The organism is Allobosea sp. 05T438, from assembly GCF_056396025.1.
Map to the genome: position 1 here is coordinate 668,818 of NZ_JBFTKQ010000001.1, position 55,503 is coordinate 724,320.

General features: G+C 66.1%; 56 protein-coding genes, 1 tRNA gene and 1 pseudogene (2 of these 58 cut by a window edge). 32 read left to right on the forward strand and 26 right to left on the reverse strand.

The window, feature by feature from the left end; translation table 11 throughout:
• From AC1DIN_RS03280 to AC1DIN_RS03295, 4 genes are all read right to left on the reverse strand, one after another.
• Positions 1–387, reverse strand: partial view of a TIGR01459 family HAD-type hydrolase gene (locus tag AC1DIN_RS03280; RefSeq protein ID WP_476808653.1) — the start only. The gene continues 474 nt to the left of window position 1, outside the view; the window shows 387 of its 861 coding nt (coding positions 1–387); the start codon lies at positions 385–387; its stop codon lies beyond the left edge, outside the window.
• A complete protein-coding gene (locus tag AC1DIN_RS03285; protein ID WP_476808654.1) occupies positions 387–1,325 on the reverse strand; it encodes a sugar kinase in 939 nt (312 codons plus the stop codon). Before AC1DIN_RS03285 ends, AC1DIN_RS03280 begins: the two co-directional genes overlap by 1 nt.
• Before the next feature lie 128 nt (positions 1,326–1,453).
• Positions 1,454–2,698 carry a hypothetical protein gene (locus tag AC1DIN_RS03290; RefSeq protein ID WP_476808655.1) on the reverse strand — a complete coding sequence of 415 codons (1,245 nt, stop codon included), beginning with the start codon at positions 2,696–2,698 and terminating at the stop codon, positions 1,454–1,456.
• 101 nt (positions 2,699–2,799) lie between these two features.
• Complete coding sequence (locus AC1DIN_RS03295; protein ID WP_441469937.1) at positions 2,800–3,387, reverse strand: DUF1134 domain-containing protein; 588 nt, start codon at positions 3,385–3,387, stop codon at positions 2,800–2,802.
• A 295-nt stretch (positions 3,388–3,682) separates the two neighbouring features.
• Here AC1DIN_RS03295 and AC1DIN_RS03300 point away from each other — a divergent pair, with 295 nt between their 5' ends.
• A complete protein-coding gene (locus tag AC1DIN_RS03300; protein WP_476808656.1) occupies positions 3,683–4,237 on the forward strand; it encodes a YHS domain-containing (seleno)protein in 555 nt (184 codons plus the stop codon).
• Positions 4,238–4,243: 6 nt separating this feature from the next.
• On the opposite strand, the gene AC1DIN_RS03305 is transcribed toward AC1DIN_RS03300, so the two are convergent.
• Entirely contained in the window at positions 4,244–5,077 is an 834-nt protein-coding gene (locus AC1DIN_RS03305; RefSeq protein WP_476808657.1) for a 3'(2'),5'-bisphosphate nucleotidase CysQ family protein, read from the reverse strand.
• A gap of 126 nt (positions 5,078–5,203) precedes the next feature.
• On the opposite strand from AC1DIN_RS03305, the gene chpT reads away from it, so the two are divergent.
• The 6 genes from chpT (at position 5,204) to AC1DIN_RS03335 (ending at position 11,504) form a co-directional block, all read left to right on the forward strand.
• Complete coding sequence (gene chpT / locus AC1DIN_RS03310; RefSeq protein WP_441469940.1) at positions 5,204–5,845, forward strand: histidine phosphotransferase ChpT; 642 nt, start codon at positions 5,204–5,206, stop codon at positions 5,843–5,845.
• Positions 5,846–5,937: 92 nt separating this feature from the next.
• A complete protein-coding gene (locus tag AC1DIN_RS03315; protein ID WP_476808658.1) occupies positions 5,938–8,544 on the forward strand; it encodes a hybrid sensor histidine kinase/response regulator in 2,607 nt (868 codons plus the stop codon).
• Positions 8,541–9,038 (forward strand): chemotaxis protein CheW, encoded by a 498-nt coding sequence (locus AC1DIN_RS03320; RefSeq protein ID WP_476765007.1) that lies wholly within the window; start codon positions 8,541–8,543, stop codon positions 9,036–9,038. Before AC1DIN_RS03315 ends, AC1DIN_RS03320 begins: the two co-directional genes overlap by 4 nt.
• Positions 9,039–9,068: 30 nt before the next feature.
• On the forward strand, positions 9,069–9,434 hold the full coding sequence (locus AC1DIN_RS03325; protein ID WP_038359309.1) for a response regulator: 366 nt from the start codon (positions 9,069–9,071) through the stop codon (positions 9,432–9,434).
• Between the two features lie 70 nt (positions 9,435–9,504).
• On the forward strand, positions 9,505–10,620 hold the full coding sequence (gene cheB, locus AC1DIN_RS03330) for a chemotaxis-specific protein-glutamate methyltransferase CheB (protein ID WP_476765006.1): 1,116 nt from the start codon (positions 9,505–9,507) through the stop codon (positions 10,618–10,620).
• Positions 10,617–11,504, forward strand: coding sequence for a CheR family methyltransferase (locus AC1DIN_RS03335; protein ID WP_476808659.1), 888 nt, complete (start codon positions 10,617–10,619; stop codon positions 11,502–11,504). The genes cheB and AC1DIN_RS03335 overlap by 4 nt, the downstream gene beginning before the upstream one ends.
• Before the next feature lie 164 nt (positions 11,505–11,668).
• Here AC1DIN_RS03335 and ctrA read toward each other — a convergent pair whose 3' ends face one another.
• The gene (gene ctrA / locus AC1DIN_RS03340; protein WP_265055836.1) at positions 11,669–12,370 is read right to left on the reverse strand and encodes a response regulator transcription factor CtrA; all 702 of its coding nucleotides are present in this window, start codon (positions 12,368–12,370) and stop codon (positions 11,669–11,671) included.
• Positions 12,371–12,804: 434 nt separating this feature from the next.
• Here ctrA and fliI point away from each other — a divergent pair, with 434 nt between their 5' ends.
• The gene (fliI, locus tag AC1DIN_RS03345) at positions 12,805–14,151 is read left to right on the forward strand and encodes a flagellar protein export ATPase FliI (protein ID WP_441469945.1); all 1,347 of its coding nucleotides are present in this window, start codon (positions 12,805–12,807) and stop codon (positions 14,149–14,151) included.
• Between the two features lie 34 nt (positions 14,152–14,185).
• On the forward strand, positions 14,186–14,539 hold the full coding sequence (locus AC1DIN_RS03350; protein WP_441469946.1) for a DUF1304 domain-containing protein: 354 nt from the start codon (positions 14,186–14,188) through the stop codon (positions 14,537–14,539).
• Between the two features lie 6 nt (positions 14,540–14,545).
• Here the strand turns inward: AC1DIN_RS03350 and AC1DIN_RS03355 are convergent, their stop codons facing one another.
• On the reverse strand, positions 14,546–15,751 hold the full coding sequence (locus AC1DIN_RS03355) for an MFS transporter (RefSeq protein ID WP_476808660.1): 1,206 nt from the start codon (positions 15,749–15,751) through the stop codon (positions 14,546–14,548).
• Between the two features lie 232 nt (positions 15,752–15,983).
• On the opposite strand from AC1DIN_RS03355, the gene fliJ reads away from it, so the two are divergent.
• Complete coding sequence (gene fliJ, locus AC1DIN_RS03360; protein ID WP_441469948.1) at positions 15,984–16,388, forward strand: flagellar export protein FliJ; 405 nt, start codon at positions 15,984–15,986, stop codon at positions 16,386–16,388.
• A 64-nt stretch (positions 16,389–16,452) separates the two neighbouring features.
• Here the strand turns inward: fliJ and AC1DIN_RS03365 are convergent, their stop codons facing one another.
• On the reverse strand, positions 16,453–17,112 hold the full coding sequence (locus AC1DIN_RS03365; protein ID WP_476808661.1) for a GNAT family N-acetyltransferase: 660 nt from the start codon (positions 17,110–17,112) through the stop codon (positions 16,453–16,455).
• A 31-nt stretch (positions 17,113–17,143) separates the two neighbouring features.
• On the opposite strand from AC1DIN_RS03365, the gene AC1DIN_RS03370 reads away from it, so the two are divergent.
• From AC1DIN_RS03370 to AC1DIN_RS03380, 3 genes are all read left to right on the forward strand, one after another.
• Positions 17,144–17,569, forward strand: a complete 426-nt coding sequence (locus AC1DIN_RS03370; RefSeq protein WP_476808662.1) for a hypothetical protein — start codon at positions 17,144–17,146, stop codon at positions 17,567–17,569.
• 73 nt (positions 17,570–17,642) lie between these two features.
• Positions 17,643–18,035, forward strand: coding sequence for a CopM family metallochaperone (gene copM, locus AC1DIN_RS03375; protein ID WP_476808663.1), 393 nt, complete (start codon positions 17,643–17,645; stop codon positions 18,033–18,035).
• A 143-nt stretch (positions 18,036–18,178) separates the two neighbouring features.
• A complete protein-coding gene (locus AC1DIN_RS03380) occupies positions 18,179–19,216 on the forward strand; it encodes a lysylphosphatidylglycerol synthase transmembrane domain-containing protein (protein ID WP_476808664.1) in 1,038 nt (345 codons plus the stop codon).
• A 13-nt stretch (positions 19,217–19,229) separates the two neighbouring features.
• Here the strand turns inward: AC1DIN_RS03380 and AC1DIN_RS03385 are convergent, their stop codons facing one another.
• Positions 19,230–20,141: a DMT family transporter gene (locus AC1DIN_RS03385; protein WP_476808665.1), complete on the reverse strand. Its 912-nt coding sequence runs from the start codon at positions 20,139–20,141 to the stop codon at positions 19,230–19,232.
• 186 nt (positions 20,142–20,327) lie between these two features.
• The gene (gene flhA, locus AC1DIN_RS03390) at positions 20,328–22,400 is read right to left on the reverse strand and encodes a flagellar biosynthesis protein FlhA (protein WP_476808721.1); all 2,073 of its coding nucleotides are present in this window, start codon (positions 22,398–22,400) and stop codon (positions 20,328–20,330) included.
• A gap of 353 nt (positions 22,401–22,753) precedes the next feature.
• On the opposite strand from flhA, the gene AC1DIN_RS03395 reads away from it, so the two are divergent.
• Together AC1DIN_RS03395 and AC1DIN_RS03400 are read left to right on the forward strand one after the other, a co-directional pair.
• Positions 22,754–24,202, forward strand: coding sequence for an MFS transporter (locus AC1DIN_RS03395; RefSeq protein WP_476808666.1), 1,449 nt, complete (start codon positions 22,754–22,756; stop codon positions 24,200–24,202).
• A gap of 137 nt (positions 24,203–24,339) precedes the next feature.
• Positions 24,340–24,651 (forward strand): hypothetical protein, encoded by a 312-nt coding sequence (locus AC1DIN_RS03400; protein WP_476808667.1) that lies wholly within the window; start codon positions 24,340–24,342, stop codon positions 24,649–24,651.
• A gap of 18 nt (positions 24,652–24,669) precedes the next feature.
• Here the strand turns inward: AC1DIN_RS03400 and flbD are convergent, their stop codons facing one another.
• The 8 genes from flbD to AC1DIN_RS03440 all read right to left on the reverse strand — a co-directional run bounded on the left by flbD (position 24,670) and on the right by AC1DIN_RS03440 (position 32,557).
• Positions 24,670–26,034 (reverse strand): sigma-54-dependent transcriptional regulator FlbD, encoded by a 1,365-nt coding sequence (flbD, locus tag AC1DIN_RS03405; protein WP_441469956.1) that lies wholly within the window; start codon positions 26,032–26,034, stop codon positions 24,670–24,672.
• Between the two features lie 44 nt (positions 26,035–26,078).
• Positions 26,079–26,429, reverse strand: coding sequence for a flagellar motor switch protein FliN (gene fliN / locus AC1DIN_RS03410; RefSeq protein ID WP_441469957.1), 351 nt, complete (start codon positions 26,427–26,429; stop codon positions 26,079–26,081).
• 11 nt (positions 26,430–26,440) lie between these two features.
• Positions 26,441–27,031, reverse strand: coding sequence for a FliH/SctL family protein (locus AC1DIN_RS03415; RefSeq protein WP_476808668.1), 591 nt, complete (start codon positions 27,029–27,031; stop codon positions 26,441–26,443).
• 1 nt (position 27,032) lies between these two features.
• Positions 27,033–28,022, reverse strand: a complete 990-nt coding sequence (gene fliG, locus AC1DIN_RS03420) for a flagellar motor switch protein FliG (RefSeq protein WP_476808722.1) — start codon at positions 28,020–28,022, stop codon at positions 27,033–27,035.
• Positions 28,023–28,126: 104 nt separating this feature from the next.
• The gene (gene fliF, locus AC1DIN_RS03425) at positions 28,127–29,824 is read right to left on the reverse strand and encodes a flagellar basal-body MS-ring/collar protein FliF (RefSeq protein WP_476808669.1); all 1,698 of its coding nucleotides are present in this window, start codon (positions 29,822–29,824) and stop codon (positions 28,127–28,129) included.
• Between the two features lie 202 nt (positions 29,825–30,026).
• Positions 30,027–30,302: a CtrA inhibitor SciP gene (gene sciP / locus AC1DIN_RS03430; protein ID WP_038359348.1), complete on the reverse strand. Its 276-nt coding sequence runs from the start codon at positions 30,300–30,302 to the stop codon at positions 30,027–30,029.
• 107 nt (positions 30,303–30,409) lie between these two features.
• Positions 30,410–31,081 (reverse strand): flagellar hook assembly protein FlgD, encoded by a 672-nt coding sequence (locus AC1DIN_RS03435; protein WP_441469961.1) that lies wholly within the window; start codon positions 31,079–31,081, stop codon positions 30,410–30,412.
• Positions 31,082–31,096: 15 nt separating this feature from the next.
• Positions 31,097–32,557 carry a flagellar hook-length control protein FliK gene (locus AC1DIN_RS03440; RefSeq protein ID WP_476808670.1) on the reverse strand — a complete coding sequence of 487 codons (1,461 nt, stop codon included), beginning with the start codon at positions 32,555–32,557 and terminating at the stop codon, positions 31,097–31,099.
• A gap of 246 nt (positions 32,558–32,803) precedes the next feature.
• Here AC1DIN_RS03440 and mnmA point away from each other — a divergent pair, with 246 nt between their 5' ends.
• The 7 genes from mnmA to AC1DIN_RS03475 all read left to right on the forward strand — a co-directional run bounded on the left by mnmA (position 32,804) and on the right by AC1DIN_RS03475 (position 38,021).
• Positions 32,804–33,988, forward strand: coding sequence for a tRNA 2-thiouridine(34) synthase MnmA (gene mnmA, locus AC1DIN_RS03445; RefSeq protein WP_476808671.1), 1,185 nt, complete (start codon positions 32,804–32,806; stop codon positions 33,986–33,988).
• Positions 33,989–34,021: 33 nt separating this feature from the next.
• On the forward strand, positions 34,022–34,678 hold the full coding sequence (locus AC1DIN_RS03450; RefSeq protein WP_441469964.1) for a class I SAM-dependent methyltransferase: 657 nt from the start codon (positions 34,022–34,024) through the stop codon (positions 34,676–34,678).
• Positions 34,679–34,746: 68 nt separating this feature from the next.
• Positions 34,747–34,823 (forward strand) — tRNA-Met (locus AC1DIN_RS03455).
• A gap of 78 nt (positions 34,824–34,901) precedes the next feature.
• The gene (locus AC1DIN_RS03460; RefSeq protein ID WP_476808672.1) at positions 34,902–35,105 is read left to right on the forward strand and encodes a hypothetical protein; all 204 of its coding nucleotides are present in this window, start codon (positions 34,902–34,904) and stop codon (positions 35,103–35,105) included.
• A gap of 261 nt (positions 35,106–35,366) precedes the next feature.
• Positions 35,367–36,398: an ABC transporter substrate-binding protein gene (locus AC1DIN_RS03465; protein ID WP_476808673.1), complete on the forward strand. Its 1,032-nt coding sequence runs from the start codon at positions 35,367–35,369 to the stop codon at positions 36,396–36,398.
• Between the two features lie 4 nt (positions 36,399–36,402).
• Complete coding sequence (locus AC1DIN_RS03470) at positions 36,403–37,296, forward strand: ABC transporter permease (protein WP_476808674.1); 894 nt, start codon at positions 36,403–36,405, stop codon at positions 37,294–37,296.
• On the forward strand, positions 37,272–38,021 hold the full coding sequence (locus tag AC1DIN_RS03475; RefSeq protein WP_476764995.1) for an ABC transporter ATP-binding protein: 750 nt from the start codon (positions 37,272–37,274) through the stop codon (positions 38,019–38,021). Before AC1DIN_RS03470 ends, AC1DIN_RS03475 begins: the two co-directional genes overlap by 25 nt.
• Positions 38,022–38,148: 127 nt before the next feature.
• Here AC1DIN_RS03475 and AC1DIN_RS03480 read toward each other — a convergent pair whose 3' ends face one another.
• Positions 38,149–39,495, reverse strand: a complete 1,347-nt coding sequence (locus tag AC1DIN_RS03480) for an LLM class flavin-dependent oxidoreductase (RefSeq protein WP_476808675.1) — start codon at positions 39,493–39,495, stop codon at positions 38,149–38,151.
• 603 nt (positions 39,496–40,098) lie between these two features.
• Between AC1DIN_RS03480 and AC1DIN_RS03485 the strand changes: the two genes are divergently transcribed.
• The gene (locus AC1DIN_RS03485; RefSeq protein ID WP_476808676.1) at positions 40,099–41,205 is read left to right on the forward strand and encodes an LLM class flavin-dependent oxidoreductase; all 1,107 of its coding nucleotides are present in this window, start codon (positions 40,099–40,101) and stop codon (positions 41,203–41,205) included.
• A 27-nt stretch (positions 41,206–41,232) separates the two neighbouring features.
• On the opposite strand, the gene AC1DIN_RS03490 is transcribed toward AC1DIN_RS03485, so the two are convergent.
• Genes AC1DIN_RS03490 through AC1DIN_RS03500 form a run of 3 tightly spaced genes read right to left on the reverse strand, consistent with a single transcriptional unit; the run spans position 41,233 to position 44,194 of the window.
• Positions 41,233–42,525 (reverse strand): LLM class flavin-dependent oxidoreductase, encoded by a 1,293-nt coding sequence (locus tag AC1DIN_RS03490; protein ID WP_476808677.1) that lies wholly within the window; start codon positions 42,523–42,525, stop codon positions 41,233–41,235.
• A gap of 15 nt (positions 42,526–42,540) precedes the next feature.
• Entirely contained in the window at positions 42,541–43,542 is a 1,002-nt protein-coding gene (locus AC1DIN_RS03495) for an LLM class flavin-dependent oxidoreductase (protein ID WP_476808678.1), read from the reverse strand.
• Positions 43,543–43,567: 25 nt separating this feature from the next.
• Positions 43,568–44,194 carry a GNAT family N-acetyltransferase gene (locus AC1DIN_RS03500; RefSeq protein WP_476808679.1) on the reverse strand — a complete coding sequence of 209 codons (627 nt, stop codon included), beginning with the start codon at positions 44,192–44,194 and terminating at the stop codon, positions 43,568–43,570.
• Positions 44,195–44,310: 116 nt separating this feature from the next.
• Between AC1DIN_RS03500 and AC1DIN_RS03505 the strand changes: the two genes are divergently transcribed.
• The 3 genes and pseudogenes from AC1DIN_RS03505 (at position 44,311) to AC1DIN_RS03515 (ending at position 46,861) form a co-directional block, all read left to right on the forward strand.
• The gene (locus tag AC1DIN_RS03505; protein ID WP_476808680.1) at positions 44,311–45,315 is read left to right on the forward strand and encodes an MsnO8 family LLM class oxidoreductase; all 1,005 of its coding nucleotides are present in this window, start codon (positions 44,311–44,313) and stop codon (positions 45,313–45,315) included.
• Between the two features lie 28 nt (positions 45,316–45,343).
• Positions 45,344–45,412, forward strand: a pseudogene (locus AC1DIN_RS03510) (twin-arginine translocation signal domain-containing protein); the annotation flags it as partial.
• 123 nt (positions 45,413–45,535) lie between these two features.
• Positions 45,536–46,861, forward strand: a complete 1,326-nt coding sequence (locus AC1DIN_RS03515; protein ID WP_476808681.1) for an NtaA/DmoA family FMN-dependent monooxygenase — start codon at positions 45,536–45,538, stop codon at positions 46,859–46,861.
• Between the two features lie 156 nt (positions 46,862–47,017).
• Here the strand turns inward: AC1DIN_RS03515 and AC1DIN_RS03520 are convergent, their stop codons facing one another.
• Positions 47,018–47,182, reverse strand: a complete 165-nt coding sequence (locus AC1DIN_RS03520; protein WP_476808682.1) for a hypothetical protein — start codon at positions 47,180–47,182, stop codon at positions 47,018–47,020.
• Between the two features lie 267 nt (positions 47,183–47,449).
• Here AC1DIN_RS03520 and AC1DIN_RS03525 point away from each other — a divergent pair, with 267 nt between their 5' ends.
• From AC1DIN_RS03525 to AC1DIN_RS03535, 3 genes are read left to right on the forward strand one after another with little or no spacing between them, the layout of a single operon-like run.
• Positions 47,450–49,042 carry an ABC transporter substrate-binding protein gene (locus AC1DIN_RS03525; protein WP_476808683.1) on the forward strand — a complete coding sequence of 531 codons (1,593 nt, stop codon included), beginning with the start codon at positions 47,450–47,452 and terminating at the stop codon, positions 49,040–49,042.
• Positions 49,023–49,307 carry a hypothetical protein gene (locus tag AC1DIN_RS03530; RefSeq protein ID WP_476808684.1) on the forward strand — a complete coding sequence of 95 codons (285 nt, stop codon included), beginning with the start codon at positions 49,023–49,025 and terminating at the stop codon, positions 49,305–49,307. Before AC1DIN_RS03525 ends, AC1DIN_RS03530 begins: the two co-directional genes overlap by 20 nt.
• On the forward strand, positions 49,304–49,978 hold the full coding sequence (locus AC1DIN_RS03535; RefSeq protein ID WP_476808685.1) for an ABC transporter permease: 675 nt from the start codon (positions 49,304–49,306) through the stop codon (positions 49,976–49,978). The genes AC1DIN_RS03530 and AC1DIN_RS03535 overlap by 4 nt, the downstream gene beginning before the upstream one ends.
• Here the strand turns inward: AC1DIN_RS03535 and solA are convergent.
• Genes solA through groES form a run of 3 tightly spaced genes read right to left on the reverse strand, consistent with a single transcriptional unit; the run spans position 49,860 to position 53,125 of the window.
• A complete protein-coding gene (solA, locus tag AC1DIN_RS03540) occupies positions 49,860–51,140 on the reverse strand; it encodes an N-methyl-L-tryptophan oxidase (protein ID WP_476808686.1) in 1,281 nt (426 codons plus the stop codon). The genes AC1DIN_RS03535 and solA overlap by 119 nt on opposite strands.
• Before the next feature lie 34 nt (positions 51,141–51,174).
• The gene (groL, locus tag AC1DIN_RS03545) at positions 51,175–52,806 is read right to left on the reverse strand and encodes a chaperonin GroEL (RefSeq protein WP_476808687.1); all 1,632 of its coding nucleotides are present in this window, start codon (positions 52,804–52,806) and stop codon (positions 51,175–51,177) included.
• 31 nt (positions 52,807–52,837) lie between these two features.
• A complete protein-coding gene (gene groES / locus AC1DIN_RS03550) occupies positions 52,838–53,125 on the reverse strand; it encodes a co-chaperone GroES (RefSeq protein ID WP_476808688.1) in 288 nt (95 codons plus the stop codon).
• 595 nt (positions 53,126–53,720) lie between these two features.
• Between groES and AC1DIN_RS03555 the strand changes: the two genes are divergently transcribed.
• The 3 genes from AC1DIN_RS03555 to AC1DIN_RS03565 form a co-directional block, all read left to right on the forward strand.
• A complete protein-coding gene (locus tag AC1DIN_RS03555) occupies positions 53,721–54,170 on the forward strand; it encodes an RrF2 family transcriptional regulator (RefSeq protein WP_441469988.1) in 450 nt (149 codons plus the stop codon).
• A gap of 78 nt (positions 54,171–54,248) precedes the next feature.
• The gene (locus AC1DIN_RS03560; protein ID WP_476808689.1) at positions 54,249–54,803 is read left to right on the forward strand and encodes a flavin reductase family protein; all 555 of its coding nucleotides are present in this window, start codon (positions 54,249–54,251) and stop codon (positions 54,801–54,803) included.
• 157 nt (positions 54,804–54,960) lie between these two features.
• Positions 54,961–55,503 carry the 5' portion of an RBBP9/YdeN family alpha/beta hydrolase gene (locus AC1DIN_RS03565; protein ID WP_476808690.1) on the forward strand. Its footprint extends 48 nt past the window's final position, so only the first 543 of its 591 coding nucleotides appear in the window; its start codon is at positions 54,961–54,963; the stop codon falls past the right edge of the window.

Sequence of the window (55,503 nt, forward strand, 5' to 3'; positions counted from 1 at the left end):
CACGATGATGTCGGCCTGTTCCTCGCCAACCAGCTCGACATCGAGCCCGGCGAAAACGGCCCGGTCGCTCTGCCAGCCGATATGGTAGACGCGCTTGTGATGGCTCTCCGCGATCAGCGCCCGCGTGACATCGCCGGACGTGACGAGCCGGTTCCAGGCCTCGCGCGGCACGCGCTTGGTGTCGAGCAGCCCGGCCACCTGCTCGGACGGTCCGGGAGCGTTGGAGAGCAGCGCAACCGTTCCGCCGTGCTCGCGGAAGGCGATCAATGCCTCGCAGGCCGGCTCCAGCGCCCAGAGCCCGTCATGGACGACGCCCCAGACATCGCTGATCAGCACATCGTAGCGGGCGAGCAGATCGCCCGCGCGCTTCAGGATCGGAACGGTCATTAGCTCTTGGCCTCGGCAACGATGCGTGCTTCGACCTCGGCCCGATGCGGCAGGGGCGCAACGGCACCATATCCTTGCGTCGACAGCGCCGCGGCGACATTGGCATAGGCGCCCGCCGCGAAGGCATCGCCCGTGCGCAGATATTCCGCGAGGAAGGCGCCGTCATAGCAATCGCCTGCCCCGGTCGCGTCGATGGCATCGACTTTGATCGGACGGAAGCGCTCGCGCCGGACCGGTGTCGCGACGAGTGACCCCTCATGGCCCAGCGTCAGCGCCACGACCCGCGCGCCGAGGCCGAGATAGAAATCAACGATGGCGTCGGGGTTGTTGAGCCCGGTCAGCTGCGTCGCGTCGTCAAGCCCGGGCAGGACGATGTCGGCCATGGCGCAAGCGGCGTGGATGATCGCCCGGGCGCGGGTCAGCGGCCAGAGCTTAAGGCGCAGATTGGTGTCGTAGGCGGTCAGCACGCCGGCCTTGCGGGCCGTCTCGAAGGCCTCGAACACGGCGTCGCAAGCCCCGGCCGAAATGGCCTGGCTGATGCCGGAGGCCTGGATGATGCGGGCCGAGCGGATGAGATCGCGCGGCAGGTCGCGCGGGCCGTAGAGGCTAGCGGCCGAACCGGCGCGCAGATAGGAGAAGACATGGCCGGACGGGCCGTGATCGACGAAGTAGAGGCCCGTCGGCGCCGTCGGATGCGTCGCAACATGGGCGTCGTTGACACCCTCACGCTTCCACAACGCCCGGATCGAATGGCCCGCGCTGTCGTCGCCGAGAGCTCCGAGATAGCCCACCGACATACCCTGCCGCGCCGCGGCGACAGCGCAATTCGAGGTGTCGCCGCCATGCCCGAACAGGAAGGCCCCGGTTTCGGCCCGGGTGGCGTTGAACTCGCCGAGCGGCTCGCCCAGGCACAAAAGATCGATTTGGCTGTCCGTCACGATTTAAAACCATACAGGTGGCGCCGGCGCGCCGGGAGGCCCGTCTTCCTAGAACATCGGGCTGAAAAGGGGAAACCGCTTTTCGACGCTATCCGGACCGCGCGAATAATGGTCCGCCAGGTGCCGCGCTATTCGGCGGCCTCGCGCTTCGGCGAAAGACTCATCAAGCGGTCGGCCAGCCGGACGATCTCCTCGCGCAAGGCCGCATTCGACTGTGCGCCCGATGCCGCTTTGCGCAGATTCGACATTTCGCCCAGAAGCTGGCTCCGGTCTTCGCGGGCCTGGCTGAGCGCGCCTTCCAGCGTCTGAAGCTCGGCGTGCAGAAGCTCGATCTGACCTTCTCGTTCGCGCTGGCTGTCCTGCAAGGCGGTTATCTCTTCCTGTTTGCGCTGGCGTAGATCGGCCAGCTCGTCCTTCGCGATCACCAGGGCCTGTTCAAGGCCATCCGCCCTGCCCTGCAAGGCTTCATGGTCGGACCTCGTCTGCTCCAGCCGCGCGCCGAGCTGCTGCGCCTCGACGGCGGCCGCGCTGGCGCGCGCATCGGCTGCCGCCAGCCCAGCCTCGGCCTGCTCGGCCCGGGCGGAGAAAGCGCCGGCGCGAATCTGTTCGCCGTCACGCTCGCCCGTCATCGCTTTCAACGACGCCTCGCTGCGGGCCAGCCGATCCTCGACGCCCGCCAGTCTCCCGGCAAGCTCGTCGCGCTTGCCCTGGAGAACCATGATCCGGGTGCGGTCCTCTACCAGCGCCACGCGCAGCTTCTCATGCTCGTCGCGGATCGCCGCCAATTCCGTCTCGCGTTCGGCAAGGAGCTTCTCGATCCTTCCGAGCGTCTCGCGCTCCCGCGCGAGCTCGCCGTCGCGCATACTCAGATCGGCGCCGGTGCCGGTCAGAGCCTGCCGTGTCTCCGCCAGGTTCTGCTCCAGGCTCGCCAGATCGGCGAGCCGCTTCTCCAGCGCCGCGGCCGTTTCGCCATGGCCCGCCTGTTCTTGTTCGAGGGTTCTTCGCGTGTCGCCGAGCTCGGCCCGGGTCGTCGCGAGTACGCTTTCCAGTTCTGCAATCCGCGTGTCGCGCTCGCTACGCTCGCGCTCCAGCCGGCCGATCGTCATGTCCCGGCGGCCAAGCTCCTGCATCGCCCCGGCCTTGGCGGCAAAGCCACGCTCGGCCTCCTGCTCGACGGAACGCATGCGCAGGGCAAGCTCCGCGCGCAGATGGTCACGGTCGGCTGCGATCTCTCCCAGCGAGAGCGGGAAGGCTGCCTCGGCCCGCTTGCGCGCCAGCCGGTCGGCACGCCGGGCGAGCGCCGGCACCGCGGCCAGCGCGAGCAGCGCCGCACAAAGGAAGCCGAGCGCGAACAGCATGGCGGCTTCGATCAAGACCCAGCACTCCCGAACGAGGCGTGGACACAGGCTATGGCCGAATCTGCCACGCCCGCGCCGCCAAGGCCAGTTCTAGTCACCCGCTCGAGGTCGGGAGGCTAGAACGGATTCCACGTCGCCTGCGGCGTGAACTTGAGGTAGCCGAGATTGACGCCGAGTCGCCAGCCGACGCCGGTGCGGATCGGCACGACGGTGATGCCCTCAGCCGTCATGGCGGTGAAACCGAAGCCGCCGATGAAATAGGCCGAGCCGTCGACGCCGGCGAAGCGCTGGTAGAGCGCATCCACCGCCGGCAGGTTATAGACCAGCATCATCGTGCGTGCGCCTTCGCCACCGAAGTCGAAGCCGATCGAAGGCCCCTGCCAGAACACCCTGCGGTCGCCGGCATTGCGGGTGTAGAGCTGGCCCTCGCCGAAGCGCAGCCCGCCGACAAAGGCGCCGGCGGCTTCCTGGCCGAGCACGTAGCCATTGGGCTCACCCCAGCGCCGCACGGCCTCCTCGATGGTGAGCGCGAGACCGCGCGACACGTTGCCGAAGAACTTGTGGCCGGACGAGACCAGCTCGTTCTGCGAGAAGGAGCGCTGCTCGTTGTAGTTCTGTGCGAACGCCGGGGCCGACAGGCCGGTGAGGCCCGTTCCGGCTACGGCGAGACCGCCCTTGATGAGACTGCGGCGGGTCTGGTTCATATGCTAGATCTCCGGACAGTGTGTCCGGCGAAGCCGGACGCCAGAACGGTTTGATCGCCCGGCCTCGCGACGCCGGATCCGGTTGCGGGGCAACCTGTTCCGGACGCGTGCGATGCAGGCCAGACGGCGGGCCGATTCTGGGCTGTCCGCCGTTCGCGCAGGCGTCGAAAAAGCAACGCCTAGCGAATACGAATCAATTCGGTAACCAGTTTGATACGCCGTAAATCTATCCAAGGCGTGAAAATTCCGGAGAGCCGAGCGGCCCTGGATTGCGGGATTGCGAGGATTTGCCGGGATGAAGGCCGCAACAAGGCAACGCTGCGCGACCTGCACCGGCGTTGCCCTTCTCTTCCTTGCCGTCTCCGTGACATCTGCCAACACCACGTCAGCCGAGCCGGTTCTTCCGGCTTCGTCGGGAGCACCGGGGCTGCCAACCGGGCTGCCTTCCCTGCCTTCGCTGGGCGAAGTGATGCAGCGCGACCTGCGCACCGGCTTGGCCATCAATGGCTTTGACCCGGTGTCCTATCGCTTCGGCAGCAGGCCTTCGGCCGGCCTCGCCCAGCACGAGCTCATCCATGAGGGTGTGGTCTGGCGCTTCGCCTCACAGGCCAATCTCGAGGCTTTCCGAGATGCACCGGGCATCTACGCGCCCGCTTTCGCCGGCTTCGACCCGACGGGCGTCGCCAATGGCGTCGCCGTCGACAGCGACCCCGGCCAATACGCGATCATCGGCTCTCGGCTGTTCCTGTTCCGCTCGGCGGAAAACCGCCGGCGTTTCCTGCAGGACGCGGCGCTCTTGGCCCAAGCCGAAGATCGCTGGAAATCGGTGCTGCGCGTCGTCGCCCGCTGAGAGCTCTCAGCAACCGGTATCGCCGGCGATGGCACGTCGCGCCAGCGCCTCGCTCGACGCGGCCACGAAAGGCGGATTGCGGAACTGCCGTTCGCTCACGCCGTAATGCGGCAAGGCGCCATCAAGCGTCAGCACCACGCCGCCCGCCGCCGAGAGAATGGCGTCGCCGGCTGCGATATCCCACTCCATGGTCTGGCCACAGCGGACATGGAGATCCGCCTCGCCCGAAGCGATCATCCCGAACTTCACGGCCGACGAGACCGGGATGCCCTTGTTGCAGCACATCGACGCGGCAATGCCGTCGCTGCGGCCATCGCCGTGGAAGCGACTGACCAACGCCACCGGCCCGTCGCTGGGCAAAGCGCGTACAGCCGCGCGGCGCGCTTCCCCGCGCACGGTTCCGTCGGCGGCGAAATCCTGCACATAGGCATGCTCGCCGGCGAACCAGAGGCGGCCGATGGCAGGAGCGGCAATCGCGCCCGCGATCGGCCTGCCGTCACGGATCACCGCAATCGCGACGCAGTAGCTGTCGCCGCCGGCCAGGAACTCGCGCGTGCCGTCCAGCGGATCGAGCAAGATGAAAACCTCGCCGGGCGCGACGCTGTCGACCGTTTCCTCGCTGATGACCGGAAATCCCGGGCACAGGCGAGCAAGCGCATCCTTCGCTGCGTGATCGGCAGCCAGATCCGCCGAGCAGACCGGCGAGCCGTCCTGCTTGAGCGTCACATCGCGCGCCGCCCGCTTCGCCAGCAGGACCGTCGCACTGATTCTGGCAGCTTCCGCGAGCTTGCGCCCCAGCCCGTCGCAATCGCGCAGGCGGGGATCGTCACGGCCGATCATGGCGGCCCTTCCTTCGAACATTGGCCCGATATATGGCGATTAACCACATGAAAACCAAGATGACAGCATATCTGGCGGCATTGCCGCCCTACCCTCGGCGCATCGCCATCCCAGGATTTCGCCCCCATGACCGCCATCTCGCTCGACTCGCTCGACCTGGCCGCTCTTCTCTGCAGCCGCGTCTGCCATGACGTGATCAGCCCGGTCGGTGCGATTGTCAACGCGCTGGAGGTTCTCGAGGAAGATGATCCGTCGATGCGCGATTTTGCGCTGGAGCTGATCAAGAAGAGCGCCCGCAACGCCTCGGCCCGCCTGCAGTTCGCGCGCCTCGCCTTCGGCGCGGCCGGCTCGGCCGGCGCAATGATCGATCTCGGCGATGCCGGAAACGTCGCCAACGGCTTCCTGAACGACGAGAAGCTTTCGCTCGACTGGGAGGCGCCGCGCGCCCTGCTGCCGAAGAATCAGGTCAAGCTGCTGCTGAACCTGCTGGTCATCGCCGCGCAGGCCGTGCCGCGCGGCGGCAAGCTGATCTCCCGGGCCAGCGTCGAGGGTGAACAGGGCAGCTTCGAGATCAAGGCCACGGGCTCCCATGCCCGCATCCCCGCCCATGTCGAGGATCTGCTCGCCGGCAATGCGCCGGGCGGGACGATCGACGCCCATGCCGTCCAGCCGGTCTACACCGGCATGGTGGCACGCGCTGCCGGGATGGAGGTTTCCGTCGCGATCGACGGGGAGACCGTGACCATCAAGGCAGCCAAGGCGGCCTGAAACCGAAATCAGTCGAAGGGCGATCTCAACCGATCATAAACCCTTCTCGTGCTTTGGTTCCTGGAGGGTTTCGCGTTGAGTGATGTTCCTGCATGGACGAGTTGCTGCAAGAGTTCCTGACCGAGACCGGCGAGAACCTCGATACGGTCGATCGGGAGCTCGTCCGCTTCGAGCAGGACCCGAACGACCGGGACATCCTGCGCAACATCTTCAGGCTGGTTCATACCGTCAAGGGAACCTGCGGCTTCATCGGCCTGCCGCGGCTCGAGGCTCTCACCCACGCGGCCGAGTCAGTGATCGGGCAGTTCCGTGACGGCGCAACGGTGAAGCCCACCGCCGTCACCGCCATCCTCGAAACCATCGACCGCATCAAGGACATACTCGCCGAGCTGGCCGAGAAAGGGCTGGAGCCGGAGGGCGACGACGAGACGCTGATCCGCGAGCTGCAGGCTCTGGCAGAGCGAGCCAAGGGCGAACTCAACCACGCGCACCCGGTCGACCAGCCGGTCGATCCCGTCGCCGCCTATCTCGCCCGGCACGGCCAGACCGACGCCACGGCCGCGACGGACGACATCGTCTTTCGCAGCGCGCCGGAGCCGCAGCGGGACCGCAACGGCCGCATCGAGAGCGGCGAAAGTCCCGCACTTTCCGAAGATGTCCCTTCGTCCTCGCGAACCGGCGGCCCCGCGACCCTGCGTGTCAATGTCGACACGATCGAGCATCTGATGACCATGGTCTCCGAGCTCGTTCTGACACGCAACCAGCTCCTCGACGTCTCCCGCCAGCAGGAGGACGCCAAGCTCAAGGCACCGCTGCAGCGCCTCTCGCTGATCACCGCCGAGCTGCAGGACGGCGTGATGAAGACGCGCATGCAGCCGATCGGCAACGCCTGGTCGAAGCTGCCGCGCATCGTGCGCGACCTCAGCGCCGAACTCGGCAAGCGCATCGAACTCGTGACCGATGGTGCGGAAACCGAGCTCGACCGGCAGATCCTCGACCTGATCAAGGACCCCCTCATCCACATGGTCCGCAACTGCGCCGACCATGCGATCGAGCTTCCGGCGGAGCGCCGGGCAGCCGGGAAGCCCGAACAGGGCACGATCCGGCTTTCCGCCTACCACGAGGGCGGCTCCGTCACGATCTCGATCGCGGATGACGGACGCGGGCTCGATGTCGGACGCATCCGGAACAAGGCCATCGCCCGGGGCCTTGCGACCGAAGCCGAGATCGAGAAGCTCGGCGACGCCCAGATCAGCCGCTTCATCTTCCTGCCCGGCTTCTCGACGGCGGATAACGTGACGGCGGTTTCCGGCCGCGGCGTCGGAATGGACGTGGTCAAGGCCAACGTCGATTCGATCGGCGGGATGATCGACGTCGCCAGCCGTCCCGGCCTCGGCACCACCATCACCATCAAGATCCCGCTGACGCTCGCAATCATCTCCGCCCTGATCGTTGTGGCGGGCAATGACCGCTACGCGATCCCCCAGATCGCGGTGCGCGAGCTCGTCCGGGTGAAGGCGGGCGACGACAACCGCATCGAGGAGATCAACGGCGCCCCGGTCCTGCGGCTGCGCGGACGCCTGCTGCCGATCATTTCGCTTCCCGAGCTGATGGGCGCGCCCAAGGCCGCGGAAGGTGAAGGCTTCATCGTCATCACCCAGATCGGGGAGCGACAATTCGGAATCCTCGTCGACAGCGTCTTCCACACCGAGGAAATCGTGGTGAAGCCGATGTCGAGCAAGCTGCGCCACATCCCGCTCTTCTCCGGCAATACCATCCTCGGCGACGGAGCCGTCGTGCTGATCGTCGACCCCAACGGCGTCGCCAGCCTGGTCGGCGCGGCCCTGTCGGGCGAGGTGGAAGCGAAGCAGCATGCCGCACCCGCCCATGAGCAAGCGAGCGAGAAGACGACGATGCTCGTCTTCCGGACCGGAGCCGGCAGCCTCCAGGCGCTGCCTCTGTCGTTGGTGACGCGGCTCGAGGAGGTCGATGCCGACCAGTTCCAGCGCGGCGGCGGCCGCACTTTGCTGCACTATCGCGGACGCCTCGTGCCCGTCACGCCACTCGCGGAAACGCAGCTGCGCAGCAAGGGCATCCAGCCACTGGTCATCGTCTCGGACGGCGATCTGACCGTCGCGCTTGCGGTCGAAGCCATCGTCGACATCGTCGAGGACAGTTTCGACCTCGAAATGGCCGCGAGCGGCGAACGCGGCGTGATCGGCTCGGCCATGATCCGGGGCCGGGCCACCGATATCGTCGATCTCGCCCATTACCTGCCGCTGAACGAGCCCGGCTGGTTTGCCGTGCGGCGCAGCTCAGCGCCCTCCGCCCGTGTCCTGCTGATCGAGCCGTCGGATTTCCTGCGGGAAATGCTGAGCCCGATCCTGAAGGCGTCCGGCCACACCATCACCATGGCAGCCGATTTCGACCTCGATCCCTCCGCAGCCGGCGAGCCGTTCGGCATCGTCCTGCTCGATCTCGATCGGCAGATCGAAGCGGCCTTCGCCTTCGCCGCTACACTGCGCGCGCGGGCCGGAAGCGAGCGCCTGCGCATCCTCGGCCTCACCACCTGCGCGACCCCCGATCTGCACATGCGCGCCGTACAGGCCGGTCTCGACGATATCGTTGCGAAATTCGATCGCCGGGCCCTGCTGAGCGAGCTGAACGCCGGCGGTGCGGATATGAGGCAGGCAGCATGACCCTTCCCGGACCCGACAAGGCGCGGCAGGCGGCCTCCGCCGGTTTCGGCGATTCGCTCGACTACGTGACGATCCGGATCGGCGAGCAGTTGCTCGGGCTGCCGATCGGGCGCGTACAGGATGTCTTCATCACCGACCGCATCACGCTCGTGCCCCGCGCCCCGAGCGAGATCGTCGGCCTGCTGAATCTGCGTGGGCGCATCGTTACCGCGATCTGCCTGCGCAAGCGGCTCGGCCGGACGGTTCCGGATGCACAGCGGCAAGGCGAGCTGACGGCGATCGGCATCGACCATCGCGGCGAGGCCTACGCCCTGATCGTCGACGCCGTCGGCGAGGTGATCCGGCTGGACCGTTCCACCTTCGAGCCGCTGCCCGTTCATCTCGATCGCGTCTGGACCGCGTTGGCGACCGGCGTTCACCGGCTCGCCGACGAACTCCTCGTCATACTCGATCTCGATGCTGTCCTCGATCTTGATCTTCCCGCCGCGGCCTGAAGCGCGGCCACAGAGTTTTGGAGACAGACCATGAAATATTGCCTCGTCGTCGATGACTCAGCGGTGATCCGCAAGGTCGCACGCCGAATCCTGGAAGGCCTGCAGTTCCGCATCGCCGAAGCCGAGGATGGTGCGCGCGCCATCGATGCGTGCAAGGGCGAGATGCCGGACGCCGTACTGCTCGACTGGAACATGCCGATCATGGACGGCTACGAGTTCCTGCGCACGCTGCGCCAGATGCCGGGCGGCAAGCGGCCGAAGGTCGTCTTCTGCACCACGGAGAACGACATCGCCCATATCGCGCGCGCCATGCATGCGGGCGCTGACGAGTACATCATGAAGCCCTTCGACAAGGAAATCGTGGCGTCGAAATTCCATCAGGTCGGTCTGCTCTGAGCAGTCCGGCGCCGGTTTGGATGCCCGATCTCCGTCGCTCGGCATCGCCGATCCAGCAAGCAGCATGAGCATGATGGCGTCCCGCCCCCTTCCGGCTCCGCCGACCCGGCACAAGACGGTCGTGATTGCCGACGATTCCGTCATCGTCCGCGGGCTTTTCGCCCGCTGGCTGGGGGAAGCCGGCCATTTTCACGTCGTGGCGGTGGCCGGGGACGGAGAGACCGCGGTCGCCCATGCGACCCGCTACAAGCCGGACGTCATGGTGCTCGATCTCGACATGCCGGGCGTCGGCGGGGCAGCCGCACTGCCGCAGATCCTCAAGGAAAGCCCCAATACCGGTGTCCTGCTCGCCGCCACGCTGAACGAGCGCAACACCCGCATCGCGCTCGAATGCATGACCAAGGGCGCGATGGACGTCGTCTCGAAGCCTGACAGCCGCGCCGGCATGACGCTGTCCCTCGATTTCCGCAGCGAGTTTCTGCTCAAGCTCGGCAACATCGCCCATACGGCGGCGCGACCGGGCTCGTTGCCGCCGGAGGTCGACATCGTCGATCTGCCACATGGCGGCCCCGTCAATCTTCGCCCCCTGGTTTCGGTGATGCCGCGCTACCTCGTGATCGGCGCCTCGACCGGCGGGCCGCGCGCTGTCGCCAAGGTGCTCTTCGATATCGGCGAAGGCCTTCACGACCTGACGACGCTGGTCGTCCAGCACATGCCGCCGCTGTTCACGGCGTCGTTCGCCGAGCAGATCGCGAGCCATATCGGCGTTCCGGCGCGAGAACCCTTCGACGGCGAACGCCTGGTGCGCGGAACCGTCTATGTCGCACCCGGAGGCCGCCATCTCGGCATCGACCGCCGGCTCGGCCACATCGTCGCACGGATCGGCGACGAGGCGCCGGTGAACTTCTGCCGGCCCGCCGTCGACGTGCTGTTCAACGATGCTGCCCGCCATCTCGGCGCGGCGACGATGGGCCTCGTTCTCACCGGAATGGGCAGCGACGGCACAGAAGGTGCTGGTGCCCTGCGCAAAGCCGGAGCGGCGGTTCTGGCCCAGGACGAGCCGAGCAGCACGATCTGGGGCATGCCGGGCTCGGTTGTCCGTGCGCGCCATGCCAGCACCGTGATCGCGCTCGACGAGATCGGCGCCTCCGTCCGCTGCCTCGTGCGCGGGGTGCAGCCGGCATGACCGAGACCGATTTCGCATTCCTGCGGCAGCTGTTGCAGCAGCGCTCGGGCCTGTCGCTGACCGCCGACAAGCAGTATCTGGCGGAAAGCCGCCTGAGCATCCTGTGCCGCCGGCGCGGCATCGCCGATATCGCGACGCTGATCGGCCAGTTGCGGCTCGGCCGCGATCGCACGCTGGAAAATGTCGTCGTCGATGCGATGACGACGAACGAGACGCTCTTCTTCCGCGACCGCACGCCGTTCGACCTGTTCCGCGACGTGATCCTGCCCGAGCGCATGGCGGCGAACGCTGCCACCCGCTCGCTGCGCATCTGGTGCGCCGCCGTGTCGAGCGGCCAGGAGGCCTATTCGCTGGCCATGATCATCCACGACCTCGCCGACCGCCTTGCCGGCTGGAAGGTCGAGATCATCGGCACGGATATCTCGTCGGAGATTCTCGAGAAGGCCCGCTCGGGCATCTACAGCCAGTTCGAGATGCAGCGCGGCCTGCCGATCCAGATGCTGCTGAAGCATTTCGAGCAGCGCGGCGACAAATGGCAGGTCTCGGAGCGGCTGCGCGGAATGGTCGATTTCCGCCACCACAATTTGCTGGAGCGGAACGATCATTTCGGCCGGTTCGACGTGATCTTCTGCCGCAACGTGCTGATCTATTTCGACGTGCCGACGAAGGTGAAGGTGCTGGAATTGCTGACCCCGCGCCTCGCCCCTGACGGAGCTTTCGTGCTCGGCGCCGCGGAAACGGTTCTCGGACTTGCCACCAGGCTGACCTGCGACCCCGAGCATCGGGGCCTTTACCGCCAGGCCGCCCTCGCTCCGCAGCCGCACGCCGCCGCGCCGCTCGGCAGCCGCACCTTTGCGCGACCGCTTGCGAGCTGGCGCGCCTGAGCGCCGAACAACCGCAACATCGTCACCATCGACGGTAGGCCAAAACAAAAACCCCGCCTCGCGGCGGGGTCCCGTCGACCTGTCGTGTACATCCGACGATCAGGTCAAAACTTGTATGCCGTCGCTTCGTGACGGCCCGATGACGGACCGGGCGACAGGATGCGTCAGGCCGGGATGCGCTCGTCGACTTCGGAGGGCTCGCGCAGCACATAGCCACGGCCCCAGACGGTCTCGATGTAGTTCTTGCCGTCCGAAGCGTTCGCCAGCTTCTTGCGCAGCTTGCAGATGAACACGTCGATGATCTTGAGCTCTGGCTCGTCCATCCCGCCATAGAGATGGTTGAGGAACATCTCCTTGGTGAGCGTCGTGCCCTTGCGGAGCGAGAGCAGCTCCAGCATCTGGTATTCCTTGCCGGTGAGGTGGACGCGGGCGGCGTCGACTTCCACGGTCTTGGTGTCGAGGTTGACGACCAGATCGCCGGTCGTGATGACCGACTGGGCATGGCCCTTCGAGCGCCGCACGATCGCGTGGATGCGGGCGACCAGCTCGTCCTTGTGGAACGGCTTGGTGAGATAGTCGTCAGCGCCGAAGCCGAGGCCCTTCACCTTGTCCTCGATGCCGGCGAGGCCGGAGAGGATCAGGATCGGAGTCTTGACCTTGGCGACGCGCAGGCTGCGCAGAACCTCGTAGCCCGACATGTCGGGCAGATTCAGGTCGAGCAGGATGATGTCGTAGTCGTAGAGTTTGCCGAGATCGACGCCCTCTTCGCCGAGATCCGTCGTGTAGACGTTGAAGCTCTCGGATTTGAGCATGAGCTCGATGCTTTGAGCGGTCGCGCTATCGTCCTCGATCAGCAGAACCCGCATGTCCACGTCCCCAATTTCGCCCGCAGGGCAGGTTGACCGTTGCTTACGCCCGGACCTTCTCGGCCCTTGACGACGACGCACTTGCCCGATGAAACGCCACGCGACACGCTACAGAGAAACTGGTTAACAAACCGTGATTCCCGAGCGCAAGCGCTTCCTCGGAGAAAGTGAACGATCCTTGTCGAGGTGAGTCGAATTTGACACGGATCGGTGAACTCTCACCCGCGAAAACGCCCTTTCGCGGAGGGATGCTTCGAGAAACGGGGCCAAACGGCCCTGCGACACGCGGCAGCCTCGATCTGCAGTCTTAATCACAGAGCTTAACGGCTGGTAAATGAGCGCAATTTGTTAGGAACCCTTACCAAATCATCCACAGGGGCGATCTGCCGAATATCCCGCTCCTCCTCGCCGACTGGCAAGGACGTCATCGCATCATGAATTCCCCCTCGCACGGCCATGACCGTCTCTCGGCCCTCGCCTCCGCCATCGAGCACATCGAGGGGGTGAGCATCTATGGCCGCGTCATCGGCGTGCGCGGCCTGCTCGTCGAGGTAGCCGGACCGATCAGCGCGATGAGCCTGGGCGGCCGTGTCGGCATCGAGATCGCAGCAGACACCCGCGTTCCCTGCGAGGTCGTCGGCTTCTCGGGCGAGAAGGCGCTGGTGATGCCCTTCGGCGGGCTCGACGGCGTGCGCCGCGGCTGCCCGGTCCATGTCGACCGCGCTCAGCCCGGCTTGCGCCCGACACCCGCCTGGCTCGGGCGCGTCGTCGACGCGCTCGGCCGCCCGGTCGACGGCGGCCCGCCCCTGCCGCAGGGCGACACGCTCTATGCCTTCCGGAACGATCCACCGCCGGCCCATAAGCGGCGCCGCGTCGGCGGGCCGCTCGACCTCGGCGTCCGCGCCCTCAACACCTTCCTGACCTGCTGCATCGGCCAGCGCATGGGCATCTTCGCCGGGTCCGGCGTCGGCAAGTCCGTCCTGCTCTCGATGCTGGCCCGCTACGCCCAGGCCGACGTCAACATCATCGGCCTCGTCGGGGAGCGTGGCCGCGAGGTGCAGGAGTTCCTGCAGGAGGATCTCGGACCGCAGGGCCTCGCCCGCTCGATCGTCGTCGTCGCCACGTCGGACGAACCTGCGCTGATGCGCAAGCAGGCGGCGCTGACCACGCTGACGCTGGCCGAGTATTTCCGCGATCGCGGCCTGCAGGTGATGTGCCTGATGGATTCGGTGACCCGCTTCGCCATGGCGATGCGCGAGATCGGCCTGGCGGCAGGTGAGCCGCCGACGACCAAGGGCTACACCCCGACCGTCTTCGCCGAGCTGCCACGACTGCTGGAACGCGCCGGCCCCGGCACCGAGGACGGCGCGATCACCGGGCTCTTCACCGTGCTGGTCGATGGCGGCGACCATGACGAGCCGGTCGCGGACGCGGTGCGCGGCATCCTCGACGGCCATATCGTCATGGAGCGCTCCATCGCCGAGCGCGGCCGCTACCCGGCCGTCAACATCCTGAAATCGGTCTCGCGAACCATGCCGCGCTCCTGCGATCCTGCCTATTACCCGGTCGTGCAGAAGGCCCGCGCCACGCTTGCGACCTATGCCGACATGGAGGAGTTGATCCGGCTCGGCGCCTATCGCCAGGGCGCGTCCGCGGAGGTCGACGAGGCGATCCGCCTGCACCCGGCACTCGAAGCCTTCCTCAAGCAGTCGAAGGACGACGCGACACCGCTGCCCGAATGCTATCAGCGCCTCCACGCGATCATCAGCGGCAGCCTGTGACTCCGGCTCAGCCTCTCCACGGGATGCCCCATCGATGATCGCCTCGGCTCTGATTGGCCTCGTTGCCCTCATCCACATCTACATCGTCATTCTGGAGATGTGGCTGTGGGATACGCCGCACGGCCACAAGGCTTTCGGACTGACGCCCGAATTCGCGGCGCGCTCCAAGGTGCTGGCGGCCAATCAGGGGCTCTATAACGGCTTCCTCGTGGCCGGCCTGGCCTGGGGGCTCTGGCTCGGCGCCGCGGGCTTCGCGATCAAGCTGTTCTTTCTGGCTTGCGTCGTCGTCGCCGGCCTCTTCGGCGCGGCCACCGCAAGCCGCAAGATCCTCTACATCCAGGCTCTGCCGGCGGCCCTCGCCATCCTGGCCCTGCTGGCGGGCGTCTGAAACGTTTCAGGCCCGCGCCATCATCCTCACCAGAGCGAACATCGCGGCGAACCCCACCGCCTGGATCGCGGCGGAAACGATCAGCGTCAGGTCGGCACCGAGCCGCTCGACCATCACCGCGAAAAGCAGCGGCGCGGCGGCGAAGGCCATATTCTGCGGCACGGTGAGCTTGCCCAGCATGGCGGCGAAGCCGTTGCGGCCGAACAGGGCGAGCGGCAGCGTAGCCCGCGCCACCGAAATCACGCCGAGCGCAGCGCTGAACAGCATGACGAAACCCGCCGCCGCACCGATCGTCATCGGAACGAAGGGCAGCACCAGGCACAGCGCTGGCCCCAGCAGCAGGCCGAGCAGCGCGGTCTTCTCCGCCGGCAGGCGCTCGCCGACCGTAGCATCGATGGCGCGCGCCGCGATTGTCGCCGGCCCGCTCAACGTAGCGATCCAGACGGCTTGCGCCTGCGTCAGGCCCGCCTCCTGGAACAAGGTGATCAGGTGCAGCGGCAGCCCCCAGGACACCAGCCCGCTCGCCGAGAAGGCAAGCGCGACGAGCCAGAAGGCGGCCTTGCGGGAAGAGGAGGGAACGCGCCCATCCTCGCCCGCAGAGGGAGCCCCGGCCACCTTCGTCGCCGGCTGCACGGGCCGTAAGCGGGGCACCGCGGCATAGATCGGCAGCACGATCACGATCTGCATCGCCGCGAAGACGAGCACGGTGATGCGCCAGCCGAAAGCCCCCATCAGAACCGCGGTCAACGGCCAGAACACGCTGGAGGCAAGCCCCGTCACCAGCATCATCAATCCGATGACGCGGCGGGTCCGCTCGCCCATCAGCTGCGCGATCGCGACGTTGCCGACATTGGCGAGCGACATCGCATGTCCCAGCCCGATGACGAACCAACTCGCGAGGTAGCTGACCGGCCCCTGTGCGGTGGCGAGAACGGCAAGGCCGAGCGCGCAGATGACCGCGCCGACGCACATCGAGCGGCGCGTGCCTTCGCGATCGAGATGACGGCCGATCGCCGGGGCGACCAGCGCGCCTGTGATCAGCAGAATGGTAATGCCTCCGAAAACGATCTCGGCATTGAGGCCGAGATCGCGGTCAAGCGCGCTGACCAGCACCGAAGGCGAATAGAAGGTCGAGCCCCAGCCGATGATGCGCGTGAGGGCGAGGCCGAAAAGCAGGGGGCCGTGCCCGCCGAAACGAGGAAAGGCAGCCAAGACAGGAAATCCGCTGATAACGGGCCGAACGGCCGCTGGCTCAGTGAGTAGATCATCGCGACAGGCTGCGGCAGGAGCCGGGACGCGGCTTGAGCATGCAGAAAAAGCAGCCCGTCTCGGTAAGGAAAGGTCAACCTCCTTGCGCCATGCTGCGGCACGTCTCGCGGATGGAGTTCAGACCCGCGCCGAGGGGTCGGCAGAGGTCAATGCGTAATCAGGAGTTGGAAACGACATGAAGTCGCGAGAGACCCTTCTGCGGTTGAAGCGCTTTCAGGTGGACGAGAAACGTCGCCGGGTTAGCCAGATCGAGATGATGATCGCCGACTTCCACAGGATGGCGAACGATCTCGATCGGGAAATCCAGGCCGAGGAAGCCCGCGCCGGGATCACCGACTCGTCTCACTTCGCCTACCCGACCTATGCCAAGGCGGCTCTGGGTCGGCGCGACAACCTGCGCCAGTCGGCCGACAATCTGAAGGGCCAGCTCGACGAGGCCAAGGCCGAGCTGCAGGAAGCCTTCGAGGACATGAAGAAGGTCGAGATTCTCGATGATCGGGAACGCGCGACCGAGCGCGCCGCGGAAGCCGCACGCGATCAGGCGACGATGGACGCGATCGGGCTGCGCTCTCGCGCCTGACCCACTGCAAGAATTTCCAGGAATTTCAGTGAGAGGGCGGCGTCTTCCGGACGCCGCCCTTTTCTCATGCAATGACGGGATGGTGCGCAACGGCGTCGCGGCGCAGCTTGCCCGTCAGGCGCGGGTCGTCGTCGACCTCGATGCCGCGCTTGAACACCGTGAAGCCCGAGCGCCGATAGAAGGCGAGCGCCGCCGGGTGATCGAGCGTGCAGGTATGCACCCAGAAGCGCGAGATCGGCCTCGTCCAGGCCAGTTCCAGCGCCCGGTTCATCAGCCAGCGGCCGGCCCCCTTCCCGACGACGGGCTCATCGAGCCCGAAGAAGGCGAGCTCCCCCTCCCCCGGGACGCGGAAGTCCAGCTCGAGCAGGCCGACATCCTGCCCGTCGAAGCAGGCTGCATAGATCGCGACGGCCGGATCCGAGAAGATCGGTTCGAGCTCCGCGCGCGGCGCGACCAACCGGCTGAACCACATCCAGCGTTCGCCAAGCTGACGATAGATGCGCAGATAGCGATCGATGTCGGAGCGCTCGATAGGGTCGAGCGAGAACCCCTCGGTTCCCGGCGGATCGGCCCGCTCCGGCGGTCGTTCGAACATCTCCAGCGATGTCACGATCGCCGCGACCTTGCCGGGCGGCAGGTCAGTCGTTCCGGTCAGGGTGATGGTCAGGCTCTGGGACATGGAAGGCAGATCGAGCTCGAAAGAGTGAATCTTCGCCGCGATCATGACATGATCCAGTCCGAAAGATCATCGCGTAATGACGCATGCCCTACGTGACATCACCAACGGAATGAGGCGCCGGCCACAGCGCGGCCGCGGCGCCGGCTGGCTGTTCGCGCTGCTGGTGATGTGCTTCGCCGTGCTGCCGCATATCACGCTGGCGGCGTCGGCGATGCGCATGCCGATGCCCGCACCATCGCAACACGGCGCGGCCGCGCGGCCGGGTGCCGGCGAACGGACCGACGCCCCTGCTCCGTGTCACGAGTCCATGCCGGCAGAGCATCCGGCTTCCACTGCGCCCCTTTGCTGCATCATCGGCTGCGGCCTGATCGCGCAGGCGCCGGCAGCCCCCTCGCTGCCGGTCATGATCTCCTGGTCGCCCACTCATCCGTCGATCGTGATGCTCTCCCGGGGCCTGTCCATCGAGCCGGCAGAGCGCCCGCCGCGATCCCTGTCGATCTGAGCTGAGATTCCCGCGGATCATGACGCCGCTTTCCGGCGCGATCCGCATTTTCCATCGATCAAGGACAAGACTGATGAATCGTACCGCCATCGCACTGGCAGCCATTCTCGCAGCCGGCACGCTCGGCAACGCCGCGCAGGCGCAGCAGCAGCACAACCACGGTGCTCCCGCAGCCAAGACGGCAACCGAGAATGCATCGACCAAGGCCTATAGGGAGGCCAACGCGAAGATGCATAAGGACATGGACATCCCCTATTCCGGCGATGCCGATGCCGATTTCGTCCGCGGCATGATCCCGCACCATCAGGGCGCGATCGACATGGCGCGCATCGTGCTGGCCCACGGCAAGGACCCGGAGATCCGCAAACTTGCCGAGAGCGTCATCCGCGACCAAGAGAAGGAGGTCGCGATGATGCAGGACTGGCTGAAGATGATGCAGGACTGGCTGAAGAAGAACGGCAAATAACCCAGCCCGGCGCGGGGGCAGGCGTCTTCGGACGCTTGCCCTTGCCCCCACACGCTGGCACAGAGAACGACAGGTTCGCGCCGCAGCGGTGACGACGTGGGCCGCCCCGCCATCCGTCACCAATTCCCACCCCCGCGGCCTGTATGAAACGTTATCTCGACTACCTCTGGCCGATCATCGGGCTCGTCGCGGTGGTCTGGTCGGTTGAACTTCTCTGGGGCAAGCTCAAGGCCGAAGCCGGCTCCGACGCCGCGATCGAAGCGCTGCTCGCAGACGCAAGCCTTTGGCAGAGCATCAAGATCATCTCCCAGCGCATCGGCCACAAGATCGCGGTCATCCCGCCGGAGGCCTTCTTCCACGGCGCGCTCGCGACGCTCGTCGCCTACGCCGCCCTCGCCTGGTACGACCGGATCGCCCTGATCCATCTCGGCAAGGAGAAGGGCATCTCCTGGTTCTATATCTCGCTCTGCTCCTTCGTGACCTACGCTCTCTCGCACAATATCGGCGCGTCGGTCTTCTCGGGCGGCATGGTGCGCTACCGGGCCTATACGGCGAAGGGCCTCACGGCCGCCGAGGTGGCCGTTCTCGTCGCGCTCTGCTCCTTCACCTTCGCCTTCGGCACGATCTTCCTGATGGGCCTCGTGCTGCTCTACGAACCGCAAATCCTGCATCCGCTGGAGCGGATGTCGAAATGGTTCGCGATCAGCGACGGCACCGCGCGCATGATCGGCGTCGGCATGCTCGCCTTCGTCGCGCTCTACACGATCGGCTCCTGGCTGCGCTTCAGGCCGCTGAAGATCGGCAAGTTCGAGATCATCTATCCGCGCCTGCCGATCGTCTTCAGGCAGTACCTCGCCGCCCCGCTCGAGCTGGCAGGCGCGGCCGGCATCATCTATTTCGCGCTGCCGGAACAGGGCAATCCCGGCTTCCTGATCGTGCTCGGCGCCTTCCTGCTCTCCTTCTCGGCCGGGCTGCTCAGCCAGGTTCCGGGCGGCGTCGGCGTGATGGAGGCGGTCTTCCTTGCCGTCATGCCAGGCGTGCCGGCGCCGGCGGTCTTCGCCGCGCTGCTGATCTGGCGGCTGTTCTATCTCATCCTGCCGCTGGTGTTCTCGCTGCCGATCGTGCTGGCCTTCGAGCGCGCGCAGCTCAAGCGCAGCACCCGTATCGCGCCGCCGCCCTGAGCGTGGCGGCCGATCAGGCCTTGGCAGGCTTGGCCGATGGCCGCTTGAGCGCAATCGCGGCGGCTCCGAACATCAACAGCGCGCCGGTTGCCTCCGACCAGCCGAAAGGCTCGTGCAAGGCCACGACGCCGACCGCGACGGCGATCGCCGGGCTGATGAAGGCGTAGAGACCGGCCCTGAACGCGCCCCAGTCGCGCAGGAGCCGCATATAGATGGTGAAGCCCATCAGCGAGCCGCCGATGACAAGGAACACGACGGCGGGCAGAACCGGCCACTGCACCAGCATCGCCAGATCGGCATAGCCCACCCGCTCGAGGCTGAGCGAGACCGCCGTGAGCCCGATGCCACCGATGAATGTCTGCCAGCCGGCGAGCGTCAGCGTCGGCATCGATCCCGCGATCGGGCGCGCCAGCACGGCACCGACGCAGTAGAGCAAGGTTCCGGCGGCCACGGCTGCAAGCCCCCAAGCCTCGAACGGATCGCCCTGTGCCACTGACAGCCCGCCGAGCGCGCGCGTCGCGAACAGGAAGCCGAGGCCGACCGTGCCGAGCCCGATCGCCGCGAGCTTGCGCCCGTCGATGCGCTCGCCCTCGAAGGCGCGGCTCGCCAGCAAGGTGAAGATCGGGATCGTCGCGAAATTGACGATGGCAGCGAGCCCGCTCGGCGCATGCGCCGTGCCCCAGAACAGCAGGGTGTAGTTGCCGGTGTTGAGCAACAGCGCCGTGCCGATCAATCGCGGCCAGGCGTCGCGCGGCACCTTCGGCACATCGCGCCCGGCCCAGACCAGCATCAGGAGCCCGGCAATGGTGAAGCGCGCCGCCGCCAGGAAGACCGGCGGCACATGCGATGCCCCGACCTTGACCGGCAGCCAGGTCAGCCCCCAGACGAGACACATGACGGCGAAGAGGGCGGCGTTGCGCGACATCGCCTTCGCTTAGCCGCAGCTTATGGCGCTGACCATTGCGCCGCAGGCATCGGCCCCCCGTGGAAAGCGGAGGCGCGGCCTCCGGGCTCGATCGAATTGTCAGCCCTCATCCTGAGGAGCGATCCGCAGGATCGCGTCTCGAAAGGATGAGGGCTCGCCGAGGCGGCTGAACGATCTCCAAGGCCGTCAGACGCTGCCGACAGTCTTCAGCCGCACCCGCGGATGGATCTCCGCCTGCGACAGCACCGGCGTCTCGCGCCGGAAGCGCTCGATGATCTGGCGCGCGAAGGGCCGCGCCATGGCGGAGGTGACGAGCGCGGGCATCTCGCCGATGCGCGCAGCGTCCTCGAACTTGTCGCGGACGTGATGCACGAACTCCTGCAGTCGCGAGGGCTGCATGGCGAGGTGCCTGTCCTCGCCCTGGCCGATGACGGACTCGGCGAAAACGCCCTCCCAGGCCGGCGACAGCGTGATGATCGGCAGCACGCCGTGCTGATTTGAGAACTGGGCGCAGATCTGGCGCGCCAGCCGGGCGCGGACATGCTCGGCCATGTCGCGCGGGCTCCGGACGCTGGCCGAGACCTCGGCGATCCCTTCGATGATGGTCGGCAGGTCGCGGATCGAGATGCGCTCGGAGAGCAGCAGCTGGAGCACCCGCTGGATGCCGGTGGTCGAAATCTGGCTCGGCACGATCTCCTTGACGAGGTCGGCATGGTCCTTCGGCAGCTCGCGCAGCAGCTTCTGCACCTCACCATGAGAGAGCAGTTCCGGCATGTTCGACTTCAGCACTTCCGTCAGATGCGTCGAGATCACGGTCGCTGCGTCGACGACCGTGTAGCCGCGCAATTGCGCCTCGTCCTGCAGCGCGCCGTCGATCCAGGTCGCCGGCAGGCCGAAAGTCGGCTCCAGAACGTTGTGGCCGGGCAGGTTCACCGAGCCGCCCATCGGATCCATCGCCATATACTGGCCGGCATAGACGATGCCATGGCCGGCATCGATCTCCTTGATCTTGATGTAGTAGTGGTTCGCCTCGAGCTGGACGTTGTCGACGATGCGAACCGCCGGCATGACGAAGCCGAGCTCGGCCGCGAGTTGCCGGCGCAGCGCCCGCACCTGGTCGGTCAGCCTGTCCTGCCCGCCCGCGGCATTGACCAGCGGCAAGAGCCCGTAGCCGATCTCGATCTTTAGCTCATCCATCTTGAGCAGGTCGTTCAGCGTCTCCTCGCGCGGCGAGCCGTCGGCCGCCAGCGCCGTGCCGGACTGCGCCGTGCCGGCGAGCGCCTGCTCGGCCTCGCGCGCCTTGGCGGCTTGGCCGAAGCGGCGGGCGAGGAAGCCCGCGCCACCCGCCAGCAGCAGGAAGGGCAGCATGGGGATGCCGGGCAGCAGCGCGATCAGCAGCATCACCGCCGCCGACATGCCGAGCGCCTTGGGATAGCCGGAGAGCTGCTTGCCGAGCGCCTTGTCGGCGGCGCCGCGCACACCGGCCTTCGAGACCAGCAGGCCCGCCGCCGTCGAGACGATCAGCGCCGGGATCTGGCTGACGAGACCGTCGCCGACTGTGAGCTGCGTGTAGTTGTGCGCGGCGTCGCCGAAGCTCAGCCCCTGCTGCGCCACGCCGATGATGATGCCGCCGAGCACGTTGATGAAGGTGATCAACAGGCCCGCGACAGCGTCGCCGCGCACGAATTTCGAAGCGCCGTCCATCGAGCCGAAGAAGGAGGATTCGTCCTCCAGCGCCTTGCGGCGGACCTTGGCCGTCTCCTGGTCGATCAGGCCGGCCGAGAGATCGGCATCGATCGCCATCTGCTTGCCGGGCATGGCGTCGAGGGTGAAGCGGGCCGCGACCTCGGCGATGCGGCCCGAACCCTTGGTGATGACGACGAAATTCACGATGATCAGGATGGTGAAGACGATCACTCCGATCACGAAATTGCCGCTCATCACGAAGCCGGCGAAGGCTTCGATGACGTGGCCCGCCGCCGAACTGCCCTCGTGGCCGTGCGCGAGGATGAGGCGCGTCGAGGCCAGGTTCAGCGCCAGCCGGAACATGGTGACGATCAGCAGCACGGTCGGAAAGGCGGAGAACTCCAGCGGCTCCTCGATGAAGAGCGCGGTCATCAGCACGAGCACCGACAGGATGATCGAGAGCGCCAGCATCAGGTCGAGCAGCACCGCCGGCATCGGGAAGATGAGCACCACCAGGATGCCCATGACGCCGATCGCAAGGAACAGGTCAGGCCGATTGAGCAGCTTTCCCATCGCGCCGCGATCAGGGATGCTGAACCCTCTTCCCTGCCCCGCCGTCACATCGGTCATCGACCGCTCCGCCCGCCCTATGCCCGCCCATGGCCGGCCAGCGCTCCGAAGCGGAGCGCAACCCGGCAATTCTTGCCGGGTTCATGGTGAATGAATGGTTAAGCCAGGCTTCAGGCACCTGTCCCTGAATGCTTCACCGGAACCTTCGCGGACACGGATCGTTTGCGTCTCGACCCAACGCGCACCGGCTCCGCCGATGTCACGCGACGTCATTCACGCACCGGCAGCTCTCCCCCGCCGGCACTTGCCCATCTCAAAGCGCCGCAAGAGCGCCGTTCATTCGTCGGGGACAACCCGTGCAGCATGCTCACCCGCAGGGAGCGGAACGCCCCATCGTCGAGACCGATGTTCCCGCCCGTCTCGACCGGCTTCCCTGGTCACGCTTCCACACGCTCGTCGTCGTTGGGCTCGGCATTACCTGGATTCTCGACGGGCTCGAGGTCACGCTCGCGGGCTCCGTTTCGGGGGCACTGAAAGAAAGCCCGGTCCTCGGATTCACCAACACGGAGATCGGCCTTGCGGGCGCAGCCTACATTGCCGGCGCGGTGCTCGGTGCCGTCTTTTTCGGCTGGCTGACGGACCGTCTCGGTCGCAAGAAGCTCTTCACGATTACGGTCCTCGTCTATCTCTCCGCCACGGCCGCAACCGCCCTTTCCTGGAACGTTGCGAGCTTCATCGCCTTCCGTTTCCTGACCGGCATGGGCATCGGCGGCGAATACACGGCGATCAACTCCACCATTCAGGAGCTCATCCCGGCGCGTGTGCGCGGCTGGACCGACCTCGTCATCAACGGCTCGTTCTGGCTTGGCGCGGTACTGGGTGCGCTCGGCGCCATCGTCCTGCTCGACCCGGCCCGGATCAACCCGGAATATGGCTGGCGCCTCGCCTTCTTCATCGGCGCCGCACTGGGCCTCGTCATCCTGATCCTGCGGCACTGGATTCCGGAGAGCCCGCGCTGGCTGATCAGCCACGGCCATCCGGAGCGCGCCGCCGCCATCGTAGCCGATATCGAGCGCCGCGCCGGCTTCGTCGCACCGGCAAGGGAAGTTCTGATGGGTACCCGGCTGCGGCCGCGGGCTAAGACGCCGCTCGGCGAGGTGTTCCACGCGCTCTTCGTGGTCCATCGCGAGCGCGCGCTCGTCGGCCTTTCGCTCATGCTGTCGCAGGCCTTCTTCTACAACGCCATCTTCTTCACCTATGCGCTGATCCTGACCGATTTCTACAGCGTACCTTCCCAGCAGATCGGCTGGTTCATCCTGCCCTTCGCGGCCGGCAACTTCCTCGGGCCGTTGCTGATCGGCCGGCTGTTCGACACGATCGGCCGGCGCGTGATGATCGCAGCGACCTATGCCCTGTCCGCGCTGCTGCTGACAGGCACCGGCTATCTCTTCTGGAGGGACGTGCTCACCGCCTCGCAGCTTACCTTGTGCTGGAGCGTCGTCTTCTTCTTCGCCTCCGCCGCGGCGAGCTCGGCCTATCTCACGGTTTCGGAGACCTTCCCGGTCGAGATGCGCGCGCTCGCCATCGCCGTGTTCTACGCGGTCGGCACCGGCGCTGGCGGCATCGCCGGCCCCTGGCTCTTCGGCATCCTGATCGACACCGGCTCGCGCGGCGGCGTCTTCGCCGGCTATCTGCTCGGCGCGGCGCTGATGCTTGGGGCAGCCGTGATCGCAGCCCGCTTCGCCATCCGGGCCGAACGTCAGCCGCTCGAAAGCGTCGCGCGCCCGCTCAACGCGGTGGACTGATCGCGCTGCCCGCGTAACCATAACGCCGGAAAGCGGGCCCAATGGAACAAAGCATCATTTAAATGCATTACTCGTGACCGGCATTCCGGCTCTAAGAATGCTCGGTAAGATGTGGTGACAGCAGCCTGGAGGTCATTGTGGACAGACGCTCATTCCTGATGACGCTGGTTGGGGGCTTTGCCGCCGCCGGCATGGGCGGCATCGCCGCCGCAGAAGCGGCCCGGCCGAAGCCGGCCCTGAAGCCGGAAGCCGAGCCCGCCCAGGGCGATGAGGCGGTCCCGGCCGAAATGAAGGAGGCGCTGGACAAGACCGACGCCGAGTTCAGCCAGTATTATTATTATCGCCGCCCGCGCTACTATGCCCGACCGCGCTATTATGCCCGGCCGCGCTACTACTATCGGCCCCGCTATTACGCCAGGCCGCGCTACTATCGCCGGCGCTACTACTGATAAGCCGCCGCTTGCGGGTCAGGCCGCGCTGATGCGCGTCTGACCCGGCTCCGCCACGGTGATGCCGGCGGAGGTGTATTCGCTCAACTTGTTGCGCAGGGTGCGGATCGAGATCCCCAGGATCTTGGCCGCATGCGTGCGATTACCGAGGCAATGGTCGAGCGTATCGAGGATCAGCTCGCGCTCGACATCCGCGACGGTGTTCCCCACCAGCGACCGGGTCATCGCTTCCGCAGTCTGCGCCGCCCGCGCGGCCGGATCACGCGCAGGCGCCGAAGAAAGGACTTCGCCTTCCGGCGTCATCACGGCATTGGCGGCGATCTCCGGCCCGCTCGCCAGCAGCACCGCCCGGTGCATCGTGTTTTCCAGCTCGCGGACGTTGCCGCGCCAGGCGTTGGCAAGCAGCAGCTTGCGCGCATCGGCGGCGATCGGCCGGGGCGGCAAGCCGTTGAGCTCCGCATATTTCTTCGCGAAATGCTCGGCCAGCGCCAGGACGTCGCCCGGCCGTTCGCGCAGCGCCGGCAGGCGCAGATGCACCACATTCAGGCGATAGAGCAGATCCTCGCGAAACAGGCCGTCGCGCACCGCATCGGCGAGGTTGCGGTTGGACGTGGCGATGATGCGGATATCGACCTTGACCGGCTGCGTGCCGCCGACGCGATCGATCATCCTCTCCTGCAGGGCGCGCAGCAACTTGGCCTGCAGGCGCACATCCATCTCGGAGATCTCGTCGAGCAGCAGCGTGCCGCCATTGGCCTCCTCGAACTTGCCGATGCGCCGGGCGATGGCGCCGGTGAAGGCGCCCTTCTCATGGCCGAACAGCTCGGATTCGAGCAGGTTGTCGGGGATGGCCGCGCAGTTGACCGCGACGAAAGCCCGGTCCTTCCGCCCCGACTTCTGATGCAGATGGCGCGCGATCACCTCCTTGCCGGTGCCGCTCTCGCCGGTGACGAGGACCGGCGCTTCCGAACGCGCGATCTGCGAGGCGAGCTGGACGACACGCTCCATCGCCGGGTCACGCCAGATCAGGCTGGTCTGGTCGGCCGCGACCGCTTCCAGCACCGCGGCGATCAGCTCCGGATCGGGCGGCAGCGGAACATATTCGCGTGCGCCGGCCTGGATCGCCGCGACGGCCGCGCGCGCATCCGTCGAGGTGCCGCAGGCGATGATCGGCGTGCGGATGCGCTCGGCCTCCAACGCGGCGACATAGGCCGCGATCGGCTGCACGACGTCGATCATGAGCAGGTCGGCGCCCTTAGCGCGCAGCACCGCGAGCGTCTGGTCGAGCCCTTCGGTGTGGGTCACGGCCGCTCCGTGCGACATCGCGATCTTGGCCGCGGCGATGATCTGTCCCTTGAGACCGCCGGCGATGATGAGGCGCATGGCTCAGGTCCTTCTGTTCTTGTTCACGATGACGGGGCCGGCTCTCACCGGTCCGCCTTGATGATTTCGGTCATGGTCACGCCGAGCCGGTCCTCGACGACGACGACTTCGCCGCGTGCCACCAGCCGCTCGTTGACGAAGATGTCGATCGCCTCGCCGACGCGCCGGTCGAGTTCCAGAACCGCGCCCGGCACGATCTGGAGCAGGTCGCCCACAGCGACCTTCGAGGAGCCGAGCACGGCCGAGACCGTGACCGGCACGTCGAAGACCTGTTCCAGATCTTCGGCCGTCTTGACCGGGACAGGGCCCGACCGCGCGACAGAGGCCTGGTTCTGGTCGAAGGACAGGTCGGCCTGGTTCAGCGGCGGCAGGTTGAGGTCACGCTCCTGGCTCATGGCTCAGACTTTCATGGTTGCGCCTGGTCATGGCCGAACACGCGGGCAACCGCCTGTTCGACCAGAGCCGAAAGCTGCTGGCTGTCGAGGACGAAACCGCCCTCGGCCCATTCGATGCGCCCGTCGCCGGGCACGATGTCGGTTTGTCCGAGCACGATCAGCTTTCCGGCAAAGCCGTGCTCGGCCGCGAGCTTGCGGGTCAGTTCCTCCGCCTGCTCGACCATCGCCTCATTGACGCGCAGGACGAGATGCGGCGCCGTCCGGGCATGGTTCAGGCATTCGCGCACGGCTCCCGCCAGCGCCGCCATCGGCTTCTCCGCCAGGGCAGCGCCCGCCAGAGCCTTCGCCGTCACAAGCGCGACATGCGCCGCATGCTCCTCGATCGCCGCGGCCCGCGCCGCTTCCTGTGCGAAGAGCCGCTCAGCGGAGCGGGCGAGCTGCCCGGTCAGGCCGGCGAGCTGGGTCTGCGCCTCCCGATGCGCCTGCTCCTGCCCCGCACGGAACCCCTCGGCCCGCGCCGCAGCGAGATCGGCTTCGCCGGCCGCCTTGCGGCCGCCTTCGCGGAAATCCGTCCCAAACAGGAATTTCGTCGCGGAAGTCATTTCAATACACCAGTTCGTCGTCGGCATTGCCCTTGGACAGGATGATCTCGCCCTTCTCCGCCAGATCCTTCGTCAACTGGACCAGCTTGGTCTGGGCCTCGTCGACCTCCTTGAGCCGCAGCGGCCCCAGACCTTCCATGTCGTCCTGCATGTTCTTCGCGGCGCGCTGCGACATGGCGCCGTAGAAGAAGTCGCGCATCGACTGGCTCGCCCCCTTCAACGCGCGCGCCAGCGTGTCCTTGTCGGCCTGGCGCATCAGCGTTTGCAGCCCGGCAGGGTCGAGCTTGCCCAGATCCTCGAAGGTGAACATGAGCGCCCGGATGCGCTCGGCCGATTCCTGGTTCGAAGCGTCGAGCGCCGAGAGGAAGCGGATCTCCGTCTGCCGGTCGAATCCGTTGAAGATCTCGGCCATCATCTCATGCGGATCGCGCCGGCGCGTCTGGGTCAGCGTCGAAACGAACTCGGTCCGCAAGGTGTTCTCGATGTGATCGAGTGCCTCCTTCTGCACCGATTCGAGCCGCAGCATGCGACCGACCACCTCGATCGACAGGTCGTTCGGCAGGTTGCGCAGCACGTTCGCGGAATGGTCGGGCCGGATTTTCGACAGGATCACGGCGATCGTCTGCGGGTATTCGTTCTTGAGGAAATTCGCGAGCACCACCGCGTCGATATTGCCGAGCTTCTGCCACATGTTGCGGCCGGCAGGCCCCCGGATCTCCTCCATGATCAGCGCCACCTGATCCGTCGGCAGGATCTTCTCGAGCAGCGAGATCGTGCGGTCGAAGGAGCCCGTGATGGCGCCGGCGCTCGAGAGCTTGCCGACGAAATCGAGCATCAGGCGCTCGACCTCGTCCGCATCGACAGTGCCGAGCTCGGCCATGGCGCGCGTGATGATCCGGATCTCGTCGTCGTCGAACTGCTGCCAGATGGCGCGGCCGTGCTCCTCGCCCAGCACCAGCAGGATGACGGCGGCGCGCTGCGGGCCGCTCATCTCGGCGACCGTTGTCACGCCGAAGCCGCCGCCCTCGATGGCGTCATCGAGGGAAGTGCCGCGCGTTGCGATGGATCGGTTCTCGGCCATGGTTCAGCGCCCCGTCACGCCGGGACTTTCTCGTGGATCCAGCTGCGCAGCACCGCGACCGAGTCGGCCGGGTTCTGCGCGACCAGCGCCCCGATCTTTTCCACCGACTGCGCCTTGAGCTGTCCCTTGACCTGCGCGACGGCGAGCATTCGCTCGGACGGCATCTCGACCTCGGCCTGCAGCACCTCCCCATTGGGCCCGACCGCGGCAAGGGCACGGCCGGAAGCACCGGCCGGATCGCCCGTCGCCGCATCCGGCCCGGCCAGCACCGCACCATTGCGCATGAAGGACGGGATCGCGCGGACATTGCTGTTGTCGGAAGCCAGCACCTGCTTCAGCAGCGGCCGCACCACGGTCATCAGCACGATCAGCGTCAGCAGCGAGATCACGCCGAGCTCGGCGAAGCGGACGAGATCCTCCCGGGAGAAGGATAGCAGCTGCTGCATCAGCGTCTGCTCGGTCAGGTCGTTCGGCGGCGGGGGCGCCTCGGCGAAGCGCAGGTTGACCACCTCGACCTTGTCGCCGCGGCCCTGGTCGAAGCCGACGGCGGTCCGCACCAGCTCGCCGATGCGCTCGAGCTCCTCTGCGTTGCGCGGCTGATAGGAAAGCTCGCCGGCCGGGCTGCGGCTGTAGTTGCCATCGATGAGAACGGCGACCGAGAGCTTCTTGACCCGTCCGCCTTCCAGCACCTCGGTGCGGGTCGTGCGCGAGATCTCGTAGTTGGCCACCTCCTCGTTCTTCGAGGAATTCTCGCGCTGGGCCTGTTGCGCGCCTTGCGTTTGCTGGGCACCGGGCAGCTCGTTGCCGACCGTGACGGCGCCGTTGCCGCCCTCGTTCGTCGTCGATGCCTCAGTGCGGTTCTGGCTGGAGCGCAGGACACGGCTTTCCGGGTCGAAGCTTTCGGAGCGGCTCTCGACGCGATTGGTGTCGAGCGCCGCGGAAACCTGCACGCGCGCCCGGCCGTAGCCGACGACGCTGGCGACGATATCCTCGACCTGCGACTTGATGCGCTTCTCGATCGCGGTCTGGCGCTCCTCGATGCCGAGGCCGATCAGGCCCTGGTCGCTCTGCGCGCCATCGGCGAGCAGGCGGCCGCGCTCGTCGACGATCGAGACGCGCTCGGGCTTCAGCCCGTCGACGGCCGAGGCGACGAGGTGGCGCACGGCGCGGACCTGCGCGGCATCCAGGTCACCGGCGAGCTTGAGCGCGATCGAGGCACGCGGCGGCTCGCGGTCGCGCTCGAACAGCCGCCGCTCGGGGATCACGAGATGCACGCGCGCCGCCTGCACCCGGCTGATCGAGCGGATCGAGCGGGAGAGCTCGCCTTCGAGCGCACGCAGATGGTTGATGTTCTGGACGAAGCTGGTCGAGGAGAAGGCGTCGCCCTTGTCGAAGATCTCGTAGCCCACGCCGCCGCCGGCCGGGATGCCCTTGCCGGCCAGGTCGAGCCGCAAGCGCGGCACGTCGGCCTTGGGCACGAGCACGGTCTGGCCGTCGCCGCGCAGCTCGTATTTGATGCCGCGCGTGTCGAGATCCTTGAGGATCGCGCTGACATCCTGGCCGGAGAGATCCGTGAACAGCACGCTCATCGCCGGCTGGGACATCTTCAGCATCACGAAGCCGAAGAAGCCGACAAGCGCCAGCGTCACTGCCAGCATGGCCGCCAGCCGCGCCGCGCCGAATTTGGCGAATTGCTCGATCAGGCCGTTCACGCCGCCATCCGCTCCACAGAATCGAAGGGGCGACGCACTCGCCCCGGCCCACTAGGCAAGTTTTTCCCAGTGCATGGTTAGCGGTCCGTTAATTTTTCGGAGTGGCCTGTTAAACTTTCGATGCGGACATGCCGCGCAAACGCGAAAGGCGCCGGTCCTGACCGGACCGACGCCATTGAATACAAACGAAATTATCCGCGGCTTACTGACGGTAGTGCTGGATCCGGGTCGTCCGCAGTCCAGCGAGGCCATGCTGGTCGATCGACATCTGCCAGCTCAGGAACTCATCAACCGTCAACGTGTAGCGCTGACAGGCTTCCTCAAGGCTGAGCAGGCCGCCGCGCACTGCGGCCACCACCTCTGCCTTCCGCCGGATGACCCAGCGCCTTGTATTCATCGGCGGAAGGTCCGCGATCGTCAGCGGACTTCCGTCCGGTCCGATCACGTACTTCACCCGCGGTCGCAATGGCTCGGTCATGGTACTCTCACACAACTCAACAGAGCTACTGAGGGCAGCATAGTAGGCCGGCTTTAAAAATTGGCTAAAACGATCGTGCGGTATCTCCACGATTGATTCGCCCCGGCTCATTCGCTGCGCACCACGCTCTTCACCTTGTCGATCGGCACGCTGATCGAGCCGATCTTCAGCATCGGGATCGAAGAGGTGAAGTCGACGCCGTCGACGATACCGCTGATCTGCGTCTTGGCCGTAACGGACTCACCCGCCACGTTCTTCGCATCGATCGTGATGGTGTACTCGCCATCCGGCGCCTTGGAGCCGATCGAGGTCGTGCCGTCCCAGCTATAGGACTGGTCACCGGCGACCAGCGTCTTGGTCGCGGTCTGGACGACGTTGCCCTTCGAATCCTTGATCGTGACGTTCGCGGTTCCCGCCGAAGCCATGTTGACCTTCCACTCGGCCTTGCCGTCGATCAGCCTTGTGGTGGCGCCATCGGCCGTGATCTTGGCGCCGATGAAGCCGACCGCATTGGTCGCCGTGCCGGCCGCGTTCAGGCTGAGCAGCGAACTCAGCGTCTCATTGGTCTTGAGCTGCTGCTCGACGCCGGCGAACTGAACGAGCTGGGCCGTGAACTGGTTGGTGTCGAGCGGATCGAGCGGCGACTGGTTCTTGAGCTGCGTCGTCAGCAGCGTCAGGAACTGGTCGAAGTTGTTCGCGATCCCGGTCGTGCCGCCGGTGACCGTGCTGTTGCTGGTGGTCGATGTGCCGGACGTGCCGCTTGTCCCGGAAACAGCCATGGCTCTTGTCCTTGCTCAGATGCTGAGATCGACGCCGCCGAGCCGCACGAGGCGGCGCTGCGGGGCGGGGTCGGTGGAAAGGGCAGCCTCGTCGGTCCGCTCATTGCCTTGCGGCACACGCGGACGTTGCGGCGCCTCGTCATGCTGGCGGTTCTGACGGAAGGCCGACTGATCGGAGGGATCGCGCAGGCTGATGTCGACGCCGCCGTCCGACGGCTTCAGACCCGCCTGCTCGAAGGCGCGCTCTAGCGTGCGGGCGTCGCGTTGCAGGAGATGCAGGGTTTCGACCCGGTCGACGACCAGCCTGGCGCTGACCTCGCCCTTGTCGGAAATCGACAGATTGACGTCGACCCGTCCGAGCTCGTCCGGATCGAGGCGGATGTCGAACTGCCTTGAACCCGACATCGCGCGCATGCCGATCTCGATCGGCACCATATGGACCGGCGTCGGCTGGCCGCTCGCGACGCCCTGACCTTGAGCAGGCGTGGCTCCGTTCGCCGCCAGGTTCGGATCGAATGGCTGGACAAGGCGGTCATGGGCCGGCTTGCCGGACGCCTGCTGCAGCATGGTCGAGAGATCGAGAGGGCCGAGCGCCTGCTGCAAGCTGTCGAACAGCTTCGGATCGGCCGCAGGCGGCGCTCCGTCAGCCTTCGAGGCCGCGCCAACAAGCGCCTTCTCTTCCGTACCCTTGATCTCGGCGACATGGCCTGCCGTCGGCAGTGCCTTGCCGTCCACCGGCGCCGCATCCTCGGCCGCGACCGTTTCGGCGGCCTTCGCCGAATTCGCGTCAGCCTTGGCAAAGCCGGGAAGCGGCAGCGCCTGCGGCTTCGCTCCATCTCCCACGGCAATCGCAGATGCATTCGCAGACTGCGGCGCGCCTCCTCCGGCAGCAGAGGCCGGAACCGGCAATGCAAGCGTCGCTATCGCGACGGGATGAGGGGGCTCGGCAACGGCTTTGATCTGATCCGCACCGGGCACTGGGTTTGCCGCGTCAGCCGAGCCATCGTCCGTCTTGGCTTTGGTCGGTTTCTGCTCGTCTTCGGTGGGTTTCGCCTGGCCATCCGCCTTCGGCTTTCCCTCACCGCCCTGAACCGCGGCAGCTTCGGCCTGCGCAGCTGCCATCGCGATCAGGAAATCGATCCCGGTGGCGGGAGCGGGAGCATCCGCCTGCGTTCCCGCCTGCTGGGGCTTGGACGGCTTGGCAACGACATCGCCCGGCTTCACGGCAAGCTCGCCCTTTCCGGTCGCCGTCGCCGAAATCTTCTCGGCCTGGGAGGCCGCAGCCGCGGCAACCGCCTCTTCGACCGCACCGGTCTTGTCGGTTGTCTTGGTGCTCGTGCCCTTTTCCGCCCCGGCGTCGCTCTCGTCCTGCAGCTCGGGCAGAGTAAAGGCCTCTCCCTCCCCGCCCTCGGCGCGACGGCGCGAAGCGGGAGCCTCGGGAGCTCGCTGATTGCTGAAGACGGGCTGGATCGACATGAACGGTTCCGCGGTGCGGGCAACAACGCACCCGCCCGTTGCCAGCAAGTTGCGCGCCAGACCAAAGTACTTCGGAATCAATATGTTAGCGCGATGATAGCAACCGCCGACGGCAAGAAACGCCGATGCAGGGACCGCAAGCCGGCAGGATTTGCCGATCCTGCTGGCAGCATGCGGCCAAAGCCGGTATAGAGCCCGCAGACGCACAAAGATCGCAGTTTCGAGCCACGGACGCCTCCGCAGACGATGACCACACCCCGCAACTCTCTCGACATCGCCAAGCCGCCCGCGGCCACGCGCGTCGTCGCAGCGATGTCGGGCGGCGTCGACTCTTCGGTGGTCGCCGCCCTGCTCAAGCGCGAGGGCTATGACGTCATTGGCGTCACGCTTCAGCTCTACGATCACGGCGCCGCCGTCCACCGCGCCGGCGCCTGCTGCGCCGGGCAGGACATCCATGACGCGCGCCGCGTCGCCGAGGCGATCGGCATCCCGCATTACGTCCTCGACTACGAAAGCCGCTTCCGCGACGCCGTCATCGAGCGCTTCGCCGAGAGCTATCTCGCTGGCGAGACGCCGATCCCCTGCGTGGAGTGCAACCGCACGGTGAAGTTCCGCGACCTGCTCGATCTCGCCAAGGAGCTCGGCGCCGACGCGCTGGCAACGGGCCACTATGTCGTCAGCCGCGACCTCGGCAATGGCCATCGCGGCCTGTTCCGCGCCGCCGACGCCAGCAGGGACCAGAGCTACTTCCTCTACGCGACGACGCAGGAGCAACTCGACCTGCTGCGCTTCCCGCTCGGCCATATCGACAAGACCCAGACCCGCGCGCTCGCCGCCGAGCTCGGCCTCGCCATCGCCGACAAGCCCGACAGCCAGGACATCTGCTTCGTGCCGAACGGCCGCTATGCCGATGTCATCGAGAGGCTGAAACCCGGCGCCGCCCGGCCCGGCGACATCGTCCACCTCGACGGGCGTGTCCTCGGCCACCATGAGGGCGTGCTCCACTACACCGTCGGCCAGCGCAAGGGCTTGCGGCTCAGCGCGGCCGAGCCGCTCTATGTGCTGCGTCTCGATGCCGACACCGCGCGCGTCATCGTCGGCCCGCGCGAGGCGCTGAGCGTGCGCGAGGTCCGGCTGCGCGATCTCAACTGGCTCGGCGAAACCACGCTCGATGCTCTGCCACCGGAAGGTCTCGACGTCGCGGTGCGCGTCCGCTCGACCCGCGCGCCGCGCGAAGCCCGCCTCTTCCGCGATGCGGAGGGCCTGCGCATCGAGCTTGCCGGTGACGAGGAAGGCGTGTCGCCCGGCCAGGCCTGCGTGATCTACGCCAATGCCGGCCCGGGCTCTCGCGTGCTCGGCGGCGGCACCATCCTGCGCCGGCCTCTCGCCATCCCGGCCACCGCCGCGCCCGCGGCGCTCGCCCTGTCCTGACAGGCTCCCGCCTTTCCGCTCGGATTTCCTACCATGCCGGTGACAGACCATCTCGACACCCAGAAGCGCGTCTATGCGACCTGGGCCAAGTTCTACGACCGGATCTATCAGCGCATGCTGGCACGCCCGCAGCGCGAGGCGGTCGCCGCGGCCTGTGCCTGCGGTTCGGACATCCTGGAAATCGGTGTCGGCACCGGCCTCACCCTGTCGTATTTCACGCCGGAAACGCGCGTCCTCGGCGCGGATCTCTCGCTCGACATGCTCAAGGTGGCGCATCGCAAGGTCGCCAGCCAGAATCTGCGGCATGTCCACGGGCTGATGGTGATGGACGCCTGCCGCCTCGGCTTCGGCGACGAGCGTTTCGATGCCGTGACCGCGCAATTCGTCATCACCCTCGTGCCCGATCCAGATCAGGCGCTGACCGAGATGGACCGCGTCCTGAAGCCGGGCGGCGAGATCATCATCTCGAGCCGCCTCGTCGATGACGGCGGCCTCCTCGCGCCGTTCTGGAGCGCCGTCGCTCCCCTGTCGAAGGCGGTCGGCTGGAGTTCCGACTTCAAGGTCAGCCGTCTGACGGACTGGGCGAAGGCGACGGGCCGCTACGAAACCGTCCATGTCGGGCGCGGCTATTTCAAGGTCGTCCGCCTACGCAAGCTCGCTTCTGCTGATAACTCGCGATCCAAGGCTTGACGCGACCATGTCGCGGCGCATATACCGCGCCTCGACGACGGGCCGGCCCAGCCGGCTACGATGTCCGTGGCGGGGTAGCTCAGCTGGTTAGAGCAGCGGAATCATAATCCGCGTGTCGGGGGTTCAAGTCCCTCTCCCGCTACCACAATCTTTCTTGAACCTCCGACGGCGTTCAAGATTTTCAAATCGATCGATTATTTCGAGCGCCAGACGCCCCCCGTAAGTGGCGCGATTGACGCCGCCGCCGCAGTGCCCGGCACCGACCCGGCCGATTGACGGGCTAGCCGCGCTTTTCCATCAGGCGGCCGTCACCGCGGCCAAGACGAAAGTGATCGTCGACGAGTTCGCGCTGCGCTCGGCGACGGCCCTGTTCGATGTCGGGGGTGCCTCCGCCCCGACACTTCGCCAGAATCTCGGCCGCTATTGACGCAACGCCCGTACGCTCTCCTCGCACAATCCGGCAGGCTACGAAGGCGCTGACTGCCAGGGCCCACGCACTCAAAGGGACGCCGCTCCCTAACCTGGGCTTTTCTGATGCCCCGGAAGCAGGAAAGCCCTTCCTTGCGGCGGCTCGGCCGCGGCCCAAACCATTCCCAGGCGCCGGCATATTAGAATATCAATTCTATAGACTAATACCCCCGTAGTGCACATGCTCATGGCTGTCATTTCCGTATCCGAAAGCCGAAACATGGCACTGCGCCCCATCAATCGCGCCGTTGCAGCCGTCCTAGCCGTAATCGCCTTCTCTCCGATGGCGAGCGCCGCGCCGCTCGCTGACGATGCGCCGATTCCGGAGGCCATCGCGCCGGGAACCAAGCTCGTGATCGGCGACCCGCAGACGCGTGTCGCGCTGACGCTGTCAGGCGAACTCGCGAAGCTGCCATTCAAAGTCGAATGGGCCAACATCTCCGGCGGCCCGCAGACCATCGAGGCCTTCCGGGCGAAGGCGCTCGATGTCGGCTCTGTCGCGGACATCCCGCCGATCCATGCCCGCTGGACCGGGCTCGAGACGCGGATCGTGGCGACGAAATACAGGCTGGATCCGGTGGCCAACCCGATCTACGTCATCGCAACCGCTCCCGGCTCCGGTATCGCGAGGCTCGAGGAGATCAAGGGCCGCAAGATTGCCTTCAGCCCCGGTCAGGCTCAGGGCGCCCTCGTCCTGCGCGTGCTGAAGAAGCTCAAGCTCGAACGAAGCGACGTCAACCTGATCGAACTGCCGAGCGTCGGCGACACCTATGTCAACGCGCTCGCCAGCAAGCTCGTCGATGCCGCGCCGATCGCCGAGGCGAACAAGCAGCGCTTCGCCCAGAACTATGAGCGCGACGGCGCGAAGGTTCTGGCGCATGCACTGCGCGACGATCCGTCCTTCCTCTACGTTGCCAAGACATCGCTGGAGGATGCCGACAAGGCGGCGGCGATCCGCGCCTATGTCGCGGCGTGGGGCCGCGCGACGAAATGGATCGAGACGCATCCGGACGAGTGGATCAAGGGCTACTACGTCAAGGACCAGGGCCTCAAGGAAGACGCCGGTCGCTTCCTGGTCCAGTCGAACGGCAGCCCTGACGTCCCGCTCGACTGGGTCGCCGCCACCGAACGCCTGCAGGAAACCGTCGACCTGCTTGCGGAGGAGCTGAAAAAGCCGCCGTTCAAGGCTGGAACTCTGTTCGACCGCCGTTTCGAGACGGTCGCCGGCAAAGCCTACCGCGACGGGGAGTAGTACGATGGCGGACCTCTCGATCGAAGGCAGCGCTCTCCGCTCGGCCCGGCCGCGCGCTTTGCTCTTCCGCGTCCTCGGTCGGTCGCACGGTACCGGTTCCACCGGCCACGGGGCCAGGCGCAAGCGCAAGCTTGGACCGGGACCGGTCTGGCGCTTTGGTCCCGCGCTCGGGCCCGTGCTGCTGCTGGTGCTCTGGAGCGCCGGGAGTGCCACCGGCGCGATCGACGACCGCATCCTCTCGCCGCCCTGGACCGTCGTGACGACCGGCTATGAGCTCATCGCCGACGGGCGCTTGCAGGAGAACCTCTGGACCTCGTTTCAACGTTCCTTTTGGGGGCTTTTCTGGGGCATCGTCGCTGGCGCTTCGCTTGGTATCGTCGCCGGGTTGAGCCGCATCGGCGAATACCTCGTCGACGGCCCGATCCAGATCAAGCGCGCAATTCCGGCACTTGCCCTGATCCCGCTGCTGATGCTCTGGTTCGGCATCGGCGAGCCGATGAAGATCCTGACGATCGCGCTGATCACCTTCGCGCCGATCTACATCCAGACCCATGACGGGCTGCGCTCGACGGATGCGCGCTACATCGAGCTGGCAGAGACGCTTGACCTGAGCAACTGGCAGTTCCTGCGCCACGTCGTGCTGCCCGCCGCCCTGCCCGGCTTCCTGCTCGGGCTCCGCTTCGGCGTGACCTATTCCTGGCTTGCACTGGTCGTCGTCGAGCAGGTCAACGCCACGAGCGGCCTCGGCTACATGATCAACCTCGCGCGCACCTATGGGCAGACGGAGGTCATTATCCTGTGCCTCGCAGTCTACGCCGCCCTGGGGCTGAGCTCCGACTGGCTCGTGCGCCTTATCACGCGAAAGGCCCTTCCGTGGCGCAAGATCCTCGCGGACTGATCGCTCGCCCCGTCGTCGACGTGCGCGGCCTGACCCGCCGCTACGGCACGCGCACCATCCTCGACCGCGTCGACCTGACCATCGGGCGCGGCGAGTCCGTTGCCCTTCTCGGGCGCTCCGGTTCGGGCAAGAGCACGTTCCTGCGCGCGCTAGCCGGTCTCGACCACGGCGTACCCGGCGAAGGCACCTACGACACGCCGGACGCCGTGTCCGTCGTCTTTCAGGATGCGCGGCTGCTGCCTTGGAAACGTGTCCTCGACAATGTCGAGCTCGGCCTGAAGGGCGAGCGGCCGCGCGAGCGCGCGCTGGCTGCGCTTGAAGAGGTCGGGCTGACCCAGCGGGTCGAAGCCTGGCCCACCCAGCTCTCCGGCGGCGAGCAGCAACGCGCGGCGCTGGCCCGCTCGCTGGTGCGCTCACCGGATCTGCTGCTGCTCGACGAGCCCTTCGGCGCGCTCGACGCGCTGACGCGGCTGCGCATGCAGGCCCTGCTGCTCGATCTCGTCGCGAGGCACCGCCCGGCCGTGCTGCTCGTCACGCATGATGTCGACGAGGCCATCCACCTCGCACAGCGCGTGCTCGTCCTGGATCAGGGCCGCTTCATCATCGATCAGCCGATCGCGCTCCCGGAAGAGCATGCGGCCCGCGAGGTGCGCTTCGCCGAGGTCCGCACGAAACTGCTGCGCAGCCTCGGCGTCACCGATGCCGATCTGCGCCGGGTCGCCTGAGGGCTTTCCCCCTCCCCTCGTCGCGCGGAGCCTGCGGCCTGACGGGCCAAGCGAACCCATCCGAGAAACAGCAAGGCCCGGATGCCAGTGCATCCGGGCCTTTTGTCCCTTGGTCCGCAGTGACGGCTCAAGCGCTCTGGCGCTGATCCGCTGCGAAGACGCTCTCCGGGCGCGGGAGGCCATAGTGTTCGCGCAGCGTCGAGCCGGAATACTCCTGCCGGAACAGGCCGCGTTTTCGCAGGATCGGAACCACCTCGGAGACGAACGTGTCGAAACCTCCGGTGAGATAGGGCGGCATCACGTTGAAGCCGTCCGCGGCGCCCTGCTCGAACCATGTCTGGATCTCGTCGGCGACATGGTCCGGCGTCCCGACCACGACGCGATGCCCGCGCGCGCCGGCCAGGCGACGGATGAGCTGGCGAATGGTCGGGCTCTCGCGGTCGACGATGTCGACGATCAGCTGGAAGCGGCTGGCGACGCCTTTCGGCCCGCTCGTGTCGACGAGGTGCCGCGGAAACGGGCCGTCGAGATCGAAGCCGGTCAGGTCGAGGCCGATCATGCGCTTGAGCTGCTCGAGCGAAGCCGCCGGCTGGATGAGTTCGTTGATCTCATCCTCCAGCCTCTCGGCTTCGGCCTGCGTCGAGCCGAGGAAGGGGCTGATACCGGGCAGGACCCGGATATGCTCCGGCCGGCGGCCGAGCGCGACGGCGCGCGCCTTGATATCCCGGTAGAATTCCTGCGCGCTGGCCAGCGTCTGATGCGCGGTGAAGATCGCTTCGGCGAACTGGGCAGCGAAGGAACGACCGTCTTCCGAGGAACCGGCCTGCACATAGACCGGCCGGCCCTGTGGCGACCGCGAGACGTTGAGCGGCCCCCTCACCCGATAATGCCGGCCGACATGATCGATCCGATGGACCTTGTCCCCATCCGCGAAGACGCCGCTCTCTGGATCGGCGACGAAGGCCTCATCCTCCCAGCTGTCCCAGAGCTTGCTGACGACATCGAGGAATTCGCGCGCCTTCTCATAACGCTCGCCATGTGGCGGGTGCTCGGGCAAGCCGAAATTCTGCGCGGCGCCGGCATCGCTGGTCGTGACGATGTTCCAGCCGGCACGCCCGTTGGAGAGATGATCGAGCGAGGCGAAGAGCCGGGCGAGATTGTAGGGCTCGTTATAGGTCGTCGAGGAGGTTGCGATCAGCCCGATCCTCTCGGTCACTGCCGCGATGGCGGACAACCATGTCAGGGGTTCGAAGCGCACCCGCGACGAGTACCGGACGTTCTCCGGCAGCGAAGGACCGTCCGCAAAGAAAATTGCGTCGAACCTGGCGGCCTCGGCCCGGCGCGCGAGCTCCTGATAATAGGTGATGTCGAGCACGCGCTTCGGCTCGGAAGCGGGATAGCGCCAGGCGGCCTCGTGGTGACCGCCTGGATAGATGAACAGATTCAGCGTCAGCTGGCGGGCGTTTGCGGACATCGCGGACCTCGTTCGTAAAGCCTGCGGACAGCCTCGCCGTGCCGCAGTTACCGCCGCAGACGATGCCGCTTCGGCGCGCAAGGGGTCAAGAGAAACGCATTTCAAATAAGTATTGAAAATCAAATATCTATGCCAAAATCGACAAGCTTTATGACGATATATCAGTACCCTTCGCCCCGGAGAGATAAATATACCTTTATTCACTCCTCAGAGGCGGCACATTCACTCAATATTACACCGAATGAAATCGGTAATTCTATTGGCAACGACCAGCCAAAACGACCACCTTATGCCCAGGCCGAAGCGGCACCGTCACGCGACAATGCCGTCGAACGCTCTCGTGCAGGCTCTCCCTTCGAAGATGAATCTGGCCGGCGCCCTGACACTTGCCCGTGACCAATGCATGAACGGTCCACCGTCAGCAGAGGCTCCGAAAATAAAAGCGGCGACAAGAGAGGAAACACCCACAGACGACCAGATATCAGAGGACATATTCTTCGTTATTATCGCAATTCAAAACGTTAATTCTGTTGTTATCAGAGTAAAAGTTTTTACAGAGGCGATTTGCGCCTGAATGTAAATAGATATCGATAGCCGGACCCCATGACGGAAGCCTGCGAATTTCTCTGGTACATCCCAAACGATGTTAAGCCCGGTCATCGTGGCGATTCCGCCACCCACGACCACAACAGCCTCGATACCCTGACCAGCCATGCGCTCGCGCTGGAACGGTTCGGGTGGAAAGGCGCCCTTATCGGCACCGGCTGGGGGCGGCCCGATACCTTTACCGTCGCGACCTCTCTGGCCGCACGAACGAAGACGTTCGAACCGCTGATTGCGATCCGCCCGGGTTATTGGCGGCCCGCCAATCTGGCCTCGGCCGCGGCGACGCTCGACCATCTGAGCGGAGGTCGCGTGCGGATCAATATCGTATCGGGACAGGACGACCTCGCCGCATACGGAGACGAGGAAGGCGATCAGTCACAGCGCTACGCCCGGACCAGGGAGTTCATGCAGCTGGTTCGCAAGCTCTGGACCGAGGAAGCCGTCAGTTTTCGCGGGCAGTATTTTTCGGTCACGAACTCGACCGTCGTACCCAGAGTGCAGCCTCGGGAAGGCAGGGTGCATCCCAAGCTCTATTTCGGCGGCGCGTCGGAAGCGGCTGAGCGCGTCGCTGCGACCGATGCCGATGTCCAGCTCTTCTGGGGCGAGCCGCTCGCCGAGATCGCGCTGCGGATCGAACGTCTCAAATCGCTCGGCCATCGGCTCGGCCGGGAGCTTCCACCGCTGCAGTTCGGGCTCCGCATCACGACGCTCGTCCGCGACACGACGGAGCAAGCCTGGGCCGACGCGGAGGCCAAGGTCGCGGCGATGGCCAAAAGCCGGGGCGCAGGCTGGAATGACCATCAGCGCGCGGTGGCCGTCGGCCAGCAACGTCTGCTCGACCTGCATCAGCGCGGCGAGGTGCTCGACGACAATCTCTACACCGCGCCGGGCAAATTCGGCGGAGGCGGCGCGGGGACGACCTGGCTTGTCGGCTCGGCCGCGGACGTCGCCCAGTCGCTGAAGAAGTATCGCGATCTCGGGATCACCAAGTTCATTCTGTCCGACACGCCCTATCTCGCCGAGATCGAGCGCCAGGGCTCGCAGCTATTGCCGCTGCTTCGCGATGAGCAACCCATAACGCAGGCAGTTCCGGCGCCGCTCTGAGCGGCGCCGGAAGCGGCGGGGCGCCCGCTACACTGCCTTGGCGACCGGCTGCCACGCCTCGGGAAGAGCGAGGTTTCCGCGGAGCGTAGAGGAGGCATAGTCCCGCCGGAAGACCTTGCGCTCCTGCAGGATCGGAATGACCTTCTCGACGAATTCGTCGAAGCCGCCCGGGGTGAGATGGGGCGCGAACACGAAGCCGTCCGCCGCATCTTCCTGAACGTAGCGATCGATCTCCTCGGCGACCTGGGCAGGCGTCCCAACGAACTGCTTGCGCCCGGTCACCTTGATGATGAGTTCGCGGATGCTGAGCTTTTCCTGCTCGGCCAGCTCACGCCAGGCCCGCGCAGTCTCCAACCGGTTATCGTAGCGCGCCGCACGCCCCTGGGCGAGCTGCTCGACCGCGACGTCGGGATCCACGTCGGGCAGAGGACCGTCCGGATCATAGGCCGAGAGGTCGCGATTCCAGACCTGCTCGAGGAAAACGATGGCGTTCCTCGGGCTCACCTGCTGCAGCCGTATGGTCTTCTGCTTTTCCAGAGCGTCTTCCAGCGTATCGCCCAGAACGAAGTTGGCACCCGGCAGTATCTTCAGGGCGTCGCGGCTGCGGCCATGTTTGGCGAGCCTTTGCTTCACATCCGCATAGAAGGCCTTTCCCTCCTCAAGCGTGCCGTGGCGCGAATAGATGAGGTCGGCATGGCCCGCAGCAAGCTCCCTGCCCTCGTCGGAATCGCCGGCCTGCGCGATGACCGGAGTGCCTTGCGGCAACGGACCGGCGCCGGTGTGTCCCACGATATCGAAGTGAGGCGTGCGAGCGTAGAAGTCGCCGCCTCTCCAGATCGAGCGCGCGGTTTCCAGGAAGTCCCGCGCGCGCTCGTAGCGCTCGCGAAACGGCAAATGATCGCCGCGACGGAAGTTCGCCCCGGTGAAGGCACCGGGCGACGTCACGACGTTCCAGCCGGCCCGCCCACCGGACAGGATATCGAGCGTCGCGAGCTGACGTGCGAGCGGATAAGGCTCGTTGAATGTCGTGGTCAGCGTCCCGATCAGCCCGACATGGTCGGTGATCGAAGCCAACGCAGTGAGGATAGCCAGCGTGTTTGGGCGGCCGACGACATCCAGTTCGTGGAAGCGCCCCTTCTGCTCCCGGACCCTCAGCCCTTCGGCGAGGAAAATAAAGTCGAACCTGCCGCGCTCGACCGTCTCGGCGAAATGCCGGAAGGACGAGAATTCGATCTGGCTGCCGGCGGCCGGATCGCTCCACACCGTGAAATTATTGACCCCGGGGAACTGCGCCCCGAGGATGATCTGCTTCCTGGTCATGGCATTCCTCCGAGCTCAGGCTGCCGCGGCGTAGCGATTGCGCGCGGCTGGCAGGCCAAAGCGGCTGCGCAGGTTCCCGCCCGCTGGTGGCGCGACCAGCCCTGCAGCGCGAAGAGCGGGCACCAGCGTGCCGGTCACGCGGTCGATCTGCGTGCGAGGATCGGACAGGACCAGGCGGACACCTTGGGCGCCATCGGCGGCGGCGATCCCGGCCGCGGCGATCAGATCCTCGGCGGTACTTCCATCCGGGCCGATACGCAGATCGGCGATGACGACTGGCCCCTTCCCCGATGTACCGCCGCTAAGCTTCGCGAGCGTTTCTGCAAAATCGCCGTTGGCCGGCACGAAAACCACATCGGCAGCGCGCGCGAAGGCCAGATCCGTTTCGGCCACCCAGCTGACTGCGACGATAGGCTGGCCCTGGGGAGGCCTCGGCGTGATCGACGGTCCCAGCACGCGGAAATCTGCGCCCTGGAAATCGATATAGTGAAGCTTCTCGCCATCGACGAAGCGGTGGCTCTGCGTGTCGCGGATGACCGCATCGTCCTCCCAGCTGTCCCAGAGACGCCTGACGACATCGACGGCATCGAGCGCGTCGCGGTCGAGAGACGGCTGGTCGGCCGCGGGAAAGCCCTTCAGTTCCCCGATCGCGCGGGTGGCCTCGCGGCTACGCTTCTGGTCGAGGCGCTGGGCCAGAAGTCCGGCCCTGCCACCGCTGACATAGTCGAGCGTGGCAATCGCCGTCGAGACGTGGAAAGGCTCGACGAAGCTTATCGGCGCCCCGGCGATGAGACCGATCTCGCGGCTTCGGGGCGCCAGCCAATTGGCCAGAAGGATCGCGTCGAGCCCGTCCTGGCCGGGATCGGCAAAGCCGTCCTCCAGGGTCACGAACGCTGCGACGCCATCAAGCCTCGCGACGAGGCTGCTCCAGAAGTCGCGCCAATCGGGTTCGTCTCCGTTGCGATGGCCGCCCGCATTTAGTCCGAGACCGAGCAACAGGGGAGATTTCTGCGTCATCGTCACATTCCGATCCGGTGCGTGCCTAGGCAGCCGAAGCCCGATAGCTCGCGAGCCGCGAGGACACCTTCGCCTCGTGCTCGGCCTTGATCGCGGCGACCCGCTTCGTCGCTTCCTCGAATGACGCGGCGGGCGCATGGACCGGATAGGTGCCGACCTGCCCTGCCCTCCTGCCGATATGCTTCTCGAAAGGCAGGGAGCGGTAGAGGGTGGGGTCGACGGCCGTATCGAAAAGCGGTCGATAGCCGAGGGCGATGTACAACGCCGACGCTTCTGGCTGCAGGAAACCGGTGGTCAGATATGCCCGCGTGTAGCCGAGCTCGCCGGCACTTTCCTCAAGTGCCAGCACAACCTGTCTAGCGAGACCCTGGCGGCGCAAATCCGGGCGCGTCCAGATGCGTTTGAACTCCGCCGTCTCGTCGTCGTGGCTCATGAATGCCCCGCCCGCGATCGTTTCGCCGTCACGCTGCAAAAGCAGAAAGGCACCGAGCGGCGGCGCGAAAGCTTCGGCGGGGTAGCGCAAGATCTCCGAGCGGGCGCCACCGGGGCGGCTCGCCACGCCATATCGTCCGTCATATTCCGAGATCAGCCCCTCCAGCAGCGGCTCCGCGGCCGGGTCGAGAGGCGACGACCGCACGAAAAGGTCAGCCATAACATTCTCCGAAATCGCCACAGCGAGCCCATGCCCACTGCCGCTTGATCAAGCAATATATTATTTCTATAGACTATTAGAACATCATCGACTGTCAATGCCGCTGGCGAGGACGGATGCCCTACAAACTGAGCTTTCTCGACAAGAGCCCCCTGCAACTGAACGAGGCTGCCGGCGACGCGCTTGCAAGGACGCTCTCGCTCGCAAAAGCCGCGGAGGAGCTGGGTTTTGCGCGCTTCTGGGTGGCCGAGCATCACAACGCGGCGAAGCTGGCGAGCTCGTCTCCGGAGGTGCTGATCAGCTTCCTGCTCGCCCGCACGAACCGCATCAGGATCGGCTCCGGCGGGGTGATGCTCCAGCACTACAGCGCCTACAAGGTGGCCGAGAACTTCAACCTGCTGGCCGCGCTGGCGCCCGGGCGCGTCGACATCGGCATCGGCAAGGCGCCGGGCGGCATGCCATTGTCGACCCATGCATTGCAGGGGGCCTACGACCCGGCCCGCAAGCCGGATTTCGACGCGCAGCTGGTCGAACTCGACCGCTTCCTTCGCGAACATCACGACGGCAGCGACGCCGGCAACCAGCTCGCCGCCTTTCCGGCGCCGGCGAAGCCCGCGGAGCGCTTCCTGCTCGGTGCGAGCATCGAAAGCGCGAGGCTCGCGGCGAGCCTCGGCTGGAGCTTCGTCTATCCCGGCCATATCCACGGCGACGAGGCCGCCATCGGCGAAGCCTTGTCGGCCTATCGCGACGCCGGCGGCACTTCCGCGCTCCTCGCCGTAGGCGTCGTCATCGCGGAGACGGAGGAGCTGGCCCGGAGCCTGGCGCCCGACGCGCGCCGTTTCCGCGTCGACATCGAGAACGGCCAGGGCGTCAACGTCACCAGCCGGGAACAGGCCCTCGAATATGTCCGGCAGACCGGCTCGCGGGAGTACCGCATCGAGGAGCGCGGCTCGCTCCTGCTGCGCGGCGTGCCGGCGCAGGTCCATGCCGAGCTGCAGCGGCTGCACCGGGAGTTCGGCATCGACGAGTTCATGGTCGACTGCCCCGTCACCGAAGGCGCCCGGCGCCTGACGACCATCGAGCTGCTCGCGGCCGCGGCCCGAACCTCCCTCGCCGCCTGAGACAGCCAGAAGGGGTCGGCATCATCGTACGAGAAGGACGTTTCTGGGCGGAGTGGGAGCAGCGGCTCTGTCGGCAGCCGTGCCGGCCCACAGCTAGACGCGCGCTCTGCTCGGCGCCGTGCCCACTCTGCCCTGAGCAGCGCAACCGGGCCATCGCCGCGGGAGCCATTGTCCGGCGCCACCGATAGCCGAACCAACGATCCGAGAGAAGGAAGCTTCCATGTCCTCCGCCCCGCGCCGCCGCCTCAAGACCCTGATGGGCGCCTCCAACGTCATCGCAGCCTCGAACGATGCCGATCCGGCAACCGGAGCCAAGCGAGCCGCCGCATTCGCGCGCCGGGCCGAGGCCGAGAAGATCACCGGGCTCTTCACGGCCGACCTGCTGCAGATCGACCCCGCCGGCCTCGCCGGCACCGCAGGCGTACAGGACCCGCTCATCGCACTCGCGGCGCTGAGCCAGGTGACGTCACACATCGGCCTTGTCGCGACGGTTTCGACCACCTTTCACCATCCCTACAATCTGGCCCGCCTGATCGGCACGCTCGACCATGCCAGCGGCGGCCGCGCCGCCTGGAATGCGGTGACCTCCTCGGTCGGCGAGGAGAATTTCGGCGAGGCGCTGCTCAGCCCGGAGGAGCGCTATGCCCGCGCCGCAGAATTCATCGAGGTCGTGAACGCGCTGTACGATGCGAATGAGAGGGACGCAGTGACGCGAAAGGTCTCCGGCGCGCTCGCGCTCGACCCGGCCAAATTCCATCGCGTCGACTATCGGGGCCGGCATTTTACCGTCCAGGGGCCGCTCAACGTGCCGCCGCTGCCGCAGGGGCGCCCGGTGCAGTTCCAGGCCGGTCAATCCGAGGCAGGCATCAGCGTCGGCGCGCGCTATGCCGCGGTAGTCTACACCTCGCAGCCGAAGCTGGAAGGCGCGATCGCCTTCGTGACCGAGCTGCGTCGTCGGGCCAAGAGTTTCGGGCGCGGCGACAACCTGCCCTTCGTCATGAATTCATTCCATTCGGTGATCGGGGAATCCGATTCGGATGTCGCCCGGCGCCTGAAGGAAAAGCATGAGCGCATCGACTACGAGCTCGGGCGCCTCAAGCTCGCCGACATGCTCGGCGGCGATATCGACCTGTCCGGGCTGCCGCTGGACAAGCCCCTGCCGGACAGCCTGCTGCCGGAGGTCACCGGCACCAACCGGCGCCGCGGCCGCGTGGAAATCTTCAGCCGTTACGCGAAGCAGGGCCTGACGCTGCGCGAGCTCATCATCAAGGCGCAGGAGACCGGCCATTGGTCCGTCGCTGGAACGCCCGAGCAGCTGGCCGATGCGATCGAGGAGCGCTTCCGTGCGGGCGTGCTCGATGTTCTCACCCTTCACGGTCTCGGCAATCCCGATCAGGAAGACCTCCTGCTCAACGGCCTTCTACCCGAGCTGCGCCGCCGCGCGCTGATCGACACCGACTATGTCGGCGACGACTTCCGCTCCAATCTGGAACTGCCACCCCTGGCATCGGCTTCCGCAGCCCCTTCCATGGCCCGCAGCGCCTGAGCTCCTTTTGTGGAACGGGCCCTATCGGTCCGTTCCACGGAGCAGCAAAAGGAATGCCACGGAGATCGAACACTCCTTCCGAGAGGCCTGCCAAAGCGGATTTTTGCTCATGGTCGAATGTATTTGAAAAGACATTCGATTGACGTCGTGACCACATCACACGATTATTACTGACATCGTCGCGGTTCCGGCCAAGACGGTCGCGGGATTTGTTGGAGCAGCTTGCACCGCGTCACCAATGCTAAAAGCACCACGCGCATAGCCGTGGGCTCCTTTGCTTGAGGAAAGCCCATGATTGTTCACTTCAATTTCATCGTTCACGCTCTGCTGCGCCTGTCTGCATTTCTGCACTGGACACGCACCGGCGAAACGCGCCGCAGCAGGAAGTAGACCGCCGACCTCGTCGGCACAGCTCGACCGAGCATCGATTTCTAACGCGTCAAGGGCTCAACGTCGCGGCCATCGCTGGCCTGCGCCGATGATCGCTTTTCATTTGAAGGCTTTACGATGATCCAGGCCGAAATCCGCACTGCACGTCGCATGTGGCGACCATCGCTTCATGCAGTTGTCCAGGCGCGCGGACATCAGGTGCTTGCGGCGGCCGCCGCCCTTGCCCTGCTCGCGGCGGGCGGCCCGGTGCTCGCCGCCGACAATCAGCCCGCTGGCAAGCCTGCCGCTGGCGGCACGTTGACCGTCGGCCTGGCGAGCGACACCGCGATCATCGACCCCTCGATCACGGGCAACTCCATCACGGCGCTGATCACCCGCAATCTCGTCGACTCCCTCGTCGGCCAGGCCGAAGACAATCGCTTCACGCCGTGGCTGGCGGAGCGCTGGGAGGTGAACGCAGACAATACCGTCTATACCTTCCATCTACGGCGCGGCGTGACCTTCAGCGACGGCACCTCTGTCGATGCCGAAGCGGTGAAGTTCAATTTCGACCGCATCCTCGACCCCAAGACGACGTCGAGCTATGCGAAATCGCTGCTGGGACCGGTGGACAGCATCACCGCCCGGGATCCCGCGACCCTCGTCATTGCCTACAAGCAATCTTTCGCCCCGCTCCTGCAGGGGCTCAGCCTGCCCTATCTCGGCATCCAGTCCCCGACCTACCTGCGCAATGCCAGGAGCACGACCAATACCGTCGTCGGCTCCGGCCCCTTCCTTCTCGAGAGCTTTACCAAAGGCAGCGGCAGCCGGCTGACGAAGCGCGGCGACTACAATTGGGGGCCCGGCTACGCGGCGCATCAGGGGCCGGCCCATCTCGATGCCCTGGTGTTCCGGTATCTGCCCGAGTCCTCCGTTCGCCTCGGCGCGCTCAGCAGCGGGCAGGCGCAGGCGATCGACGAGGTTCCGCCGGCCAATTTCCGCACCGTCCAGGCGGATAGCCGCCTCCAGGTCGTGACGCGGGAGAACCCCGGCGTGAACCGCGCCCTGTTCCTCAACACCAGCCGCGGGCCTTTCGCCGATGTCAGGGTCCGCCAGGCCTTCCAGAGCGCCGTCGATGCACCCTCGGCGGTCAAGGCCGCCTTCTTCGGCAGCCTGAAGGCGGCCGACAACATCCTTGGTCCTTCAACACTCTACTACGATCAGAAGATCGCGGCGGGCTGGGGCTTCGATCCGCAGAAGGCAGCCAAGCTGCTCGACGAAGCCGGCTGGAGCACCAAGGATGCCGAAGGCATTCGCGCGAAAGGCGGGGAGCGGCTCACCGTCCGCTTCGTCTATGACKCCGCCGCCTGGGGCGCCTCGGACCTGACGCTGGCCCAGGCCATCCAGTTCTCGGTCAAGAAGGCGGGCTTCGACCTGCAGCTCGCCCCGGTCGATGCCGGCGGCTACACGGCCCGCACGGGCGCAAACGACTACGATCTCATCTCTCTATATTATGTGCGGGCTGAGCCGGACATCCTGCGGACCGTCTTCCATTCCGGCTATATCCCGCCGAACGGCGCCAACTATGCCCGCGCGAAGAGCCTCGACGACATCCTGACGAAGGCAATCGGCGCTGCCGGCGACGAGCGCCAACGCCTCTACGGCCAGGCGCAGGCCGAGATCATCGGACAGGCCTATGCCGTGCCACTCTATGTCGCCGCCTATCAGCTCGGCGCCTCCAGAAAGCTGCAAGGCATCAGCTGGGCGACCAACGCGAAACCGAATTTCTACGATGCCTGGCTGGCTCCGTAAGGCCCTGCCCATCGGGCTGAGGCGCCTTGGGGTGATCGTCGCCGTGCTCTGGGGCGCGGCCACGATCACCTTCATCGCGGTCAAGGCGATCCCCGGCGACCCCGTCGCGGTTCTCACCGGGGGCGAGAACATCGTCGATGCCGCCGAGCGGGAGGCGCTGATCCGGCAATTCGGGCTCGATCAGCCCCTGGCGGTGCTGATCAACCTCATCGTCGATGCGCTCTACCTGCTGATCGATCCACGGCTGCGTAGGGCGGCACGATGAGCGAGGTTCTCGACATCGTCGCGCGCACCCGAAGCGGCAACCGTGCCGGGAACCCGTGGTGTGCGCCAGGGCTGCTCATTCCGCTCGCCTTCGTCCTGCTCCTGCTGGCAGCGGCCGGCGCACCGCACTGGTTCACGCCGCTGGCGCCCGATGCGGTCGATACCGACGCGATCCTACTGCCGCCCGGCCTCGCCCACTGGTTCGGAACCGACCAGCTCGGCCGGGACGTCTTCACCCGCGTCGTCTACGGGACCTCAATGTCCCTGGGGATCGGTATCGGCGCGACGCTGATCGGCTGCACCGGGGGCGTGCTGTTGGGAACCGCGGCCGGGCTCGCGCGCCCCGGCCTGCGGCGCCTGCTGGTGCGGTTGATCGATATCCTCCTCGCCTTCCCGGAAATCCTGCTCGCGCTGCTGATCATCGCCGTGCTCGGCCGCGGTCCGACGAACACCTTGCTGGCCGTGGGGCGTTCCAGCATCGCAGGCTATGCCCGGCTGATGCGCTCGCAGGTGCTCCGCGTCTGGCCCCAGCCAGCGGTGTCTGGCGTAAAAGTCAGAAGCCGTTGTTGCGGGCCTCGAACCGTCCGAGCCGGAAAGCCGACAGGTCGATGCGGCTCGCGCCATCCAGAATGCGCTGGCTCACGGCCTCGCCGATCGCAGCCGAGTGCTTGAAGCCGTGCCCGGAACAGGGAGAGACGACGAGGACGCGCTCGCTTTCGGGCCATTCGTCGATGACGAAACCACCATCGGGCGAGACCGTGTAAAGGCAGGTCTTGCGACGCGAGTTATCGGCGCGCAGGCCATTCAGCCGCCCTTCGATCGCCTTGGCGTAGAAATCTCGCGATTCAGCCTCGTCGCTCGAACGATCGAAACAGTCGGGGTCGACGAAGACGTTCTTCTCCCCATGCGCGACCTTCACAGTCCCATCGATGGCCGGAAAACCGTAGAAGCCCTGCCGCGCACCTGTGGCCCAGATGAAAACCGGTGCGTCCGTCCATTGGGGCGATGCCGAGGAGTCCAGACCGTACCAGTGCAGGATTTCCCGCGTAGGGCGCAGCAGGGCGTTGAAGCCCGGGCCTAACAGCTTGCTCGCCCAGGCTCCCGCGCTCACCACGACACGGCCGGCAAGGATCGTTTGGTTGTCAGTCCGAAGCTCGATGTGATCGCCTTGCGCAACAATCGCCCGGACAGGGGTGTCGAGCATCAGCTTCGCGCCGGCGGCGGAAGCAAGACGCAGTTGCGCGAAGACACAGTGCTCGGGCCGCAAGAAGCCGCCTTCCGGTTCGAAATAGACGCGATCGCCGTCGCCCGCATTGAGCCAGGGATAACGGCGCCGCGCTTCGGCGGCGTCGATGACTTCGTGGTGAATCCCCTCCCCTTGCGCAACCGCGGTGACGCGGTCGACATAATCCGCAGAACCGTGGTCCGGCCCGCTGCCGGAAACCGCCAGAAATCCGACCTGGCCGAACAGGCCCTCGCCGGTACGGGCTTCCAGCTCCTGCCAGATTTCATGGGATCGCCGCACCAGCGGCACCAGTTCCTTCCCTTCCGCGACGGCAAGGCGCGTGATCCGCGTTTCGCCGTGGCTCGAACCCAATTGATGAGGCGGGCTGAACTGATCGATCCCGAGGACATCCGCTCCTCGGGTTGCCAGCTGGAACAGGGCAGCGGAGCCCATGGCGCCCAGGCCCAGGACAGCGATATCGACCGATTTGCGAACCATGCAGCACTCGCGAAAACTGGCCGCTCGCGCGACTTCGCGGCGGGCTTCATCACTGAAAAGCGACCGGCACGAAGCCAGCGAAGTTGACGCGCGACGGGGGCCGCGCGTCACCCGATCAAGGCCTGACTGAAGTCCGAGGCTGACTTCAGAAGTCGAGCCCGCCTCCCGGCGGCAGCCCCGGCGCGGGCACCTTGTCCTTGGGCGCCTCGGTGATCAGGGCCTCGGTGGTGACGAGCAGACCTGCGACGGAAGCTGCGTCCTGCAGGGCCGTGCGGACCACCTTGACCGGGTCGACGATGCCGGCCTCGATCAGATCGACATATTCTTCGGTCTGGGCGTTGTAGCCATAGGTCGGCGACTTCGCTTCCAGCAGCTTGCCGACGACGACGGCGCCCTCGACGCCGGCGTTCTCGACGATCTGGCGGATCGGCGCCTCCAGAGCCTTCAGGACGATCTGGATGCCCGCGGTGACATCGTCGTTATCGCTCTTCAGCTTGGCGACGGCGGCCTTCGCGCGCAGGAGAGCTACGCCGCCGCCCGGAACGATTCCCTCGGCGACGGCCGCGCGGGTGGCGTTGAGCGCGTCGTCGACGCGATCCTTCTTCTCCTTGACGTCGATCTCGGTCGCACCGCCGACGCGGATCACAGCAACGCCGCCAGCAAGCTTGGCCAGCCGCTCCTGCAGCTTCTCGCGATCGTAATCGGAGGTCGTCTCCTCGATCTGCGCCTTGATCTGCGCGACACGCGCCTCGATCGCCTTCTTCTTGCCGGCACCGTCGACGACGGTTGTGTTTTCCTTGTCGATCCGGACCTTCTTGGCGCGGCCGAGCTGGGCGATCGTCACGTTTTCCAGCTTGATGCCGAGATCTTCCGAAATCGTCTCGCCAGCCGTCAGGATGGCGATATCCTCCAGCAGCGCCTTGCGGCGATCGCCGAAGCCGGGCGCCTTCACGGCCGCGACCTTGAGACCTCCGCGCAGCTTGTTGACGACGAGCGTGGCCAGCGCCTCGCCCTCGATGTCCTCGGCGATGATCAGCAGCGGCTTGCCGGTCTGCACCACCGCCTCGAGGATCGGCAGCAGAGACTGCAACGAGGACAGCTTCTTCTCATGGATGAGGATGTAGGGGTCGTCGAACTCGACGAGCAGCTTCTCGGCATTGGTCACGAAATAGGGCGAGAGATAGCCGCGGTCGAACTGCAACCCCTCGACGACATCGAGCTCCGTCTCGAGGCTCTTCGCCTCCTCGACCGTGATCACGCCCTCCTTGCCGACACGCTGCACAGCTTCGGAAATGATTGCGCCAATCGAGGCGTCGCCATTGGCCGAGATCGTGCCGACCTGCGCGATCTCATCGGCTTTGCCGACCTTGGTGGCGCGCTTCTCCAGATCCTTGACCGCTTCGATCACGGCAAGGTCGATGCCGCGCTTCAGATCCTGCGGGTTGAAGCCGGCGGCCACGGCCTTTGAACCCTCGCGGACGATCGATTGGGCAAGCACGGTCGCGGTGGTGGTGCCGTCGCCGGCCAGATCGTTCGTCTTCGAAGCGACTTCGCGCAGCAGCTGCGCGCCGAGATTCTCGAACCTGTCGGCGAGCTCGATCTCCTTGGCGACGCTCACACCATCCTTGGTAATGCGGGGCGCGCCGAAAGACTTCTCGATCACGACGTTGCGGCCCTTCGGACCCAGCGTGACCTTGACCGCATTGGCGAGGATATCGACACCGCGCAGGAGGCGCTCGCGCGCATCGGCGGAAAACTTCACATCTTTGGCAGCCATGCTGCTCTCCTTGGAACTGAATTGCGCAGCGTCAGCCGATGACGCCCAGGATGTCGGATTCCTTGGCGATCAGGAGGTCCCGGCCGTCGATCTTGACTTCGGTGCCAGACCACTTGCCGAACAGGACACGATCGCCCTTCTTGACGTCGAGCGGCACGAGCTTGCCGCTCTCATCGCGGGCACTAGGACCGACGGCCACGACCTCGCCCTCCTGAGGCTTTTCCTTCGCGGTATCGGGAATGATGATACCGCCCTTCGTCTTCTCCTCGCCGTCTAGGCGGCGGATCACGACACGGTCGTGAAGCGGCCGAAATGCCATTGCGATCTCCATGGGCAAGCGTGAAGCCTCTTGGCACTCCCCTTTCGAGAGTGCCAACAGCTCATTGTTGCGGCCGATCTCTGAGCGAGGTCAATATTAGACCATTAATTCAGTAGATTTTTATCTTGCCGCAATCCAACTCGAAAGGCTTGAAACGTCGCAGTATCCACAGAGGGAAATTCTTGCGCGACACCGGCAGCAAACCACGCCGGTGAAGCGTGGCAACACAAGCCCGGGGGCTCCTTCGCCGTGCCGGTCAGGCCCGTGGAGTTTCCGGAACTCTGAAGGGTTCATCGATGTCGTTGCAACGCTTCGGTCTCGGCGGACGGAATGCCGGCGATGCTCCGGCAACCGGTCGGCATGTCGTGCGGGCACGACCCTACTTTCAGCCCAGAACGCACGCCATGCACGCCAAAACGGAGTTGTTCACCCACTGGCGCAAGCGAAGGCTGACCGTCGCACATGATCGCGGCGGGCCCAGCCCATGAGAAAGCGACAGAATAAATCTTCTTCGTTTTCCGCTCGAAGAACGCGATCTTGCGCGTAGCCGCAATGTTGATAGATAGAATATACTTCTCTCTGGGCGGGGCTGCCTATGCTGACCAACAAGGGCAAATACGGCCTCAAGGCCATGGTGCATCTTGCCAAGCTGGAAGCCGGTGAGACGACTCAGGTCGCCGATATCGCGCAGAAGAACAACATCCCGAAGAAGTTCCTCGACGCGATCCTGCTCGACCTGCGCAATGCCGGCATGCTGCGCAGCAAGAAGGGTCCGGGCGGCGGCTATGCTCTGGCCAAGCCGGCACGAGCAATCATGGTCGGCGCCGTGGTTCGCGCTCTGGAAGGGCCAATCGCGCCGCTTTCCTGCGCCAGCCGCTCCTCCTTCAGAGCCTGCAGCGATTGCGGCGACATCGACGTCTGCCCGGTGCGCTCCGTGATGAGCCAGGTTCGGGACGCGATGGCGAGCGTCGTCGACAACACGACCATAGCAGACCTCGTGCGCCGTTCTCGCGGCGAGCAGCCGGGCGACGCGAGCGCAGCCTGATATTGTCTACTCAGTCGATAGACAAATTTAGAAACCTGCCCTAGTACGGTTTTGCGGCCGACCCGCCGCAGCGTTCGTATGGGTGATCGCATGAACCGGCAGGTGGCTCCACTCGCGGCCAATGACATCGAGGCCGATGCCTTCAAGACGGTAATGCGAAACGTGGCCGGTGCGGTGAGTATCGTGACCGCCTCCCATGACGGCACGCGCGCGGGCCTGACAGCAACCTCGCTCACCGCGCTGTCCGCGGAGCCGCCGACCGTCATCGTCTGCGTGAACAAGAGCGCTTCGGCCTGGCCGACCATCGAGGCCTCCCGCCATTTCGCCATAAACGTCCTCGCGGCGCGCCACCGGTCCGTTGCGGATCGCTTCGCGGGACGCGGCGGCTTCAAGGGAGAAGCTCGCTTCGAGGACGGCCGGTGGGGCCGCCTCGTCACCGGCGCGCCCACGCTCGACGGCGCGCTCGCCGTCCTCGATTGCGAGACGGAAGAGGCGCTCGAGCGCCATTCGCACACCATCCTGATCGGCCGGATCAAGGCGATCAGGCACGCCCAGGACGAGGGTGCGCTGCTTTACTGGCGTGGCGTCTACGGCCAGTTGGACGACGAACTCCAGGCTGGCGCCGGGATTTAGAGCCCACTGCCTAAGACAACGGCAGAATGGCCCAAGCTTCTCCAACGAGAAAAGACACAGGTCGTTCGTCCTCTAAAACAGTCCAAATTTGCGAACACGTTTCATTGACCGAACGAGCCGGATGGCGGGATGATCGGGGAGGAATAGGAGACTCCCCATGACCGTCCTCATCGTCCCCGGTCTCTACGGCTCTGAGCCGGCGCATTGGCAGAGCCGCTGGGAAAGCGAAATCGACGGCGCCGAGCGCGTGCAGCAGGGCGACTGGGACGCGCCGGAGCTGGAAACCTGGCTCGCGACCCTACGCCACCACGTCGAACGTCGGCCGGGCGCCGTGCTGGTCGGTCACAGCCTCGGCTCGACACTGATCGCCCATCTGGCTGCCCGCCATCCAGAGCTCGACATCGGTGGCGCGCTCCTCGCCGCTCCGGCCGATCCCGAACAGCGCGCGTCGCGGGTCCGCGGCATCGCATCCTTCGGCCCGGTTCCGGACAGGCCCTTCGCCTTCCCGGCGATCGTCGTTGCGAGCCGGACAGATCCCTACATGAACATCGAGCGCGCGCGCGTCATCGCCAACATGTGGGATGCGGCCTTCATCGATGCGGGCGATGCGGGGCATATCAACGTCGCCAGCGGTCACGGCGGCTGGCCAGCCGGCCTCAGGCTTCTCGACCAGTTGCTGGCGCGGCGAGATCGCTCCGCA

Bases quoted from the DNA above. Each gene is read 5' to 3' on its own strand.
- AC1DIN_RS03295 (WP_441469937.1), bottom strand. From the start codon at position 3,387: ATGAACCAGACCCGCCGCAGTCTCATCAAGGGCGGTCTCGCCGTAGCC.
- AC1DIN_RS03300 (WP_476808656.1), top strand. From the start codon at position 3,683: ATGAAGGCCGCAACAAGGCAACGCTGCGCGACCTGCACCGGCGTTGCC.
- AC1DIN_RS03305 (WP_476808657.1), bottom strand. From the start codon at position 5,077: ATGATCGGCCGTGACGATCCCCGCCTGCGCGATTGCGACGGGCTGGGG.
- chpT (WP_441469940.1), top strand. From the start codon at position 5,204: ATGACCGCCATCTCGCTCGACTCGCTCGACCTGGCCGCTCTTCTCTGC.
- AC1DIN_RS03315 (WP_476808658.1), top strand. From the start codon at position 5,938: ATGGACGAGTTGCTGCAAGAGTTCCTGACCGAGACCGGCGAGAACCTC.
- AC1DIN_RS03320 (WP_476765007.1), top strand. From the start codon at position 8,541: ATGACCCTTCCCGGACCCGACAAGGCGCGGCAGGCGGCCTCCGCCGGT.
- AC1DIN_RS03325 (WP_038359309.1), top strand. From the start codon at position 9,069: ATGAAATATTGCCTCGTCGTCGATGACTCAGCGGTGATCCGCAAGGTC.
- cheB (WP_476765006.1), top strand. From the start codon at position 9,505: ATGATGGCGTCCCGCCCCCTTCCGGCTCCGCCGACCCGGCACAAGACG.
- AC1DIN_RS03335 (WP_476808659.1), top strand. From the start codon at position 10,617: ATGACCGAGACCGATTTCGCATTCCTGCGGCAGCTGTTGCAGCAGCGC.
- ctrA (WP_265055836.1), bottom strand. From the start codon at position 12,370: ATGCGGGTTCTGCTGATCGAGGACGATAGCGCGACCGCTCAAAGCATC.
- fliI (WP_441469945.1), top strand. From the start codon at position 12,805: ATGAATTCCCCCTCGCACGGCCATGACCGTCTCTCGGCCCTCGCCTCC.
- AC1DIN_RS03350 (WP_441469946.1), top strand. From the start codon at position 14,186: ATGATCGCCTCGGCTCTGATTGGCCTCGTTGCCCTCATCCACATCTAC.
- fliJ (WP_441469948.1), top strand. From the start codon at position 15,984: ATGAAGTCGCGAGAGACCCTTCTGCGGTTGAAGCGCTTTCAGGTGGAC.
- AC1DIN_RS03365 (WP_476808661.1), bottom strand. From the start codon at position 17,112: ATGATCGCGGCGAAGATTCACTCTTTCGAGCTCGATCTGCCTTCCATG.
- AC1DIN_RS03370 (WP_476808662.1), top strand. From the start codon at position 17,144: ATGACGCATGCCCTACGTGACATCACCAACGGAATGAGGCGCCGGCCA.
- copM (WP_476808663.1), top strand. From the start codon at position 17,643: ATGAATCGTACCGCCATCGCACTGGCAGCCATTCTCGCAGCCGGCACG.
- AC1DIN_RS03380 (WP_476808664.1), top strand. From the start codon at position 18,179: ATGAAACGTTATCTCGACTACCTCTGGCCGATCATCGGGCTCGTCGCG.
- AC1DIN_RS03385 (WP_476808665.1), bottom strand. From the start codon at position 20,141: ATGTCGCGCAACGCCGCCCTCTTCGCCGTCATGTGTCTCGTCTGGGGG.
- flhA (WP_476808721.1), bottom strand. From the start codon at position 22,400: ATGGGAAAGCTGCTCAATCGGCCTGACCTGTTCCTTGCGATCGGCGTC.
- flbD (WP_441469956.1), bottom strand. From the start codon at position 26,034: ATGCGCCTCATCATCGCCGGCGGTCTCAAGGGACAGATCATCGCCGCG.
- fliN (WP_441469957.1), bottom strand. From the start codon at position 26,429: ATGAGCCAGGAGCGTGACCTCAACCTGCCGCCGCTGAACCAGGCCGAC.
- AC1DIN_RS03415 (WP_476808668.1), bottom strand. From the start codon at position 27,031: ATGACTTCCGCGACGAAATTCCTGTTTGGGACGGATTTCCGCGAAGGC.
- fliG (WP_476808722.1), bottom strand. From the start codon at position 28,022: ATGAGCGGCCCGCAGCGCGCCGCCGTCATCCTGCTGGTGCTGGGCGAG.
- sciP (WP_038359348.1), bottom strand. From the start codon at position 30,302: ATGACCGAGCCATTGCGACCGCGGGTGAAGTACGTGATCGGACCGGAC.
- AC1DIN_RS03435 (WP_441469961.1), bottom strand. From the start codon at position 31,081: ATGGCTGTTTCCGGGACAAGCGGCACGTCCGGCACATCGACCACCAGC.
- AC1DIN_RS03440 (WP_476808670.1), bottom strand. From the start codon at position 32,557: ATGTCGATCCAGCCCGTCTTCAGCAATCAGCGAGCTCCCGAGGCTCCC.
- mnmA (WP_476808671.1), top strand. From the start codon at position 32,804: ATGACCACACCCCGCAACTCTCTCGACATCGCCAAGCCGCCCGCGGCC.
- AC1DIN_RS03450 (WP_441469964.1), top strand. From the start codon at position 34,022: ATGCCGGTGACAGACCATCTCGACACCCAGAAGCGCGTCTATGCGACC.
- AC1DIN_RS03465 (WP_476808673.1), top strand. From the start codon at position 35,367: ATGGCACTGCGCCCCATCAATCGCGCCGTTGCAGCCGTCCTAGCCGTA.
- AC1DIN_RS03470 (WP_476808674.1), top strand. From the start codon at position 36,403: ATGGCGGACCTCTCGATCGAAGGCAGCGCTCTCCGCTCGGCCCGGCCG.
- AC1DIN_RS03480 (WP_476808675.1), bottom strand. From the start codon at position 39,495: ATGTCCGCAAACGCCCGCCAGCTGACGCTGAATCTGTTCATCTATCCA.
- AC1DIN_RS03485 (WP_476808676.1), top strand. From the start codon at position 40,099: ATGACGGAAGCCTGCGAATTTCTCTGGTACATCCCAAACGATGTTAAG.
- AC1DIN_RS03490 (WP_476808677.1), bottom strand. From the start codon at position 42,525: ATGACCAGGAAGCAGATCATCCTCGGGGCGCAGTTCCCCGGGGTCAAT.
- AC1DIN_RS03495 (WP_476808678.1), bottom strand. From the start codon at position 43,542: ATGACGCAGAAATCTCCCCTGTTGCTCGGTCTCGGACTAAATGCGGGC.
- AC1DIN_RS03500 (WP_476808679.1), bottom strand. From the start codon at position 44,194: ATGGCTGACCTTTTCGTGCGGTCGTCGCCTCTCGACCCGGCCGCGGAG.
- AC1DIN_RS03505 (WP_476808680.1), top strand. From the start codon at position 44,311: ATGCCCTACAAACTGAGCTTTCTCGACAAGAGCCCCCTGCAACTGAAC.
- AC1DIN_RS03515 (WP_476808681.1), top strand. From the start codon at position 45,536: ATGTCCTCCGCCCCGCGCCGCCGCCTCAAGACCCTGATGGGCGCCTCC.
- AC1DIN_RS03530 (WP_476808684.1), top strand. From the start codon at position 49,023: ATGCCTGGCTGGCTCCGTAAGGCCCTGCCCATCGGGCTGAGGCGCCTT.
- AC1DIN_RS03535 (WP_476808685.1), top strand. From the start codon at position 49,304: ATGAGCGAGGTTCTCGACATCGTCGCGCGCACCCGAAGCGGCAACCGT.
- groL (WP_476808687.1), bottom strand. From the start codon at position 52,806: ATGGCTGCCAAAGATGTGAAGTTTTCCGCCGATGCGCGCGAGCGCCTC.
- groES (WP_476808688.1), bottom strand. From the start codon at position 53,125: ATGGCATTTCGGCCGCTTCACGACCGTGTCGTGATCCGCCGCCTAGAC.
- AC1DIN_RS03555 (WP_441469988.1), top strand. From the start codon at position 53,721: ATGCTGACCAACAAGGGCAAATACGGCCTCAAGGCCATGGTGCATCTT.
- AC1DIN_RS03560 (WP_476808689.1), top strand. From the start codon at position 54,249: ATGGGTGATCGCATGAACCGGCAGGTGGCTCCACTCGCGGCCAATGAC.